At 69.5% G+C, this 55,699-nt stretch carries 53 protein-coding genes and 1 pseudogene (1 of these 54 only partly in view); 19 read left to right on the forward strand and 35 right to left on the reverse strand.

The genetic code is table 11. The features are described from left to right. Positions 1-108: 108 nt before the first annotated feature. The 12 genes from ACFVYE_RS13850 to ACFVYE_RS13905 form a co-directional block, all read right to left on the reverse strand. The gene (locus ACFVYE_RS13850; RefSeq protein ID WP_389605601.1) at positions 109-555 is read right to left on the reverse strand and encodes a nitroreductase family deazaflavin-dependent oxidoreductase; all 447 of its coding nucleotides are present in this window, start codon (positions 553-555) and stop codon (positions 109-111) included. A 146-nt stretch (positions 556-701) separates the two neighbouring features. Further along, positions 702-2,300, reverse strand: a complete 1,599-nt coding sequence (locus ACFVYE_RS13855) for a PucR family transcriptional regulator (RefSeq protein ID WP_389605603.1) — start codon at positions 2,298-2,300, stop codon at positions 702-704. Between the two features lie 2 nt (positions 2,301-2,302). After that, entirely contained in the window at positions 2,303-3,217 is a 915-nt protein-coding gene (locus tag ACFVYE_RS13860; RefSeq protein WP_383973528.1) for a serine hydrolase, read from the reverse strand. After that, positions 3,214-4,320 (reverse strand): o-succinylbenzoate synthase, encoded by a 1,107-nt coding sequence (menC, locus tag ACFVYE_RS13865; RefSeq protein WP_383973530.1) that lies wholly within the window; start codon positions 4,318-4,320, stop codon positions 3,214-3,216. The genes ACFVYE_RS13860 and menC overlap by 4 nt, the downstream gene beginning before the upstream one ends. Continuing rightward, on the reverse strand, positions 4,317-5,174 hold the full coding sequence (locus ACFVYE_RS13870; RefSeq protein ID WP_389605606.1) for a GNAT family N-acetyltransferase: 858 nt from the start codon (positions 5,172-5,174) through the stop codon (positions 4,317-4,319). Before ACFVYE_RS13870 ends, menC begins: the two co-directional genes overlap by 4 nt. Beyond that, positions 5,171-6,316, reverse strand: a complete 1,146-nt coding sequence (locus tag ACFVYE_RS13875; protein ID WP_383973533.1) for a M20 family metallopeptidase — start codon at positions 6,314-6,316, stop codon at positions 5,171-5,173. Before ACFVYE_RS13875 ends, ACFVYE_RS13870 begins: the two co-directional genes overlap by 4 nt. A gap of 1 nt (position 6,317) precedes the next feature. After that, positions 6,318-7,688 (reverse strand): serine hydrolase domain-containing protein, encoded by a 1,371-nt coding sequence (locus tag ACFVYE_RS13880; protein ID WP_383973535.1) that lies wholly within the window; start codon positions 7,686-7,688, stop codon positions 6,318-6,320. 34 nt (positions 7,689-7,722) lie between these two features. Beyond that, the gene (locus tag ACFVYE_RS13885; RefSeq protein WP_389605609.1) at positions 7,723-9,672 is read right to left on the reverse strand and encodes a prolyl oligopeptidase family serine peptidase; all 1,950 of its coding nucleotides are present in this window, start codon (positions 9,670-9,672) and stop codon (positions 7,723-7,725) included. After that, entirely contained in the window at positions 9,669-10,457 is a 789-nt protein-coding gene (locus ACFVYE_RS13890) for an ABC transporter ATP-binding protein (RefSeq protein ID WP_389605611.1), read from the reverse strand. The genes ACFVYE_RS13885 and ACFVYE_RS13890 overlap by 4 nt, the downstream gene beginning before the upstream one ends. Further along, positions 10,454-12,370, reverse strand: a complete 1,917-nt coding sequence (locus ACFVYE_RS13895) for a dipeptide/oligopeptide/nickel ABC transporter permease/ATP-binding protein (RefSeq protein WP_389605613.1) — start codon at positions 12,368-12,370, stop codon at positions 10,454-10,456. Before ACFVYE_RS13895 ends, ACFVYE_RS13890 begins: the two co-directional genes overlap by 4 nt. A 2-nt stretch (positions 12,371-12,372) precedes the next feature. Next, positions 12,373-13,359, reverse strand: coding sequence for an ABC transporter permease (locus tag ACFVYE_RS13900; protein WP_383973542.1), 987 nt, complete (start codon positions 13,357-13,359; stop codon positions 12,373-12,375). After that, complete coding sequence (locus ACFVYE_RS13905; protein WP_389605615.1) at positions 13,359-14,969, reverse strand: ABC transporter substrate-binding protein; 1,611 nt, start codon at positions 14,967-14,969, stop codon at positions 13,359-13,361. The genes ACFVYE_RS13900 and ACFVYE_RS13905 overlap by 1 nt, the downstream gene beginning before the upstream one ends. Positions 14,970-15,181: 212 nt before the next feature. On the opposite strand from ACFVYE_RS13905, the gene ACFVYE_RS13910 reads away from it, so the two are divergent. Then, positions 15,182-15,748 (forward strand): DUF4291 domain-containing protein, encoded by a 567-nt coding sequence (locus ACFVYE_RS13910; protein ID WP_389605617.1) that lies wholly within the window; start codon positions 15,182-15,184, stop codon positions 15,746-15,748. Between the two features lie 368 nt (positions 15,749-16,116). On the opposite strand, the gene ACFVYE_RS13915 is transcribed toward ACFVYE_RS13910, so the two are convergent. Then, complete coding sequence (locus ACFVYE_RS13915) at positions 16,117-17,094, reverse strand: AAA family ATPase (protein ID WP_389605619.1); 978 nt, start codon at positions 17,092-17,094, stop codon at positions 16,117-16,119. Between the two features lie 93 nt (positions 17,095-17,187). Between ACFVYE_RS13915 and ACFVYE_RS13920 the strand changes: the two genes are divergently transcribed. After that, entirely contained in the window at positions 17,188-17,994 is an 807-nt protein-coding gene (locus tag ACFVYE_RS13920) for an SAM-dependent methyltransferase (RefSeq protein WP_389605621.1), read from the forward strand. 131 nt (positions 17,995-18,125) lie between these two features. On the opposite strand, the gene ACFVYE_RS13925 is transcribed toward ACFVYE_RS13920, so the two are convergent. From ACFVYE_RS13925 to ACFVYE_RS13955, 7 genes are all read right to left on the reverse strand, one after another. Continuing rightward, the gene (locus ACFVYE_RS13925; RefSeq protein WP_383973553.1) at positions 18,126-18,635 is read right to left on the reverse strand and encodes a DUF664 domain-containing protein; all 510 of its coding nucleotides are present in this window, start codon (positions 18,633-18,635) and stop codon (positions 18,126-18,128) included. 166 nt (positions 18,636-18,801) lie between these two features. Then, a complete protein-coding gene (locus ACFVYE_RS13930) occupies positions 18,802-20,412 on the reverse strand; it encodes an APC family permease (RefSeq protein ID WP_389605623.1) in 1,611 nt (536 codons plus the stop codon). 163 nt (positions 20,413-20,575) lie between these two features. Continuing rightward, positions 20,576-21,586 carry an MsnO8 family LLM class oxidoreductase gene (locus ACFVYE_RS13935; protein WP_389605625.1) on the reverse strand — a complete coding sequence of 337 codons (1,011 nt, stop codon included), beginning with the start codon at positions 21,584-21,586 and terminating at the stop codon, positions 20,576-20,578. A 160-nt stretch (positions 21,587-21,746) separates the two neighbouring features. After that, positions 21,747-21,938, reverse strand: a complete 192-nt coding sequence (locus ACFVYE_RS13940; RefSeq protein ID WP_383973559.1) for a DUF6381 family protein — start codon at positions 21,936-21,938, stop codon at positions 21,747-21,749. 251 nt (positions 21,939-22,189) lie between these two features. After that, a complete protein-coding gene (locus tag ACFVYE_RS13945; protein WP_383973561.1) occupies positions 22,190-22,651 on the reverse strand; it encodes a hypothetical protein in 462 nt (153 codons plus the stop codon). A gap of 107 nt (positions 22,652-22,758) precedes the next feature. Beyond that, positions 22,759-23,577, reverse strand: a complete 819-nt coding sequence (locus ACFVYE_RS13950; RefSeq protein WP_383972734.1) for a hypothetical protein — start codon at positions 23,575-23,577, stop codon at positions 22,759-22,761. Between the two features lie 100 nt (positions 23,578-23,677). After that, positions 23,678-25,156 carry a M60 family metallopeptidase gene (locus tag ACFVYE_RS13955; RefSeq protein WP_389605628.1) on the reverse strand — a complete coding sequence of 493 codons (1,479 nt, stop codon included), beginning with the start codon at positions 25,154-25,156 and terminating at the stop codon, positions 23,678-23,680. 729 nt (positions 25,157-25,885) lie between these two features. On the opposite strand from ACFVYE_RS13955, the gene ACFVYE_RS13960 reads away from it, so the two are divergent. Continuing rightward, positions 25,886-26,950 carry a tetratricopeptide repeat protein gene (locus tag ACFVYE_RS13960; RefSeq protein ID WP_383972730.1) on the forward strand — a complete coding sequence of 355 codons (1,065 nt, stop codon included), beginning with the start codon at positions 25,886-25,888 and terminating at the stop codon, positions 26,948-26,950. Next, the gene (locus ACFVYE_RS13965) at positions 26,947-27,996 is read left to right on the forward strand and encodes a polyprenyl synthetase family protein (protein ID WP_383972727.1); all 1,050 of its coding nucleotides are present in this window, start codon (positions 26,947-26,949) and stop codon (positions 27,994-27,996) included. The genes ACFVYE_RS13960 and ACFVYE_RS13965 overlap by 4 nt, the downstream gene beginning before the upstream one ends. Before the next feature lie 150 nt (positions 27,997-28,146). On the opposite strand, the gene ACFVYE_RS13970 is transcribed toward ACFVYE_RS13965, so the two are convergent. After that, complete coding sequence (locus tag ACFVYE_RS13970) at positions 28,147-28,839, reverse strand: RraA family protein (protein WP_383972725.1); 693 nt, start codon at positions 28,837-28,839, stop codon at positions 28,147-28,149. 110 nt (positions 28,840-28,949) lie between these two features. After that, on the reverse strand, positions 28,950-29,831 hold the full coding sequence (locus ACFVYE_RS13975; RefSeq protein ID WP_383972723.1) for a LysR family transcriptional regulator: 882 nt from the start codon (positions 29,829-29,831) through the stop codon (positions 28,950-28,952). A gap of 76 nt (positions 29,832-29,907) precedes the next feature. Between ACFVYE_RS13975 and ACFVYE_RS13980 the strand changes: the two genes are divergently transcribed. Further along, positions 29,908-30,621 (forward strand): hypothetical protein, encoded by a 714-nt coding sequence (locus tag ACFVYE_RS13980; RefSeq protein ID WP_383972721.1) that lies wholly within the window; start codon positions 29,908-29,910, stop codon positions 30,619-30,621. 184 nt (positions 30,622-30,805) lie between these two features. Here ACFVYE_RS13980 and ACFVYE_RS13985 read toward each other — a convergent pair whose 3' ends face one another. From ACFVYE_RS13985 to ACFVYE_RS14010, 6 genes and pseudogenes are all read right to left on the reverse strand, one after another. Next, positions 30,806-31,360: a hypothetical protein gene (locus tag ACFVYE_RS13985; RefSeq protein ID WP_383972719.1), complete on the reverse strand. Its 555-nt coding sequence runs from the start codon at positions 31,358-31,360 to the stop codon at positions 30,806-30,808. A gap of 34 nt (positions 31,361-31,394) precedes the next feature. Continuing rightward, a complete protein-coding gene (locus tag ACFVYE_RS13990; RefSeq protein WP_383972717.1) occupies positions 31,395-31,718 on the reverse strand; it encodes an Ada metal-binding domain-containing protein in 324 nt (107 codons plus the stop codon). Continuing rightward, positions 31,715-32,446, reverse strand: coding sequence for a 2OG-Fe(II) oxygenase (locus ACFVYE_RS13995; protein ID WP_383972715.1), 732 nt, complete (start codon positions 32,444-32,446; stop codon positions 31,715-31,717). The genes ACFVYE_RS13990 and ACFVYE_RS13995 overlap by 4 nt, the downstream gene beginning before the upstream one ends. Before the next feature lie 241 nt (positions 32,447-32,687). Then, on the reverse strand, positions 32,688-33,467 hold the full coding sequence (locus ACFVYE_RS14000; protein ID WP_383972713.1) for a 2OG-Fe(II) oxygenase: 780 nt from the start codon (positions 33,465-33,467) through the stop codon (positions 32,688-32,690). A 338-nt stretch (positions 33,468-33,805) separates the two neighbouring features. Next, positions 33,806-34,232, reverse strand: a pseudogene (locus ACFVYE_RS14005) (transposase); the annotation flags it as partial. An 85-nt stretch (positions 34,233-34,317) separates the two neighbouring features. Continuing rightward, complete coding sequence (locus tag ACFVYE_RS14010) at positions 34,318-34,605, reverse strand: hypothetical protein (protein WP_383972711.1); 288 nt, start codon at positions 34,603-34,605, stop codon at positions 34,318-34,320. Between the two features lie 54 nt (positions 34,606-34,659). Between ACFVYE_RS14010 and ACFVYE_RS14015 the strand changes: the two genes are divergently transcribed. The 4 genes from ACFVYE_RS14015 (at position 34,660) to ACFVYE_RS14030 (ending at position 37,186) form a co-directional block, all read left to right on the forward strand. After that, a complete protein-coding gene (locus tag ACFVYE_RS14015) occupies positions 34,660-35,391 on the forward strand; it encodes a MerR family transcriptional regulator (protein WP_389605633.1) in 732 nt (243 codons plus the stop codon). Between the two features lie 173 nt (positions 35,392-35,564). Further along, positions 35,565-35,972: a RidA family protein gene (locus tag ACFVYE_RS14020; protein ID WP_383972707.1), complete on the forward strand. Its 408-nt coding sequence runs from the start codon at positions 35,565-35,567 to the stop codon at positions 35,970-35,972. Between the two features lie 111 nt (positions 35,973-36,083). Continuing rightward, complete coding sequence (locus ACFVYE_RS14025; protein ID WP_383972705.1) at positions 36,084-36,662, forward strand: TIGR03086 family metal-binding protein; 579 nt, start codon at positions 36,084-36,086, stop codon at positions 36,660-36,662. A gap of 56 nt (positions 36,663-36,718) precedes the next feature. Further along, a complete protein-coding gene (locus ACFVYE_RS14030) occupies positions 36,719-37,186 on the forward strand; it encodes a transposase (RefSeq protein ID WP_383972703.1) in 468 nt (155 codons plus the stop codon). Between the two features lie 40 nt (positions 37,187-37,226). Here the strand turns inward: ACFVYE_RS14030 and ACFVYE_RS14035 are convergent, their stop codons facing one another. From ACFVYE_RS14035 to ACFVYE_RS14045, 3 genes are all read right to left on the reverse strand, one after another. Next, complete coding sequence (locus tag ACFVYE_RS14035) at positions 37,227-37,610, reverse strand: VOC family protein (RefSeq protein WP_383972700.1); 384 nt, start codon at positions 37,608-37,610, stop codon at positions 37,227-37,229. Positions 37,611-38,716: 1,106 nt separating this feature from the next. Continuing rightward, complete coding sequence (locus ACFVYE_RS14040) at positions 38,717-38,872, reverse strand: DUF6131 family protein (RefSeq protein ID WP_093899206.1); 156 nt, start codon at positions 38,870-38,872, stop codon at positions 38,717-38,719. A 216-nt stretch (positions 38,873-39,088) separates the two neighbouring features. After that, positions 39,089-39,448 (reverse strand): hypothetical protein, encoded by a 360-nt coding sequence (locus ACFVYE_RS14045; protein ID WP_389605667.1) that lies wholly within the window; start codon positions 39,446-39,448, stop codon positions 39,089-39,091. Here ACFVYE_RS14045 and ACFVYE_RS14050 point away from each other — a divergent pair, their 5' ends adjacent. Next, positions 39,449-39,613: a hypothetical protein gene (locus tag ACFVYE_RS14050; protein ID WP_383972735.1), complete on the forward strand. Its 165-nt coding sequence runs from the start codon at positions 39,449-39,451 to the stop codon at positions 39,611-39,613. A gap of 378 nt (positions 39,614-39,991) precedes the next feature. Then, positions 39,992-41,038: an AI-2E family transporter gene (locus ACFVYE_RS14055; RefSeq protein ID WP_383972698.1), complete on the forward strand. Its 1,047-nt coding sequence runs from the start codon at positions 39,992-39,994 to the stop codon at positions 41,036-41,038. A gap of 208 nt (positions 41,039-41,246) precedes the next feature. Here the strand turns inward: ACFVYE_RS14055 and ACFVYE_RS14060 are convergent, their stop codons facing one another. After that, the gene (locus tag ACFVYE_RS14060; protein ID WP_389605637.1) at positions 41,247-43,343 is read right to left on the reverse strand and encodes a glycogen debranching N-terminal domain-containing protein; all 2,097 of its coding nucleotides are present in this window, start codon (positions 43,341-43,343) and stop codon (positions 41,247-41,249) included. 152 nt (positions 43,344-43,495) lie between these two features. Between ACFVYE_RS14060 and ACFVYE_RS14065 the strand changes: the two genes are divergently transcribed. The 5 genes from ACFVYE_RS14065 (at position 43,496) to ACFVYE_RS14085 (ending at position 48,692) form a co-directional block, all read left to right on the forward strand. Then, a complete protein-coding gene (locus tag ACFVYE_RS14065) occupies positions 43,496-44,545 on the forward strand; it encodes a LacI family DNA-binding transcriptional regulator (RefSeq protein WP_389605639.1) in 1,050 nt (349 codons plus the stop codon). A gap of 90 nt (positions 44,546-44,635) precedes the next feature. Continuing rightward, the gene (locus ACFVYE_RS14070) at positions 44,636-45,880 is read left to right on the forward strand and encodes an extracellular solute-binding protein (RefSeq protein WP_383972692.1); all 1,245 of its coding nucleotides are present in this window, start codon (positions 44,636-44,638) and stop codon (positions 45,878-45,880) included. Positions 45,881-45,885: 5 nt separating this feature from the next. Then, positions 45,886-47,034: a carbohydrate ABC transporter permease gene (locus tag ACFVYE_RS14075; protein ID WP_389605641.1), complete on the forward strand. Its 1,149-nt coding sequence runs from the start codon at positions 45,886-45,888 to the stop codon at positions 47,032-47,034. Beyond that, the gene (locus ACFVYE_RS14080; RefSeq protein ID WP_383979772.1) at positions 47,031-47,969 is read left to right on the forward strand and encodes a carbohydrate ABC transporter permease; all 939 of its coding nucleotides are present in this window, start codon (positions 47,031-47,033) and stop codon (positions 47,967-47,969) included. Before ACFVYE_RS14075 ends, ACFVYE_RS14080 begins: the two co-directional genes overlap by 4 nt. Positions 47,970-48,071: 102 nt before the next feature. Continuing rightward, entirely contained in the window at positions 48,072-48,692 is a 621-nt protein-coding gene (locus ACFVYE_RS14085) for an L-threonylcarbamoyladenylate synthase (RefSeq protein ID WP_383974245.1), read from the forward strand. A gap of 14 nt (positions 48,693-48,706) precedes the next feature. Here the strand turns inward: ACFVYE_RS14085 and ACFVYE_RS14090 are convergent, their stop codons facing one another. From ACFVYE_RS14090 to ACFVYE_RS14100, 3 genes are all read right to left on the reverse strand, one after another. After that, positions 48,707-51,571: a tetratricopeptide repeat protein gene (locus ACFVYE_RS14090; protein ID WP_383974242.1), complete on the reverse strand. Its 2,865-nt coding sequence runs from the start codon at positions 51,569-51,571 to the stop codon at positions 48,707-48,709. 5 nt (positions 51,572-51,576) lie between these two features. Further along, positions 51,577-51,891, reverse strand: coding sequence for a trypco2 family protein (locus tag ACFVYE_RS14095; RefSeq protein ID WP_383974239.1), 315 nt, complete (start codon positions 51,889-51,891; stop codon positions 51,577-51,579). Positions 51,892-52,103: 212 nt separating this feature from the next. Continuing rightward, on the reverse strand, positions 52,104-52,727 hold the full coding sequence (locus ACFVYE_RS14100) for a TetR/AcrR family transcriptional regulator (protein ID WP_383974236.1): 624 nt from the start codon (positions 52,725-52,727) through the stop codon (positions 52,104-52,106). A gap of 129 nt (positions 52,728-52,856) precedes the next feature. On the opposite strand from ACFVYE_RS14100, the gene ACFVYE_RS14105 reads away from it, so the two are divergent. From ACFVYE_RS14105 to ACFVYE_RS14115, 3 genes are all read left to right on the forward strand, one after another. Next, on the forward strand, positions 52,857-54,287 hold the full coding sequence (locus tag ACFVYE_RS14105; protein WP_383974233.1) for an amidase: 1,431 nt from the start codon (positions 52,857-52,859) through the stop codon (positions 54,285-54,287). Positions 54,288-54,364: 77 nt separating this feature from the next. Further along, positions 54,365-54,496: a hypothetical protein gene (locus tag ACFVYE_RS14110; RefSeq protein ID WP_389605645.1), complete on the forward strand. Its 132-nt coding sequence runs from the start codon at positions 54,365-54,367 to the stop codon at positions 54,494-54,496. A 217-nt stretch (positions 54,497-54,713) separates the two neighbouring features. Next, on the forward strand, positions 54,714-55,699 hold the 5' portion of the coding sequence (locus ACFVYE_RS14115) for a GAF domain-containing protein (protein ID WP_389605663.1). It continues 718 nt past the right edge of the window; the window shows 986 of its 1,704 coding nt (coding positions 1-986); it begins with the start codon at positions 54,714-54,716; the stop codon falls past the right edge of the window.

Consider the following 55,699-nt stretch of genomic DNA (forward strand, 5'->3'; position numbering starts at 1 on the left):
GGATGATCCGCCAGGCCCGGTCGTCGAGCCCGGCGGGCCGGGGCGCGGCGGGGGGCCCGGGCAGGTGGGCGGGGGGGGGGGGCCCGCCGCGCCTCCCCCGGGCGGTCGTCAGTGCTGTTCGGCTGCCGGCTCCAGGACGAAGACCGGAATCTGCCGGTCGGTCTTGAGCTGGTAGTCGGCATAGTCGGGGAACGCCTCGACCGCGCGCTGCCACCAGACCGCCTTCTCCTCGCCAGTGACCTGACGGGCGTTCATGTCCTGCCGGACCGGGCCGTCCTGCAGCTCCACACCGGGGTCGGCCACGATGTTGTGGTACCAGACGGGGTGCTTGGGCGCGCCACCCTGCGAGGCGACCACGGCGTACGTGCCGTTGTGCTCGACCCGCATGAGCGGGGTCTTGCGGATCTTGCCGCTCCTGGCCCCGCGGGTGGTCAGGATGATGACCGGCAGGCCCCGCATCGTGGTCCCCGCCGTCCCCCCGGAGCTCTCGAACAGCTCGACCTGATCGCGGACCCACTGCGCGGGGCTCGGCTCGTACTCACCCTTGAGAGGCATGGCATCTGTCCCATCGTCGACATTCGGTTACGCAGACACGCGGACATGCGGGCGCAGGTGCGTCCCGCTGCTCCGAGAACTCTTTCATCAATCCGCCCACCCGGGTCCGGGCGGATCCGCGTGTCATGGCGGCAGTCGGGCCGGCGTCAGGGGTGCGGCGGGTTCAGCCGCAGTTGCAGCATCGCTTCGAATCTGGCCTCCGGGTCGCTGAGATCGATGCCCGCCACCACGGCCAGCCGCTTGAGCCGGTAGCGGAAGGTGTTGGGGTGGATATGTACGGCGGCAGCGGCCGCTGCCACATCACCGAAGGTTCTCAGCCAGGCCTCCAGAGTTTCCGTGAGGGCGGTGTTGTGCTGGGCGTCGTAGGCGCGCAGCCGGATGACCGGGCCGTCGGGGAGATCGTCCTCGGCGGCGATCCGGTCCGTCAGCTCCTCCAGCAGCGAGGCGGCGTAGACGTCCGACAGCCTTGCGGCCCGTCGCTGCGAGCGGCCTGAGCCGAGGACGCGCAACGCCCGGTCCGCGTCGGCGCGGGAGCGGCGCAGCTCGGCCGGGCGGGCGGCGAGCCGGCCGATGCCGATGACGGCGGGGACACGGTTGCTTATCCGGCCGAGGAACGCCTCGGCCACCCGTAGCGCATGCTCGTCCGAACTCGTGGGCAGCACCGCGTAGGTGACGCCCCCCAGTGAGGCCGCGGCCGTACGGGGATGGATCGCGGCCAGGTGCAGGGCGAGGGCCTCGGCGATGCGATGGCCCGCGGCCACCCGGTCGGGCGCCGACGGCTCACCGGTCACCGCGAGCGCCAGTACGCAGGCGGGCTGCGCGGACAGGCCCAGCCGTCCGGCGGCCTGCGGTGCGTGCGTGCCGCCCTCCAGGACCGTGGCGAGCAGATCCGCGCGCAGCCGGCGTTCGATGTCCTCGCCCGTGCGGTGGCGCAGCAGATGCAGGGCGGCCACCTTCGCCGCCTCCTGCAGGGCCTGCGTACGGTCCTCGCTCAGCGGTCCGTCGACCACGACCCAGATCGAACCGAGGATCTCGCCGCCTGCGCGGACGGCGATCGCGACGCGGGGCTTGTCGGAGATGCCGGCAACATAAACCGGTTCTTCCTTGCGGTAGAGGGCCTGGAAGGCGCCGAGTTGCTCCAGGGCGCGCAGCTTCTCGGCGGGCACCTGGCGGTCGAGGATGGTCGCGATCCTGGCGTCGTCGCCCTCGTCCTGCCGGCTGGAGAAGGCGAGCACCCGCCCGCCGCGGTCCTCCACGGTGACCGGGCCGTCCAGCAGTCCGGCCGTCGCGTTGGCCAGCGCGAACAGGTCACCGGCGAGCGGCTCGGCGCCGTCGGCCTCGTCGGGGCCGCCCACCGTACCCAGTTCGTCGACCGCGAGCAGCGACCGCAGCAGGGCGGCCACCTGGGCCCAGGACGCGCCGGGGGTCAGACCGAGCACGGTCAGGCCGGTGCGCGCGGCCGCCTCGGCCACCGGCCCGTCCACCGGGACCGGGGACCGGACGACCACGGCCGCCGCGCCGAGCCCGGCCGCCCGGTCGACCAGGGCGGCGACCGGCTCGGCGCCGTACACGCCGACGCCGAGCACCACCGCGCCGGGCAGCCTGGCCGGTTCGTCCAGCGGGTCCTGGATGAGCACTCCGCTGACAGTGCGCGCCGGGTCGGCCTGCCCGGCCACCACCTCGATCAACGTCGATCCCAGATCGTTGAGGATCCGGCCGAGCACGGCCCGCGGCTGCTCCGTCATCTTCACAACGTAGTTGATCGGAGTTCGTCGACGGCGAGTGCTGCCACCTGCCCGATCACCCGGTCGGCCCGGGGGTTGTGCAGGTCCGGCCTGTCGGACCGGGTGAAGACTGCCACCGCCCAGCGCCCGCCGTCGCGGTCCTCGATCACCCCGGCCTCGTTGCGCCAGCCCGGCAGCGTCCCGGTCTTGCCGGCGATGCGATAGCTGTCGTCGAAGCCGGACCACAGCCGGTGCGGCCAGATCTGCTGGGACATCACGGCCCGTACCTCGGCGCAGGCTTCGGCGGGGCCGGCCTCGTCGCGCCAGATCCGGACCAGCAGTTCCGCGATGTCGCGGGCGGTTCCCCGGGTGGTGCGTTCGGGGACGCACACCGAAAGCTCCAGCAGCTTTTGAGGCCCCTGCGCGGCGAGTGCCGCCATCCTCGCGTGCGCCTCGACCTCGGTGGTCACGCCGAGGTCGGCGAAGAGCGAGCCGGTCAGCTCCAGACAGCCACCGATCAAGTGGGTCCGACGCAGGCCCAGTTCGGTGAGCAGTGCGTTGACGGTGTCGAGACCGACCCGGGCCAGCACCACATCGGTGGCTGCGTTGTCGCTCATCGTCAGCATCATGTGGACCAGGTCGCGCAGGCTCATCTCGACCGGGTCGGCGCAGCCGGAGGTGCCGATGCCGCCGTCGCGATAGTGCGGGTCCACCGAGTGGCGCTCGGTCCTCTCCAGCCGCCCTGCGGCGGCCTCGCGTGCGTAGGCGAGCGCGATCGGGATCTTGAACACGGAGGCGAGGCAGACCGGTTCGTCCGCCGCGACGCCGATCGTGCGGTCGCCGTCGATCTCCCGGGCGAAGAAGTACCCCTGGACCTCGGCGTCTTCGAACGCCGTCCGGATTCTGGTCTCGACGGCGCCCGATACAGTTGCGGTCATCGGCTGATCCATTCGGTCGATTCGGTCACTTCGGCCAACTGCTCGGGGATCGGGGAGAGTCCGAGCCCCGGTGCGCGGGGCACATCGAGATGGCCGTCCTTCAGCACGAACGGTTCGGTGATGTCGGTCCGGTAGTACCGGTCGGACGCGGAGGTGTCGCCGGGCAGGGTGAAACCCGGCAGGGCGGCGAGGGCGACATTGGCGGCCCGGCCGAGGCCGGTCTCCAGCATTCCGCCGCACCAGACCGGGACGCTGTGCGCGGCGCACACGTCGTGGATCCGCCGGGCCTCCAGATAGCCGCCGACCCGCCCCGGCTTGATGTTGACGACCGAGCAGGCACCCATGGCGATCGCGTCGGCCGCCGAGCGGGCGGAGACGATGGACTCGTCCAGACAGATGGGGGTGCGCACCCGCTCGGCCAGCGCCGCGTGTCCCCGGATGTCCTCCTCGTCCAGGGGCTGTTCGATCAGCAGCAGCCCGTACGGGTCGAGCCGGGCCAGCTGTGCGGCGTCGGCGAGGGTGTACGCGGTGTTGGCGTCCACCTGGAGCAGTACGCCGTCGCCGAAGCGCTCCCGGACCGCGCGCACCGGTTCCACGTCCCAGCCGGGCTCGATCTTCAGCTTGATCCGCAGATAGCCCTCGGCGAGATAGCCGTCGACGGCGTCGAGCAGTGCGGGGATCGAGTCCATGATGCCGACCGACACCCCGGCCGGCACCCGTTCGGCCGTCGCCCCCAGCCACTGCCCCATCGACAGTTCATGGGCGCGCAGCCAGGCGTCCAGCACCGCGGTCTCCAGTGCTGCCTTGGCCATCCGGTGCCCCTTGAACGCGGCCAGTGCCGGGGCGACCGCCCAGGGGTCGAGTGCCGGGAGGGCGGCGAGCGCGGGCACGAGATAGCTGCGCAGCACGTCCGCCGCGGCCGCGGTGTACTCCGAGGAGTACAGCGGATCGGCCATGGTGACGCATTCGCCGTAGCCCTCATGGTGCTCGCTCTCGACCCTGACCAGCAGGATCTCCCGGGTGGTCATCGTGGCGAACGAGGTTCGGAAGGGTGCGACCAGCGGCATCGCGATCCGGCGCAGTTCCACACCGACGAGCTTCATGCAGCACTCTCCTGACGTTTGTCGATCACGTACCAGCCGTCCCGGGTGAATCCGGTGACGGTGTGCTCCTCGGCCATCAGGCCGCCGAGTACCTCGCGCAGCGCGTACCGCCATTCGCGGGCCAGGGGCGGGTCGGTGCGGCGCAGTGTCTCGATCTCCGTGGGGATCCGGACGAGGACGGTGTCGCCGTCCCGGCGCCCGACGGCGGGGCCGCCGTCGGGTTTGGCGTCCAGACCGACCACGGCGTGTGCACCGGCGTCGTCGACCGTGACGATGTGAGGTGTGCCCGCGGCGGCTCCGACGGCCTGCCCGCCGGTCAGCTCCCAGCGGACCATCAGCCGGTCCGTCTCGGTCCCGGCATTGACCTCGTCCTGCATCGCGCCGTAGAAGTCGGCCAGGTACTCGCTCGGCGCCGCCCCCAGTTTGGCCAGGTTGAAGTAGGCGTTGCGGCTGATCAGCGGGTCGAAGGTCCAGGTGACCGCGGTGATGCCACGGGCCAGGGCCCAGGCCCGCTGATGGAGTTTGACGGCGAAGCCGACATTGCGGCCCCGGACGCTGTCGTCCACCCCGGCGATGTGCGAGTGCAGTCCGGCTGTGGCCAGGAATCCCAGGCAGAATCCGACCATCCGGCCGTCCTGGTGGACGCCGGCGACATAACTGCCGGAGTGGGCGAAGACCCGCAACAGCTCCGGGGTGATCAGCGGGTTGCCGGGATCGGGCCGCCAGACGCGGTCCAGCACCTGGCAGGCCGCCAGCATCTCGTCCAGCCCGTGCAGCTCCGTGACGGTCACGCCGGCACGGTGCGCGGCCAGATCCGCGGCCGCCGCCGCGGCAGCCCCCTCCGTACCGTTCACGATGTCACCCGGCCGGGTGCGGACAGCGGCTCGCGTACGAGCGAGGCCACCAGGGAGGCCACCAGTGCCGCGCGGCGGGGCAGTTCGGCGACGACCACGTGCTCGTCGTCCGCGTGCGCCCCGCCGCCCACGGCCCCGAGGCCGTCGAGCGTGGGCGTGCCCGCTCCGGCGGTGAGGTTGCCGTCGGATCCGCCGCCGACCGCGACACCGCGCAGTGAGCCGAAGCCCAGCTCCGCATAGCGGCTTCGGGCGAGTTGGAACAGCTCCGCCGACGCGCTCGCCTGCAGCGGCGGCCGGTCCGGGCCTCCGGCGAGCCCCAGCGAGGCGCCCGCGAGCACCGGCGCGAGACCCTGCATGGCACGGTCCACCCGGTCCTGTTCGGCGGCCGTCTCCACCCGTACGTCGACCAGCAGCCGGGCCGCATCGGGCACCGTGTTGCGGGTGGTGCCGGAGGAGGCCACGGTCGGCGTCACCGTGGTGCCGGTCGCCGGATCGGCGATTGCGGACAACGCGAGCACCTGGTGGGCCAGTTCGGTGGTCGCGTTCACGCCGCGCTGGGGTTCGAGTCCGGCGTGCGCCGCGCGTCCGGCGATGTTCAGTTCGTAGCCGGACACGCCCTTGCGCGCGGTTTTCAGTGCGCCGCCCTCGCTCGCCTCCAGGACGAGTACGGCCCGGGTCCGGCGGGCCTCGGCCTCGATCAGAGTGCGCGAGGCCGGGGAGCCGATCTCCTCGTCGCCGGTGAGCAGGACCGACACCCCGTCCAGGTCGTCGAGCACCGCAAGCGCGTGGAACAGCTGCACCACGCCGGCCTTCATGTCGAAGCAGCCGGGTCCGGTCAGCCGTCCCCCGGCCACCTCGAAGGGGTGGCCTGCCAACGAGCCCACCGGCCACACCGTGTCGAAGTGGCCGAGCAGCAGCACCCGGTCGCCGGAGCCGAAGCGCCAGCGCAGAGCGGGCCTCCCCGAACCGTCGAGCCACTCGGGCGCCGCGCCGGTCAGCCGGGTGCCGAGCCCGGCGACGACCCGGGCGCATTCGGCGACGGCGGCCAGATCCTCGCTGGGCGACTCGGTGCGGATCAGCTCCTCGATGTCGGCCAGCAGGCCCGGCAGCCCCGCCTCCAGGGCGGTGGCGATTGCGGTCACGTCAGCCCACCTTGCGGATGGCGCGGCCACCGTGGTGAATGTAGGGCGTGCCGTCGGCGAGTGTGTAGAACACGACGGGGACCCAGAGCTTCATCCCCGGCCGCTGCACCACGAACAGCCCCGGCTCGACCGGGTGCAGCTCGCTCTCCTTGTCCGTTTCGGGGATCAGTTCGGCCAGCGGTCCGGTGATCCGGTCGAGCATCACCAGGCCGCCGTCCCGCTCCACGATCTCCACCCGGCTGGAGAGCCGCTGGTACACGCCGACGTAGTCGGCGGCGTCCACCGCCACCGGCTCCGTCGCCGGCTGGATGGTGGTGCGCATCGTCACACCGGCCAGCTCCTGGACGATCTCCGCGAACACGTCCCTGAAGAGGCTCATGGTGTCGCCGCCATTGGTGAGCAGGCAGATCGCCAGGTCGGCCTCCGGCAGCACCCGCAGGAACGCGCTCTGCCCGATCGTGCCGCCGTCGTGTCCGTACACCCGGCGTCCGTCCCAGGTGTCGAGGAACCAGCCCAGCCCCCAGGCGTGGCCCAGGATGTGCGGGTCGGGCAGATCGACCTGCGGGGTCTGCATGGCGGTGACGCCCTCGGCCGACAGGATCTTGGTGCCGTCCGCGGTGACGCCGTTGTCGAGGTGCAACCGGGCGAACTCCAGTACCTCGCGCGGCGTCGAGCAGATCAGTCCGGCCGGTCCGGCCGAGCGCATCAGCCCCCACTGCGGGGCCTGTACCGGCGGCTCCCCCAGGTGCCCGATGGCGGCGCGGAAGCGCAGCACCTCCTCCGGCAGGGTCGCAGTGTGCGTCAGACCGAGCGGACGGTACAGGCGCTCACGCATCAGCTCGTCCCACTGGACGCCGGTGACGACTTCGAGGACCCGGCCGAGCAGGGTGAAGCCCGCGTTGCAGTACGACATGGTGGCGCCGAGCGGGTGGTTGGGAGCGACGTCGCCGAGCAGCGCGGCGAACTTCTCCAGGCAGTCGTCGCCACGGCCGGTGTCGGTGAAGAGGTCGCCGTCGATGCCGCTGGTGTGGTCCAGGAGGTGGCGGAGCGTCACCCCCTGGGTCAGCTCCTCGTTCGCGAGCCGCAGTTCGGGGAGTACGGAGACGATGGGTGCGTCGAGTTCGAGCAGGCCCTCGTCGACCAGGGCCATGGCCACCGTGGTGGTCCATACCTTGGAGATCGAGCCGATCTGGAAGAGGGTGTCGGTGGTCGTCTCGATCCCGGCGTCGGTGTTGGCCAGGCCGACGGCGGTCTCGGCGATCAGCTCGCCCCGGTGCAGGATGCCGAGGCTCGCGCCGGGGACGCAGTGGCGGGCGGTCAGCTCGGTGAGGCGGGCGGTCCAGCGGGCGGACAGGTCGGTGGTGTCGGTCATGTTCGTCTCCAATTCCGTTTTTCGTACGGCGGATTCAGCGGATCGAGGTGTTGGTGTGCGTGGTGACCCAGTCGATCAGGCGCCGGGAGTAGTCCTCCCGGTGCGAGGGCCGGCCGTCCAGGAGGAACAGGTGCGAGCCTCCGGGGTACACGACCAGCCGGACGGGCACGTCCCTGCTTCGCAACGCGTGGAACCACTGCTCGGCCTGGCCGACCGGGCAGGTGTCGTCCGTGCCGCCGTGCAGGATCAGGGTGGGCACGCGCACCGCGTCGGCACGGCTGATCGGCGAGAGCTCCGTCAGCCGTTCCGGGTCACCGATCTCGTGGGCGGCGATCAGGTGTCCTTCTTCGGAGGTGCCGGCCATGCTCTTCAGATCGACCAGGATGCCGCCCGGTACGACGGCGGCGAAGAGGTCGCTGCGGGCGGAGAGCCAGCAGGTCAGATAGCCGCCGTAGCTGTAGCCCGTGAGCGCGATCCGTTCCGGATCGACGAGCCCCTCGGCGACGAGGGTGGCGACCGGTTGCAGGACGTCCTGCTCGTCGGTCTCGCCCCAGGCGCCCACGGCGGCCGTGTAGAACGCCTCGCCGTAGCCGTCGCTGCCGCGGACGTTCAGCGTCAGGATCGTCCAGCCCTGCGAGGCCAGCTCCTGGTGGTAGAGGTGGACCGGGTCGGAGTGCGGCGCCCAGGCGTTGTGCGGGCCGCCGTGCACGTCGACCAGCAGCGGCCCGCCCGCGGGTGTCTGCGCGGCACGGGTGATCATGCCGTGCACCACTGTCCCGTCCGAGATGGTGAACTCGCGTTCGGTGACCGGGTGGAGAGCGATCTCGGGCAGTGACCGGGCCATGTGGTCGGTGAGCCGCGCGGGCTGTCGCCCGGCCGAGGGCTCGCCCGGTTCCCCGGACGTCCAGGCGTCCAGGTCGAGCAGAGCGATCTCGGCGAAGCTCGACGCGTCGGAGACCACCACCGCAGCTCGCCCGGCCTTCGTCGCGACCGAGCAGCCGCTGACCCCGCTTCCGACGGGCAGCGGGGACGCGCTGATCCCGGCCGCGTCCACCCGGTACAGGCGTGTGGCACCCCGGTCGCGGGCGCAGAACACGATGTCGTCGCCGTGGAACTGCGGCAGCGCACCCGGGTAACCCGGGCCGCCGCCCATGACGTTGCGGTCCAGGGCTGCGCTGATGGACACCGCCGCCGATCCGTCCAGGGGCTGGCGCAGCAGCTCCAGGTGGCCGACGCCGAACGTGTTCCGGCCGACGACGAGCAGCGCGGACCCGTCGGGGAACCAGCTCACCGGGCCGACGAGACCGCCGGCCGGGCCGACCCGGCGGGACTCGGGCGCGTCTTCCCCGACCTCTACGACATGAGCGGCCGAGGTCCCGAGCACAGCCGCGTCCGGGCCGCTCTGTGCCGGGTAGGCGAGCTGTGTGCCGTCGGGCGACCAGGTGGGCGAGCCGGCGTGCCGGTCGGCCTCGGTGAGCAGCCTGACTTCACCCGATTCCGTCCCGACCACGAACAGTTGCGTCCGGACCGACCCGATCAGGCCCGCGCCGTCCGCCTTCCAGCCGAGGGCGTCGATGACCACGGGTGCGCTGTCGTCGCGCCGGGTCGCGGGGGCCGAGAACGCGATCCGTGATCCGTCCGGGCTCCAGACCGGTGTGCCCGCCCCCGCCGGGCACCGGGCGGGCGTGGTGAGCGCTACGGCCTCCCCTCCGTCGACGGGCAGCAGATGGATCTGCCCCTCGCGCAGGAACGCCAGTTGCGTCCCGTCCGGGGACCAGCGCGGCACGGTGTCCGCAGGACCGTGGGTGAGCCGCCGGGCCGGGCCGCCTGCGCTGCGTACCTCCCAGATGGACCGCACCACGCGGTCGTTCTCGGCATCCTGGGTGGTCAGTGTGTAGGCGACGCGCTCGCCGTCGGGAGACAGTGCGGGATCGCCGGGGATCTCGAACCGGTACAAGTCGTCGATCGTCAGCGGTCGGGTCATGACGCCTCCTCGGCGAGGGCAAGGGTGGGTACGCAGGAGATCAGGTTCCGGGTCGTCGAATGCTCCGGTCGCCCCAGCACCCGTTCGGTGGGGCCGCACTCGACAAGGTGCCCGCCGTCCATCACGGCGACCTGGTCGGCCAAGTAGCGGACGACCGCGAGGTTGTGGGAGATGAAGAGCATCGCGAAGCCCAGTTCGCGCTGGAGCCGGCGGAGCAGATTGAGCACCGCGCCCTGTACGGAGACGTCCAGGGCCGAGGTGATCTCGTCCGCGATCAGCACGGCGGGCCTGGCTGCCAGGGCCCTTGCCAGGGACACCCGTTGACGCTGGCCGCCGGAGAGCGCGTCCGGGGTGAGCACGGCCCGTGCGGGGTCGATGCCGACGAGCTCCAGGTAGCGGGCCACCTCCGCGTCGCATGCTGCGCGGCGATCGCGTGCTGGTGCCCTGCGGGCGGATGTTTCGCGCGAGACCGCTTCGCGGGGCAGAGCTTCGGCGACCGTTGCGCCGATGGTCATGCGCGGGTCGAGCGAGGCGTACGGATTCTGGAACACCAGCTGGACCGGGCTGCGCCCACGCCGGCGCCCGGCATCGCTCCCGGCAACCAGTACGTGCCCGGACTGCATCGGGGCCAGCCCGACGACGGCCTTCCCGAGGGTCGATTTGCCCGACCCCGATCCGCCCACCAGTCCGGTGACCGTGCCCTCAGGCACCAGCAGGTCGACGTTCTCCACTGCGGTGAAGCGGCCGTAGCGCACGGTGATCCCGCGCAGTTCGAGTGAGCTCATGACGTTGCCTCCGCTCCGTGTGAAGTGGCCCGTGCGGGGGCGCCGGCCGTTACCGCGCCCACCGGGTACCAGCAGGCGACCTGTCGGCCCGGCCCGAAACCGGCCAGCTCGGGGGCGTCGTCGTGGCAGCGTTCCCGGACGCGTTCGCAGCGCGGCGCGAAGGGGCATCCCGCGTCGGCCTCCCCCGGTTCCGCCGGGCGGCCGGGGATGGTCGCCAGCTCGGTGCCGGGATCCGTGGCCATCGTCGGGACCGCCCCCACCAGTGCCCGGGTGTACGGGTGGGCCGCGCCGCCGACCAGCTGGGCAACCGGGAGGTCCTCGACGATCAGGCCCCCGTACATCACCAGGACCCGTTCGCAGACCTGGGCGACGACGGCGAGGTCGTGGGAGATCAGGAGCAGCGCGGCGCCGGAGTCCTCACGCACCTCGGCAAGCAGGTCGAGCACCTGTTGCTGGACGGCCACGTCGAGCGCCGTGGTCGGCTCATCGGCGATGATCAGTTTCGGCTCCCCCATCAGGCCCATCGCGATGACGGCCCGCTGTCGCATCCCGCCGGAGTACTCGTGCGGCCGCTGCCGGGCGCGCCGCTCCGGCGAGGGGATACGGACTGCGCCGAGCCGGTCGACGGCGCGTGCCGTGGCCTGTGCCCGGGTCGCGCCGAGGTGCACCTCGCTCACCTCGGCGAGCTGGCGGCCCACGCGCAGGGCCGGATTGAGCGAGGCCATCGGGTCCTGGAAGACCATGGCCAGTTCGGTGCCCAGGCGCGGGTCCGCCCGCAGATCGTGCCCGTCGAAGCGGAGGGTGCCGGCAAGGACCCGTCCGGGGTGCGGAACGAGGTCCGCCAGTGCCAGCGCGGTCAGGCTCTTTCCGGAACCCGATTCGCCGACCAGGCCGACGGCCTCGCCCACGCCGATGCTCAACGAGATCCCGCGTACGGCCCGGCGCCCACCGGGGAACGTCACCCACAGATCCCGCGCCCGGACCAATGCCCCGCCGTCACCGTCAGGGGCTGCTTCATCCTGCGGCTTCACCTGCTGCTGCGCCGTCGCCTCCCGGGCCTGTGGCGCACGTCGGCCGCCGGCCTGTGCGAGTACTTCACCGACCAGCCCGAACATCAGCCCCGTGAGAACCACGGCCGCGCCGGGCGCGAGTGCCGCCGCCGGGTTCACATAGATCCGGTTCAACTGCTCGTTGAGCAGCCGCCCCCAGTCGTACTCCGGCGGCTGTACGCCCAGTCCGAGGAACGAGAGGCCGGAGAAGGCCACCAGGATGCTCCCTGCCGCCTGGGTGGCGAACAGCACCGACGGCTCGGCGATGTTGGGGAGCAGATGACGTACCACCAGCTTGAACCGGCCCACGCCGAGGATCCGTGCCGCAGCGACATAGTCCGAGCCCGCGATCGACGCGGTCAGGTTCTGCACCAGCCGTGCCATGGGCGGGACCATGGCCAGCCCCACGGCGAACACCGCGCCGGTGCTGCCCACCCCGAAGATCGTGGCGAGGAAGAGCAGGAACAGCAGCCCGGGAAAGGCGACCAGTACGCCCACGGTGGCGGTGATCAGCCGACCGAGGCGTCGGCCCACGACCGCCGGTGCCACACCGAGCAGCAGCCCGCCGCCGACCCCGATCACGGCTGCCAGCAGGGTGAGTCGCAGGGTCAGCCGGGTCGCCACCACCACGCGGGCGGCGATGTCGCGGCCGAGCTGGTCGGTGCCCAGGAGATGGGCGGCACTGCTGCCCTGGTTGATCGCGTCCGTGTCGATCCGCGCGGCCTGATCACCGAGCAGGACGGGCCCGAACACGGCGACCAGCGCCACCAGCAGGCAGGCGGTGAGAGCGGTGATTCCGATCGGCGTCCTGAGCGTGCGCCCCAGCCGGTGCCGTAGCGAGGTGTCTTGGTCCTGATGAGGCATCGTCAACTCCCGCGGACGGTGGACTGGGGGTCGGCGACGGCCACGGCCACGTCGACGGCGAAGGTGATCAGCAGTGCGGCCGCCCCGTAGACCAGCACGACGCCCTGGACCAGCGGATAGTCCTTCTCGGTGATCGCCTGGACGATCGTGGTGCCGAGGCCGGGCCAGGCGAAGACGTTCTCGACCAGTACGGTGCCGGCGAGCAGCGAACTGAACAGCAGGCCGCCCAGGGTGAGCGAGGAGGTCAGCAGATTGGGCAGTGCGTGCCGCAGATAGCGCAGCCGGGCCGGGAGCCGTTTCGCCCGCGCCGTACGCATGTAGTCCTCGCCGAGCACCCGCAGGGTCTCCACCCTGACGATGCGCGACAGCGTGGCCGCCGGGACGACGGTGAGTGCCAGCACCGGCAGTACGTAGGAGTCCATGCCACCCCGCGAGGCCACCGGGAAGACCGGCCAGGCCACGGCGAACGCCGCGATCAGGCCGACCGCCAGCAGGAATTCGGGCACCGCGCCCAGGAAGCCGGTGACGCCGGTGAAGGCGAGCTCGCCGCGCCGTCTGCGGCCGTCCTTGGTCAGTACGGCCGCGGTCATCCCGACCGGGATGGCGAGCAGCAGGATCAGCAGGAACGCCGGGACGGCGATCTGCAAGGTCGCCGGGAGCCGGCTGGAGATGATCTCGGAGACGGGCATCTGTGCGCCGATCGAGTCACCGAGCCGGCCCTGGAAGAGATGGCCCACGAAGTCGCCGTACTGCTTCAGCAGCGGCTGGTCCAGGCCGAGCGAGTGTCTGCGGGCGGCGATCAGCGCCGGGTCGGCGGTGGTACCGAGGGCCGTCCGCACCGGGTCGCCGGGAATCAGATGGATCATCGCGAATGCGGCCGTGACCAGTGCGGCCAGCGACACCACCAGCCGCCAGGTGCGGCGCAGGGCGAATCCGACCCACGGGCTGCGGACCGTCGTACCCATGGAGTTCAGGGTGCTCGTCGCCATCAGCCGGCGCTCCGCCGCAGGGTGCTGGGGATGATGCCGGCGCCGTCCACCTCGAAGGTGATGCTCTTTCCGTAGTACCGGAGCGGCCTGCTGACGATCGGCACGATGTCGACGTGCTTGACCAGGGCGGCATCGGCCGCTTCCCACAGGGCGCAGCCCGAGGCGCCGGTCCTGGCCGAGGCCTGCGCGGCCAGACGGTGGTAGTCGGCGTTGGTGATGGAGCCGAAGTTGTTGCCCTTCGGCGGTGGCGGCCCGTCGTAGAACTGGGTCAGCTGGTCCGGGAGCGTGACTCCGATGGGCGCCCAGGCGACGTCCCAGTCGCCGCCGCTGAGAGTACTGAGGATGCTGGAGGAACCCGTGGGCTTCGCCGATGCCTTCACGCCGAAGGACGTCCACTGCTGGACGGCCAGTTCGACCGCCGAGGAGACCTGTGCGCCCTGATTGGTCGGATAACTGAGCCCGACGGTGAGGGGCTTGCCGTCCTTGGTCCAGGTGCCGCCACTCCTGGCCCAGCCGGCGGCGGTGAGCGCGGCGGCGGCCTGCGCGGTGTCATGGGCGGGGAGGTTCCCGGTCACCGTGTCGCCGGTACAGGGGGTGGGGGCGGTCTCGCCGATCGCGGTGGCGGGTTTGCCCTTGCCGCCGGTGGCGACGTTCCCGAGCTGCTTCAGATCCAGTACGGCGACCAGAGCCTTGCGTACCGCCGGATCGGCGCCCGGACGGCCTGCGGCCTGGTTGAACAGGAACTGCCCGAACAGCGCCTCGATGCTCTCGTTCTTCACCCCGGCCGCGTCCAGCCGTTCCTGGTCTGCACCGCTGATCAGGGCCCCGTTGATCTGCCCGGCCATCAGGAGATTGGCGGCGGTCGACTCGTTGGCGACCACCTTGAACACCACCTTGCCCGGGAGGCCCGCGCCGGTGGATCCGCGGGGCCCCCAGGTGTATCCGTCCCGCTTGACATACGTGTAGTGGTCGCCCGGAACCGCCTCGGTCAGCCGGTACGGTCCGCTCGCGCCGGTGGCCTTGGCAAGCGCATGGGGCGTCGCCAGGCTCTTCTTGCAGAGCAGCGGCAGCAGCCGGGCCATCTGCACGATGAACGGCGCGGGTTTCGTCGTGGTGACGGTGACGGTCCGGCTCGCCGTGTCGGCCTTCGCGACAGCGGTGACGGGGACGGACAGCCCGAGCATCGGAGACTGGTTCTTCGGATCGGCGATGTGGTTGTACTCGGCGGCCACGTCGTCAGCGGTGAGGGGCGAGCCGTCCTCGCAGGTCACCCCGGATCGGATGGTGAACTGCGCGGTGGTGGACGTGGCGGACCATTTCTCGGCCACCCCTGGAACCAGCGAACCGTCGGCTGCGAGATGCACGAGCGTGTCGTACGCGAAGGAGTTCATCGAAATTGCCGTGCTGGCCAGTGCCGTGGTGGGGCTGAGTGTGCCCGGGTCGGCGGCGACGGCGAGCACCACCGTCGCCCCGTCACCGCCGTCGGCTGACGAGCCGCCACCGCAGGCGGCCGCTGTGGCGACGAGGCCGAGCACCGTGGCCACCGCGGCCGCCGACCGGGTCCTGCGCGTGGCTCTGCTTCTCGTCTCCGTGCCTGCGGTGCTGGCCATGGTCACCTCCGAGGGAGCGGCACGCCGCCGCCGAGTGAGGGAACATTAGGCAGCGACACACCGGCCCCGAGTGGTCGCGCCGCACGAAAAACTGCCTCGCCGACGGTGCACCGCGACGAAGACGAAATCGAGAGTGCGAGGGCGTGAACAGTCCGGTCGCGCGGGGAGAAATCCGATCGCGCCGGAATCTGTTCCCTGTCAGCCTGTGGCGCATGGCCCCCCAGCACCAGGTACGAGCTCACTACGATGCCCGGACGATCGTGGTCTACCAGGCGTACTCACCGGCAGTCGCTGATCCGTCCCTACGGGCGAAGCGGTTCGTGCCACCGTTCTCGTTCAACCGGATGACCTGGATCAAACCGTCGTTCCTGTGGCTCATGCACCGTAGTAACTGGGCACAGAAGTCGGGACAGGAACGCATCCTCGCCGTACGGATGACCCGTGCCGGCTGGGAGGAGGCCCTCTCCCGGGCCGTGCTGACGACGGCCGACCCGACAGCCGTCGCCCGGGCGGCTGTACACGTCCAGTGGGATCCCGAACGCTCGCTGCGGGGAGCCGCGCTCAATCACTACAGCATCCAGGTCGGGGTCGGACGCGGGCTGATCCGCACCTTCGCGGAGGACTGGGTCGTCGACCTGACCGATGTCACTCCACAGGCCCGCAAGATCGCGGCGCTCAAGCAGAGCGGCCGGGCAGCGCAGGCCCAGCGACTGCTTCCGCCCGAGCGGATCTACCCGGTGCCACCGGCCATCGCCAGGCATGTCCTCATCGACGCGTGAGCGCCGCCCCGTACCGGCCTCGGCTCATGCATTCGGCCGCTGAACTGCTCAGTCGGCACAGCTCTACAACCAGTGGGTGCCGAAGGACCCGTAGCCGAATCTCTCCGCCATGCATGTGTAGTCGGTGGGCTGTCTTCGTTCACTTTCAGCGACAGCGTTTGTCAATGACTTTCAGCAGCAGTTGCGCATCAACCTGCTCGTGTGTGCGCACGAGAAGTGACGGCAGTGTTGCGTCGCCGGGACGGAGCTGCGTCCGCGACGGGACGCTACTGCCCAAGTCCAGCTACTCGCGATCCGGACGAAGGTGCGATGATTCGTTCGTGGTGGCAGATACCGTGACCGGCAGCCATCTCAGCCCGGGATCTTTGTCAGGCTGAGGTTGGAAGTACTGGGGGCTCTTCACCCTCACCCACAGGGGCTTCAGAGTGCTCGGCGATCCAGGCGAGCGTCTCTGGCGAAATCACGCCATGTTCCTGTTCGTTGTTCCGCTTGGCCAGTCTCCGCAACAACTCATCGTGATCAGCCTGGAAGTGGACGAGCCGCCACCTGGCGCCATACTCCGTGACCAACTGTTTGTAGTCGTCCCTGACCGCGCGGGTCCCCAGGCCGTGATCCAGCACTACCGAACGGCCTTCCCGTAGGAGTGCGACGAGCTGTCGCCGAACGTCCTCGATCACGGGAGCCTGAAGCTCGAGGTGTTCGTACTCGGCGTGGTCCTTGCCGATCCGTCCATGCCGAGCTGTCATTTGGTCATCCACTGACAGACGGACGACACCGCCTCGTGCCAACGCCTTCGCAAAGGTGGTCTTACCCGAGCCGGGCATACCGGTAAGTAGCCATACGACGGGCTGAAGATCACTCACCCGCCTGACCCTAGCGGTCCCGGCCCCCTGCAACGAACCGGATTCCGATCGCCCGGGAACACGATCACACCATCGCGCGAGGCATGCGGAGCACGATGAGCTGCATGCCCGGCAACGCCCGATCAAGTTCAGTAGCGAGGGTGTGAACGGTGGCTCAGTGACGAAAACCTGGAACACATTGCTCGCCATGACAGCGAGCCCGAACTCTCCTTCCCACACGGCTTCTTCGGCTCTGCCCAGGACCCACTCGATGTCGCCCCGTCCGCTCGCCCGGTCCAGTGCGGCACCATCGGGGTCCAGCCCGCACAGCCGACCGGTGTGTCCCGCCTCGCGCGCACGGTGCAGCAGCATGCCGGTTCCGCACCCCACGTCAAGGACGGAAGGGGCATCCATGACGCATGACAGGCAGAAGTCGTCGCTCGGTCCCCATGAGTTGAGCAGGTCGTAGAGCACGGCGGCATCGGCATCGGCATCGGAGTACATCTCAGCAGAATGCCGCCACGACATCCGCGTCCGGATCGTCGCCGGTGATCAATACCTCAGGCAGGCGCGGGTGGCATATGTGAGGATCTGGCCATGAGTACCTCTTCGCAGTCGCCGACCGACAGGCTTCAGACGGACCGGCCGCATTCGGCACGCGTATGGAACTACCTCCTGGGCGGCAAGGACAACTACTCCGTCGACCACCAAATGGGCGACATGATCCTCAAGGCGTTCCCGGACTTCGCCGCCATCGCACGCCTTCAGCGGGCCTTCCTCGCCCGCGCTGTGCGTTTCCTGACCGCAGAGGCGGGCATCCGTCAATTCCTCGACATAGGCACGGGTCTGCCGACGGCCGACAACACGCACGAGGTGGCCCAGCGGGTGGCCCCGGATTCCCGGATTGTGTACGTCGACAACGACCCGCTCGTCCTGACCCATGCCCGCGCTCTGCTCACCAGCACTCCCGAGGGCGCGTGCGCATACATCGATGCCGACATCAGGGACGCCGACGCGATTCTCGCCGAGGCCGCCAAGACGCTGGACTTCAGCCGGCCGGTCGGGCTGACCATGCTGGGGATCATGGGGCAGCTCCCCGATGAGGACGACCCGTGGGCGCTGGTCGACCGGCTGCTGGCCGCGCTCCCCTCAGGAAGCTATCTGGCCCTCAGCGACGGCACGAACACGAGTGACTCGCTGAACCGGGCCGTCGCCTCCTACAACGCGAACTCGGCAAGCTCGTACCATCTGCGCAGCCCTGAACGGATCGCCGACTTCTTCCACGGCCTGGACGTGGTGGAGCCGGGCGTCGTACGGACGTCGGCCTGGCGCCCCGATCCCGAGCAGAGCCCGGGGGACACCCTGCAGGGCCATGCGGTGAGCGGCATCGGGCTCAAGGTCTGAGACACCGGGGTCCTCCAGCGCCGAGGCCGCACGGTCCGCGACCTCGGCTCCGGAGGACCGGGGAATGGAACAGGTACCGGAGCGCGCCGACGTCGTCCGCCGGCACAACAGGCCCCCGCTCGCGTCGAGTTCTACCGGCGCTCGAGCGAGCCCCGTACGAAGGCCGCCTGGCCGGCGTGCTGCAGGTCGTCCGAGATGACGCTGATCAGACGGACCCCGAGGGTGACCGGCGGCGACCACGCCTCATCGACGACACGGCTCAGAGCCCTGCCGTCGAGCCCACTGATGAATCCGAGGGTCTGTTCATGGACGTCGTCGTAGTAGCCGAGCAGCAGTTCGGGCGAGCCCACCTGCACAGACGCCACGTCTGCGGTGCTGTGTCCGTACCCGGTGGCTTCCTTCGCGAAGGGCAGATCGAAGCGGGAGGCCCAGTCCTGGGTGAACCAGACCTGCTCGATACCTGCCGCATCAGAGATGTGGTCGTCCTGGATCCGAGTGAGGTGCCACACGAGCCACGCGATCGTGTTCGCTCCGTCGTCGAGGCGAGCGTGGAGGTCGGCGGGTGAAAGGCCCTCGACCACCGAGTGCACCGTCTCCTGGACGCGAGTGAACGCGTCCGTCAAAAGGTCAGCACTTTTCATGTCATCACCCTCTCCGCTCTCGCGCTCCTCCCCCGCCATCGACACGCGTCGCACACAACTCGGCCTCCGGTCACCGACCATGACGCACAGGGGCGGCACGCGGACACGGATCTGAGCAACGAACCATTGCGCGAGCGTTCGAACGCGCCGGGTACGAGAACTCCGCTCAGCGCGTCGGCATGGGCCGGGACCGACGACTGAGGTGGTCGGCTCCCGAGTGCACCGCCCACACGAAGACGCCGAGGGACATGACCGCGACCGTCACGGAGTCGTACGGTGCCGGCAGGTGGCCGGAACCGCCGAAGGTGCCGAGCCAGGACAGCAGCGTCAGCGCGGCCAGATGAAAGACGAGCCAGGCGCCGTGGAGCAACTCGGCGCGTGGCGAAGGCCCCTCGGTACCACGCTGCTGCAGCAGGAACAGCGGGACGCCGAGCAGGACGAGCGGCAGTGCGAGCCGCAGATCGTGCCACCCCGACCAGAAGACGAACTCGCTCGCCACGACAAAACTGACCGGCGCGATCCAGCGCACCCCCGGCACCTCGCCCTCCGTCCGTGGCACTTCGCTCTCCCGCTCGTGTGCCCGGAACGCCGCGACGGCGACCGCCGATGCCGCGTAGATGAGCAGATACATGTCGCCCATCACGCTCACGATGTCCTGCCAGCCGCCGAACGGCAGCATGAAGACGATGATGACGGCAAGGTTGAGCACCAGCGCCCGGTGCGCCATGCCGGACCGGGGATCGATCCGCATGAAGAAGCGGGGCAGCAGGCCGTTCTTGGCCAGGGCGTACGTATGCCGGGCATCGATCGCCACCCCCACGTAGGCCGAACCGCCGGGAGAGATCACCGCGTCGGCGTAGAGCAGGGTGGCCAGCCAGTGCAGGTTGAGCACCAGGGCGAGCTGCCCGAACGGCGACTCGAAGTCGACTCCCTGCCAGCCGTTGCCCAGCAGGGACTCGGGCACCGTGAAAAGGAAGGCCAGTTGGAGCCCCAGGTAGACCAGCACGGCAAGACCGATACCGGTGAGCACGGCGGCCGGCACGTTACGGCGTGGATTGCGGGCCTCTCCCGAGAAGTCGAGCGGGGCCTGGAACCCGTTGACGGAGTAGACGATGCCGCCACCGGCGAGAGCGGTGAGGCATGCCGCGTAGCCGTACGGTGCGAAGCCGCCGTGGTCGGTGAGGCGCCCGGAGTGCGTGCCCGAGAGGAACAGCGCAATGACCGTGACGACGGGGACGACGACCTTGAAGACCGACACCAGGTTGTTCAGCCGGGCGAACATCCGCACGGCGAACCAGTTGAGCGCGGTCAGCACGACGCTCAGCGCGACAGCCACGCCGAGGCCCGTGGCGCTGAGGCTGCCGCCGTCGTACAAGCCCGGCAGATAGTGCGCGGCGTACTGCATGATGGCGCTGATCTCCGCCGCCGTACCGCCGACCGAGAGCAGGACGGACCAGCCGATCACCGTTCCGACCAGCCGCCCGCTCGCGTACAGCGGCCAGCGCACGGTGCCTCCGCCCTCCGGACGGGTGGCCCCGAGTTCCACCATGACCAGAGCGACCAAGCCGCAGAGCGCGCCGGCCGCGATCCAGGACAGCAGGGCGGCGGGCCCGGCGGTCTGGGCGGCGTACATGGCCGCGAACAGCCACCCGGATCCCAGGATGTTGGAGAACCCGATCGCGGTCAGGCCCCAGAATCCGAGATCCTTGCGGAGCCGGCGCTCCTCGACCAGCACCGCAGGGGCGGCGAGCGACTCCGTCGGCTCGTTCTGCGGCACGTGGCACGTCTCCTCGGGTGGTCGGGGACATACGAGAGCCCAGCGTGCCATGTGTGATGGCAGGAACCGCCGAAGGATTGCCGCTTGAGGCGCCGATACGGGTGAACGCTCTGTCAGAGCGCCGGACAGGGCGCCGGGCACACGCCCGGCGGCAGTGAGGCCGTCAGGTGGTCAGCTCCGCGATACGGGCCAGCCGACGCAAGGAGTCCATCAGAGCCGCACGGTCGTAGGTGCTGGTGGTGACCAGCACCTCGTCCGCACGGGTCTCCTTGATGGCCGTCTCGAGCGCTGTGACCACTTGGTCCTCCGTGCCCTGGAGGTGGCCGCGCAGTCCGCTCTCGTAGAAGCCGCGCTCCTTCTCCGTCATGCTCAGTGTCTCGACCCGCCCGGCGGGGGCGAGCGGCGGGAACACGCCATGGGTCCGGGAGTACGCCATGGACCACGCCTCCGGTATCAGAAGGCGCCGGGCCTCGTCCGCGCTTCCGGCGAGCGCGATCGTGCCCGACACGACCACATAGGGCTCCGCCGCCCAGGACGAGGGGCGGAACTCCCGGCGATAGCGCTCGACAGTCCGTAGCAGCTTCTCCCGGCCGCGGAGGTCTCCGACGACCAGCGGCAGCCCGGCCGCCGCAGCGATACCGGCACCCTCGCCGGTGGCCAGTACGAACGGGGGTATGCGCAGGCCCTCGGTGGGTCGGGCATGGACCTGCGGGTGGGCTCGCTGCGTGCCGTCCAGCCAGCCGAGCAACTCGGTGAGCTGCCCCGCGAAGTCCTGCGCGTCCGACTTGTCCCGGCCGAGTGCCCTGCGGATGCCGTCGGTGAAGCCCACCGAGCGGCCGAGTCCCATATCTATCCGGCCGGGGAAGAGTGACTCCAGCACCCCGAACTGTTCGGCCACCACGAGCGGTTGATGATTGGGGAGCATCACGCCGCCCGTACCGACCCGAATGGTGGCTGTCGCCGCCGCGACGGCCGCGGCCAACACGGTCGGCGCCGAACCGGCGACGCCCGGCACACTGTGATGCTCGGACACCCAGAACCGGTGATAGCCCAGCGCCTCGACCTCCTGGCCGAGACGCACGGTGTCGCGCAGCGCCTCGGGGCCGTTGTACCCCTCACGGGTACGGGAACGGTCGAGCACGGAAAACCGGGTGGATGCGATCACAGAGCTCACACCCTTGTTCAACGTCCGGGCCACGCCAGGATTCCCCCGGCCTGCCACGGAGTCGACGTGCGCAGCCCCTGAGCGCTACTGCTCAGGGGCTGCGCGACGGTTGTGCGCCCACGGCGTCGGGGTGGAGCGGCCGTAGCATGCGGCCGCCACCCGGCGGCGTCTACTCCATGGGGTAGATGTCCCCGCTCGCCATGCCGCTGACCTGGTCGCTCTCCGCTTCGATCCTGCGGGCCTTGTCCTTCAGGCGTTGGCGTTCCTCGGGGTCGGTGGTGCGCTCGGCTGCGTCATTGAGATCCTTCGCCTTGGCGCGCATCTGCCTCACACGACCGCGATATTCTTCTGACTCGCTCATGATCACTCCTTGGATCTGCGGGCGGAGCGGGCCCACCACGGATCGGGCTTTGCCGGGGCAGCGCACTCCGGGCAGTTACCCACTGTTACGCCCAACACGGCAGAGGGTCATCCGCCGGCCCGGCGCTCCGGGCGGCGACGCCGCTCGGACGCGGTTTCCCACCTCCAGAGTAGGCAGGATGCGACTGACGTGGGCCTTCATCGTGCTCTCGCTCATCCGTAGCCGCCCACCCGTGCCCCCGGCTGCCCCGTTCAGCCTCGGGACCGGCGCCAGGGACACCGGGTTGCGCCGGCGCCCGCCCAGTGGGCATCCGCGCTCAGAAAGCCGAGTCCGATCCCGAGCATCCAGGTGTCCTTGGCCAGCGGGATGCCGTTCTGGGTGGGCCGCAGACTGCCGGGCTCCCGCATCCCGGGAACCCGCAGGTACAGGCCCAGCAGGCCGCCGGAGAACCCTGTCAGCGCCAGTCCGGCCACTCGGGTCGGCACGAGGGGACAGAGCAGGGTTCCGCCGACGGCCATCTCCGACAGAGCGAGCAGCCGGGTGAATCGCCTGGCCTCGATCTTTTTGAGGAACGGGTAGGCAGTACACGCCATGCCGTGCACGCCCTGGGCCGTCTCCTCGTCCGCTTTCAGCTTGCCCAGGCCCGAGTTGAGGATGAACGCACCGGTGGCAAGGCGTGGGGGCACATCGCGCGGTTCGAGCCTGATCATCATGGGAGCCTCCGTCGTTCTGGTACTCGGCCCCTCGTCGAGCTTAGCCAGAAGGCGCCGGGGGCGCTTCACATGGAGTCCCGACCGGCCGGGTACGGTGCCCGATCCGACTACGAGGCCGGGCCGACAGCCGCTGCCGACGCGTTGCCCGTCACCGTGACCTGCTGCCCCTGGCTCGTCGTCTGCGAGGCAGTGCTCAAGCAGCTTCCGGACGACGGATCGGTGACGGTGGGAAGGCTGCCCGAATAGTCGACGCCCGCCTCGGTGCCGATCGGCTTGCCGTATGTCACGGTGACGCGCTGGCCGCACCCGGCCGTGAGGTAGGGCTCGATGAATCCTTGATCGGCGCTCTTGAACCGGCCCGAGGCCGACGGCAGGCCGAAACTGCCGATGTGTGCCACTGGCGTTCCGGTCGTGGTCTCGACGACGTCTCCGGACATCAGCTGCGTCGCCCCGCTCACACCGGCCCGCTTGAGCACCAGGGAGTACATCGTCCCCGGCGTGTAGGGGAAACGGACCGCACAGCTCACTCCCGCGCCGCCGTCGGCTCCGTAGGTGCAGTGGTCGTCCGTGGTCGTGGCGTCGGCGTTGAATGAACTGAAGATCGCCTGGAGGACATGATTCCCGTTCGCGTCCACGGGCTTCGGCTGGAACCCCGCGTACGGGCGGGTGCCGCTCTCCAGGGTGGTGTAGTAGGCGAAGTAGATGCCGGACGCGTCCGGCGCGGAGTTCACGGCCATCGGAAGCGTCAACGTGGTCACGGGCGTGGGTGCGTTGGTGGTCCAGCGGAGTGTCGGTGTCGAGGCCCACGACTGCCCTGCCGTGCCGACAGCGAGCAGCGCGGTGGCGGCGAGGACCGTGCCCGACCTCATGAGGCGGCGCAGGGGCCTGCGGGTGAAACCACCGGATTCGACGGATGTAGTGCGCATGCCATCTCCCTTTGGGGGCTACTGCGGTTGGGGGGTCTGCTGCGGCTCACGACGTCTGCGAACGGATACCGGGTGGATGGCCCTGGGACCGAATCCCGCTTCAGTCGGCGAGCGTGCTGGGGTCGACAGGCGGTTGCGGCAGCCCCAGCGCGGCGAGCGCGGCAACGCCGGAGGGGTCGATCGGGAAGGCCCACCTGCGGACGAAGAAGTCGGTGAGGTCGCACCCGGCGGTGCGGCTGGCGTACGTTGCGAGGGCCAGGTACTGGCGGGCGTTGATGACGGGGTCGTGCGTGTAGTCGTCGACCGGGGCGTCATGCTGATGCTCCCTGCGCACGAGGCGGTGCAGCCGCGGCCAGAAGTCCTCGCCGAACGCCAGCTCCAACTGACGTAGCGGGATGAGTTTTTCGTACGCGCCGAAGGACTTCTCGTACGTGATCCCGGTGGTGCCGAGCTTCGGAAGAGCGGTCTGGTAGTAGTTCAGCCCCGTCTTGGGGTCGACCGTCAGCAGGTTGGATGCCTGACCGAGTGCGCGCTGCGCGGCCAGTGAGTAGATGTTGACGGTGACCTCGGTCAACTGATCAGCCTGGTAGGCGGCTTGCTGGTGGAGGTGGCCGAGCTCGTGGTAAAGGCCCCAGCCTCGGGTGCGGAGCCCGGAGACGGTGCACAGCCGGTCCATGTACGCACGCGGGAAGCCGTTGTAGCCGTGCCAGGCATATGCGCCCACCCCACTGGGCACGACGCTGACTTCATTGAAGTGGTAGCGGCCCGCCTTGGGCCGGTCGAGCGGCCCCCCGCCGTCCAGACCGCTGATTCGGGCGTGGCTGTCGATGACGGTGTCGAACAGTTCCATCAGTGTGGTGTGATCCTCGCCGCGGTAGAGCAACGCCCCTTCGCGGGTGAGAGTGAGGATCGCCTGATCAGTCGTCAACTCGACCCAGGGGATGTCGGTTCTTTCGTCGAGTTGCGTCTGGAATGCGGCTTCGTCGGTGCGGCCCAGCTCGAAGACGGCCATGTGCTGAGCGCCGTTGCCGAACGTGACTGCGGCCCTCTCCCCGTGTCCCGCGAAGCTCAGATAGATGGGGCCTCCGTGGGCGTCGCTGACCGTATTGCGGCCCGGGCTCAGCGGGATGGTGCGCGGCTCCTGGAGGGTGGTGTCGGTGTTGTAGTAGTCGAAGGTGCCGATGTGCAGCGTCGGTACGCGGCCGCCTGCCGGTCGGACGGTCACGGAGACGGGCGTGCCCGCGGGGGCATAACGGCCCGTGGGGATGAAATCACTGGACCGGAGTGAGCGTGCAAGGCGCATCCGCTCCTTCTCGGCTTCGGGAAACGCCTTGATCAGGAGTGTGTCTTTGGAGTGTTGTACGGGGTGCCGACCGGCCCCCTGGGCCGAGGCGGTGCCAGAGCCCAGCAGAGCAGTGGCGCCGGCACCGGCGAGGGCGCCGAGGATCATCCGGCGGCCGACGGCACGAGAGACGGAGCCGTCCGACGAGATGGCGACCGGGCCCCCGACGTCTTCGGACAGCGAGGAGGAGGCGGCGAGGTGGGCCGGGGTGGTGAACGGCGTTCGGGCAGAGCGCATCCGGAGACTCCCATGGGGATCAACAGCATCGGAGTGAAGTGCGGGCTGCGCGCCAGCATGTAAGCGATTGCCATGGAGTCGCAAGAGGGTCCTCAATGTTTCTATCTTTTACTATGGCCAGGGCATACGGAGAAGGAAGTAACCGCTCACATTCATGGGGCATTTCGAGTGGAGATGGCAACGCTCGAATCGCTGACGACCGTGCTGCTGGGCGGAGTTCGACGTCGGCTGCTTCGGCCGGATGACGAGGTATTACCGGAACGTGCGAGCAGCGAAGCACCGGCCGGCGCCGATGCCCGTGCAGTCCCAGGACGTGGACGAGGGCTACAGGCCCATCGGTCCCGACGGCACCCCGACTTCCGTTGTGGAGCACGTGCAGTGGGTCGGCAATCACCCGGCCGGCCCGGATACACACGTGGTTGTCTCGTTCGAGGACGGCACGGACGTCGAGTTCCCGTTCGGCCTTCCGCTTACCGCCGTCCGGCATGGCGAGCGGCGCCCGGTGCTCCGGACCGAACGCACCGCAATGTCGACTTCTGTTGATCGCGGAGCAACCTCGGACACGCCACTGCCGTCTTGATCCACAGCAATGCGGTTCGCCGCAAGCGACAGACCACGTCCGACCCCCCACGAGCGCCCGGGTCCGATCAGCAGACAACTATGCACTTAATGTATACAAGAAATGTATAGTTGCCCGGCTGCCGTCCCGGCCGCACGCGAAAGGCTCCCATGCACAGCAAGGCACTGGCGCCCGAGTACCAAGGCGCCCTCACCAAGATGTCGGTGAACTCCTCACTCACGGATGTACTCGCAGAAGGAGTACGTCACTTGAGGGAGGCCGAGCGAGGCGGCTCGCAACAGGAAGTGGCGCGTTGCGGGCTCGCGGTCGCCGAGGCGCATCGCAGGCTCGGCAATGTGAAGGAAGCCGATCAGGCGTGGAAGGCCAGTTACCGGGCCGCCCGCTCGGCCGGTGACCTGGGGGCGATGGCCTGGGCACTGTGGAGCGGTGGGACGCTCGCCCGGCAGCGCGGTGAACTCAGGCTCGCTTTCAGGCTGTTGGGGCTCGCGGCCGACATGGGGAAACGCGGCGGGGATATCGTCGCCCGCGGCTACTCGCTCGCCGGCCTTGCGGAGACCGGGCGAATACAGGGCGACTACCAGACCGTCGCCGTCCTGCACGAACAGTTGCTCGCCGAGGCGCGCGCCCGTGGCGAGGCACGCCACACCGTGTGGGCGCTGGAGGGCATCGCACAGATCCACCGCAACACCGGATCGCTCGACAGCGCCCTGGCCATGTTCGAGGAAGCGGCGCAGTTGGCCGGGAATGCGGACGACCGGCGTGGCCGCGCGTGGGCCCTGCGCGGCATGGCCGACATCATCTCCCTGCGGGACGACGATCCGGAGCGGGCCCTGGCCCTGCTCACAGAGGCCGAACTCACCTGCCGTGAGATGAAGTTGTCCAGTGCGCTCGCATACAACCACAAGATGCGCGCCAACGTGTTCTTCCGCGCCCGCCGTTACGAGGAGGCACGCCAGGTCTACGAGGAAGCGCTCGCCGAATTCCGCGCCATGTCCGAACCCCGCGGTGAAGCGCTGGCCCGGCTCGGTCTCGTCAAGTCACTCGCCCGGCTCGGCCGCGACCGGAACGAGACCGCCGCCGATCTGGACGAGTTGCACCGCACACTGAGCCGGATCGGCCTGCTCAACGCCCGGGACATGGTGGACAAGGCGTACGCCGAACTCGGTGTGACACCGGTCGGTGGCGAGACGGACGAGGAAAGCGGACGACGATGACACCGCCCGTAACCCACCGGGCCACGGCACCGCAGATTCTCGCCCGCTGCCGCGACCTCGTACGCCCGGCGCTTGCACAGGCCGTGCAGCGCCTGCACCCGTGGCACGCGGAGATGGCCGCCTTCTCGCTCGGGTGGGACACGGCGGACGGCAGCCCGGCCACGGGCTCACAGGGCAAAGGGGTGCGCCAGGCCCTCGCGCTGCTGAGCGCCGAGGCCGCCGGTGCCCCTGCAAAGGACGCTGTCGTCGGCGCGGTCGCCGTCGAGCTGATCCATGTCTTCTCCCTCCTGCACGACGACATCATGGACGGCGACGAGACCCGCAGACAGCGCGCCACCGTCTGGAAGGTGTACGGGACCGGCCCCGCGATCCTCGCGGGGGACGCGCTCTTCGCACTGGCTGTACAGACTCTGGCCGACGCTCCGGGCGTGCACAGTGCGGCGGCGGTACGGCATCTCGCCGGAACGCTGACCGACCTGGTACGCGGTCAGGCCGAGGACCTGCTCTTCGAGTCCCGGCCCTGGACCGGACCCGAATCGGTGCAGCCGCACGAGTACCGGTGGATGGCCGAGCACAAGACCGGCGCGCTGCTCGGCTGTGCGGCAGGCCTGGGTGGGGTGCTGGCCGGAGCCCCTGCCACGACCGTCGGCGCCCTCGCCAGGGCCGGTCGGCACCTCGGGGTGGCATTCCAGGCCGTGGACGATCTCCTGGGGATCTGGGGAGATCCGCAGGTCACGGGCAAGCCCGTCCACAATGATCTGCGTCGGCTGAAGAAGACGTACCCCGTCCTCGCGGCCCTGGCCACGGACCACCCCGCTGCCCGGCGCCTCGCCACGCTTCTCGGCACCGGCAACCCGCTCGACCGCACCACCGCCCGGCGGGCCGCCGACCTCGTCGAAGAAGCCGGTGGGCGCTCCGCGACACTGGCCGAAGCCCACCAGCAGTTGGAGAGCGCCCGCCGCAGCCTGGACGGCGTTCCGCTGGCCCCGGCCGCGCTCGGTGATTTCCTCGCGCTTCTCCCGTTCTTCGTCGACCGCACCATGTGAACCGACGCGGGACCCCGACCCGGGGCCACCACTCCCCCGGCTCTCCCCGTCGGTGCCGGGGGCCGGAACCCCGTCACCCGGGTCCGGCCACCGGCCCATCCCGAACTGCGGCGGAGAGCTGACGGGGCCCCCGCGCCCACCGGGACTGCTCTACTCCTCGATGGCCCCACCGGTCCGCCGGAGATGCTGCCGGAAGGTGTACGACGGATCGGCTGTGCGCTGTGCCAGATAGCCGTCGAAGGACGTCTGCTCGCGCAGTGTCCCGCCCGCCCTGATCCTGCGGGCCTGTTCACGCTCGGTCTGCCGGATCGTGTGCGCCGTCGCCAGCACTTCTTCGACATGCTCGGCCGGCACGAACAGCACGCCGTCCTCGTCGCCGAAGACGATGTCATCTCCGCTCACCAGGTGCGGGCCGAACCGGGCCGTGGTCAGGGCCTCCGGTTCCCGCTCGTCCAACCGGACGGGACCGGGCGGGTAGTTGCCGTAGCTGAACACGGGAAGGCCGATCTCCACCAGTTCCGGGGTGTCGCGGTGCAGCCCCCACACCACAAGGGCCGCCACGCCCGCCGCTTCGGCCTCAAGTACCGCCAGATCTCCGATGCACGCCTCGTCCGACCGGCCGCCGTTGTCGATGACCAGCACGTCGCCCTGCTCGGCCTCGCCGAATGCCTCCAGGAACACGTCCACGCTGCCGTAGTGCCGCACCGGCAGTGCCCGGCCCGCGATCCGGTGTCCTGAGATCACCGCTCGGATACCGGATGGTGCGGCACGCAGCGGCACATGGACGCGGAGGCAGGCATCGGCCACGAGTGGTGTGGACAGATCATCAAAGACCTTCAGCATGATGTTCTCCCTGGCACGGTGCTGTCGTCGCCCGCCGACGGCACACGAATACAACAGCGAGGCAGGAGCCCGATGTTACTGACGTGGTCTCAACGCGTCGACGGGCCGCGTCAGCCGGTGAGCCGGGCAATGAGGGCTTGGGCAATGACTGCCGGGGCCTTCGGGTGGAGCACTTCGGTGCGATGGACGAGGCGGGGTGCGCTGACACGGACAGCGGCCGTGCCCGGTAGCGCGAGGGCGAGGGAAAGAGGCAGGGCGGTCAGCCCGTGCCCGGTGGCGACGAGCATTCCCAGGCCGCGTACATCGGTTCCGCTGTACGTGATGTGGGCGCGGAACCCGTCGGTGTTGGCGGCGGCACGCAGTTGCGCGAGGGGGACGGCGGTGTCGGGTGCGTCGATCCAGTGGGCGTCGGCGAGGTCGAAGAGGCGCAGGGAGCGCCGTCGCGCCAGTGGGTGATCGGCCGGGAACAGGACAGCGAGGGATTGCTCGGCCACCGCGAGGCCGGTCATGGGTCCGGCGTCCGGCAGTGGCAGCGGGTCGCTGGGCGCTGCGGCACCGTCGGCGAGGCCCAGGTCCGCGTCACCTGTCAGCACCGCCTGCGCCACCGCTTCTCGCCCCAGTACCCGGATCTCCACCGCGAGCCCGGGCGTGTCGTTGCGCAGGCGGGCCAGCTGCTCGGCGACAGCGGGCGCGAAGGCGACGGGACTGCAGGCAAGGGTCAGCCCGGCGCCGTGTGTCTGCCCGACCCGGGCGACATCGGCACGGGCCGCGTTGAGACGGAGCAGCAGCGGTCGGGCGTGTTCCATGAGCCGCTCGCCCGCTGCCGTGGGCCCGACCGGCCGACGTTCCACCAGCCGGGTGCCGAGATCGTTCTCGAGGGCTGCGATGTGCTGCGACACGGCGGACTGGGTGTAGCCCAGGGACTGGGCGGCGGCGGAGAAGGAGCGGGCTTCGACGACGGCGACGAAGGTGCGCAGCAGATGCGGATCCATGAGTATCAGTATCGCTAATGCCAGATGCACTGATCATCGTTGGACGCGATGTGGAAGCTGCGTTTCGATGGGGTCCATGAACCACACCGCACGTATCGCCCTGGTCGGCGACCGGGATCCGGCCGTCCGCTCCCACACCCGCGTCCCCGTTCTGCTGGAGTCCCTGCGCAACCGCGACGGCCTCGACCTGGACGCCTACTGGATCCCCACGCAGGAAGCCGTGGAGGGCATCGAGGGCTTCGACGCGGTCTGGATGCTGCCCGGCAGCCCGTACCGCAGCGAGTCGGGCGCGCTCGCGGCCATCCGCACCGCACGCGAGGAAGACATCCCATTTCTGGGCACCTGTGGGGGCTTCCAGCACGCCCTGCTCGAGTACGCCCGCAATGTGTGCGGCCTGGCCGGTGCCGGTCACACCGAGAACGCGCCGCAGACCGCCGCCGAAGACGCGGTGGTGGTCCCGCTGGCCTGCTCGCTGGTCGGCCACGAGGGTGCGATCAGGCTCACCGACGGCTCATGGGCCGCCCGGCTCCTGGGCGCCGAACGCACGGTGGAGCGCTACTACTGCAACTACGGCCCCAACCCGCGCCACCTGGACCTGTTGCGGTCGCACGGGCTGCACTTCACGGGCGTCGACGATGCGGGCGAGGTCCGTATCGCCGAACTCCCGGCACACCCGTTCTTTCTGGCCACCCTCTTCCAGCCCGAACTGTTCGGCGACGGCACCCGGCCCCACCCCTTGATCACAGGACTGGCAGAAGCCGCCGTCCGTCACGCGAAAGGCGCACTCTGATGCAGGTCCAAAAGGACACCCCTCGCAGCTGGAGGACTCGCGTGGCTGTCGCGGTGTCCGCGTATGTACGAGCGTGCACGGTCCCAGATGCCCATGCCGCCAGCCCGCTCGCGCCGGTGCCGGACGCCGCACTGACCGCGATCCGCACCGACATTCCGAAGACGCACCTGGGCGTGCCCCCGCGTTATCCGGACGTCACGTTCGGGGGCTCGTAGTGGGTGGTCCAGCCGCGGCGCATGTCCCAGGTGCCACCGTCGGCGGAAGCGCCGCGCAGACCCTGGACGGTGTCGGCACCGGCGAGTTCGACGAGCCGCGGGGTGCCGAGCGAGGCGAAACCGAAGGTGCGGGCCGGATCCCAGTCGGTGGACCGACGAAGGCGCCGGGCGAGCTGCGCCACTCCGAGCGGCGCGCCTGCCAGCACCCACGCGTCCGGGGCCTGGGCGGTCAGTCGCCGGGCGGGACGCAGCCACGAGGCGGCGTCCTCGGGCCAGTCGACGACGGCGAGCACATCCCTGTGCAGGTCCTGCCATGCGCGGATGAACGTCTGGGCGGCGGAACGGGACTTGGCGTCGCGCCCGTGCCCGACGGCAACGGACCGGATACGCGAGCGGGGCGCGGTCAGCAGGCCGATCAATGCGGCCAGCTCCGCTTCCGTGTGGGCATTCGGTGCCGGGCTGTCGACGACAGGGTTGCGGAGCTTGGGTGACCTGCTCCGCGCGGCATCTTTGATCAGGCTCAAGAGGTGTCCCCGGAGCTCTGCTCCTGCTTCTCTTTCAGTTCCCTTTCCCATTCTCTTTCCAGTTCTCCTTCCCGTTCTCTTTCCAGCGGGCGTACTCCTCCGGCAGGCACACCGCACACGGTCGGTATCCGGCCTCGATGGCAGTTGTCTCGTCGGCGAAGAACACGCGCTGGGACACGTAGTGGCCGCGGGCTATCGCCCTCAGCGCGGAGGGGCAGTCCAGCCGCCCGTACAGCCGGCCCCGCCGGTGTCCGCCGAGTGTGCCCGGCGTGTCGCTGCGGTAGGGCTCGCCGTCGGGGCCGAGCAGTGTGCGGATGCGCTGACCGGCTTGTTGGCGGGCATCGGTGCGGTCGTTCATCTGGCGTCGTGGAAGACGAGGCCGAGGGTGCGGCGCCGGCCGGAACGGACGGTGCTGACACCGTGCCTCATCGGCGCGGTCGACCAACCACGCTTGGAGGCGACCGGCCGGTCGCGGGTGGTGAAGACCAGCCCGTGTCCCCGGAGAAGTGCGGTGGCCGATCCCCGGGACTGGGCGCGGGGTCGCTGTTCGGTCATGAGGAATTCGCCACCGGAGTAGTCGATGCCCGGCGCGTCGAGTCCGATGACGACCTGGAGCGGAAAGAGCATGTCGCCGAAGACGTCGCGGTGCAGGGCGTTCCAGTCTCCGGCACCGTAACGCAGAAGGATCTGGGCGGACTTGCTCTGCCCGGCCTCGTGACACATACCGAGCCATTCCTCCAACTCGTCCGGCCACGGGGCGAGCTTTCCCAATTTTTCGGCCCAGGCACGGGCGATCGGGAGCAGGTGCGGATAGAACGCCTCACGCAATTCCCTTACCACCTCGGGCAGATCGTGGGTGAAGTAGCGGTACTGGCCGGAGCCGAATCGGTGGCGCGCCATGTCGATGGTGGAGCGGAAGCGTTCGGTCTCGTCGTACAGCCCGGCGAGCTCGCGGCACCGGTCGGAAGTGAGAAGCGGCCCGGTCAGCGCGCTGCCGTATTCGTCGACCTCTTCGGTGAGCGCGGCCCAATCGGTGGCATCGACCAGGTCGCTCACAGTTCCGGCCGGGCGTGTTGTGTCGATCACGGGTCTGGTTCCTCAGTATGCGGCTGGCAACGGGCAGGGTCGTGAGCGTCGCCGCGGCCCTGCCGGAAGGGGCACGGGGCGCGACGACGCCGGTCAGGCGGCTGCCTGGGCGAGGCTCTCGGCGACGCCTTCATGGCGCAGCAGCTGGGCATTTGCGGTACTTCGTCCGGCAGTTCTCGGACGGCGCATTCCGCCGGAACTGCGTGGCCCCGCACGGCGTTCCGGAACCTGGCGGATGGATTCAGCGGGCGTTGTGGAAGATGAGGCCCAAGGTGTTGCGTCGCCCGGATTCAACGGCTCCGGTGCCGTGCCGTACGGGGTGCCGGCGGTAGCCGTTCTTGCCGCGCACAGGCCGATGGCGGACCGGGAAGATCATCCCTTGGCCCAGCTCCGGCTTGACGACAACGGCCTTCGACTGGAAGCGGGGGCGTTGTTCGACGAAGACGTTCTCCCCGCCCGTGAAGTCCTCGCCCGGCTGGTTCAGCATGATCGCGATCTGGAGCGGGAACACGATGTCGCCGTAGATGTCCTGGTGCAGGCAGGCGTAGTCGCCCTCCCTGTAGGCGAGGATCAGCGGAGTCGGGCGGTTCTGGCCATGGGCCGCGCACTCCTCGGTGAGTTCCGCAAGCGTGTCCGGGAAGGTGCGTTCACCCAGCATCGGCGCCCATTGGTTGGCCATCCACGCCAGCGGCGGGTAGAGGCTCTCGCGCAGCGCCTGCACCAGCGGTGGGAGTGGGTTCGCGTAGTACTTGTAGGTGCCGCGGCCGAAGTTGTAGCGCTGCATCACCACCGTGCTGCGGAACATTCCGTCGTCGTCGAACGTGCCGATGAGCTCCTCGCACAGCTCGCGACTGAGCAGGGGTGGTGTCAGCGCCATGCCGCGATCGTTCAACTGCCCATACATTGCGGGCCAGTCCAGCTCACTCAACGCGGGAAGGTCCTTGTTGTACGGAACGTGTGGTGCGTCACCGGTCCCGGGTGTTTCGCCGAACAGCGGCGGGGCGACGGCGGAGTGGTTCATGGTGTGTTCCTCGGTGGTGTGTGTTGTCGTCGCAGCGGTCAGGGCCCGGCCGACACCTCTCGACCACTCGGGTGCGTGCGGCTTCACAGCCTGCGCACTGTCACGGCCTCGCGGCAAAGCCCTCGTCGATCAATGCTGACTGCCCCCGGTCAGCAAATCTGGCGCTATTCGGACATTGCGCTACGGGTCGTGTGCTGAGAGCAGCCCGAGGACGGTGTTCACCGCTCAGCGGACCGGATGAACGATCGAAACGGCTCAGAACCCCGGCATCGACTTGTCGAGCACGCCGCCCACTGCGCCGTGAAAGCTGCACTTGACGGAGTGCCCGGATCTTCTGAGGAGACGCCTTTCTCGCGGAGCGAGGATGCGCAGAGCCTCGTGGCCGATGTCGTCAACCACCCCTCGGCCACCAGGAAGTCCGCCGGCTTGGTCAGGCTCCAGGCAGAGAACGGCAGGTCGTGCTCGGTCGGCTTCGACTTCACGATCTTGCGCCGCTCGGACAGCGTGAACGTGTTGGGCGGCCCGCCCTTGTACTTCGGATACAGCGACTCGAAGCTGTCGGCGTTGAAGTTGTGGATCACGTCCCGAACCCGGTCATCGCTGGTGCACGACACCTCGGCAATCTTCGATGCCGCCATGCCCTGTGCGCACAGCCGCCGCACCATCCGGGCCCGCCGCCAGGTGACCACCGAGCCAGTGCCGCGGCGGTGATCCACAGCAGGCGCCGACCCCCTCATCGTCTGTCTCGCGCACGGGTTCGGCCATGCCGAACACTCCGGCCCAAGCGCCGGCCGCGACCAGAACTCGATGGTCGCGGCCTGGAGCGCGGCTGCAGCAGCTGGTCGGATCCTCAATCCGGATGCCCGTCGGTCCGTTCCTTCAGTAGCCGGTCCAGCGCGTTTCCGGCCTCGTCGTACCCGGCGTCGGAGATCCGTTGCAGCTCGCGCAGGTCGCCGGTCGCGGCCGCGCGTTGAGTGAGCAGGAACCCGGCGTGCATCGATCCCTCGTCCAGCAGCTCGCTCAGCTCCCTGAGGTCGCCGACCGCGTCGGCGAGGTCAGCCAGCCGGTCCAAAGCGGTCGCGTTGCCCTCATCGGCCAGATCGCGCAGAATCTCCCTATCGACATTCATGTTCGCCATGACGCCATACTGCAACCCCGCCCCAGGGGAAAGGTCAAGTGGGAGGATGGCCTGGTGATCACCATCGGGCAACTGGCCGGGTACGTCGGGGTGTCGATCAAGACCATTCGCGTCTATCACGACAAAGGGCTGCTCCCCGAACCCGACCGCGATGCGTCCGGCTACCGGCGGTACGGCGCGAACGATGCCATCGACCTGATCAAGATCCGGACGCTCGCCGAAGCCGGCGTCCCCCTGGCCCGTATCCGGGACCTGAGATCAGCGACCGCCGAGGAGTTCCAGCAGGCGATGCGCGAGATCGACGACGAGCTCACCGCCCGCATCCGCGGCCTGCGGACAACACAGGGGCGCCTGCGTCAGCTCGCCGCCGGGCATCCGGCACCGCTGCCCACCGAGGTCGGTACCCATCTGGAGCACCTGGCCCGCTGGGGATTCACCCCTCGATGGGTGGACCTGCAGCGCGACCTGTGGATCCTCGTATTCGCCACCCACTCAAACAGCGCGATCACGCTGCTTCGCGACCAAGCCGAGACCCTGGCCAACCCAGTGCTACGGCAGCTCTTCCTCGACTACGACCACGCGCACGACCTGGACGCTGACGATCCCCGCATCGACGACCTCGCCCGCCGGATCGCCGAGGCGACCCGGGAACGCTACGGACCCGATGAACTGGCCGAGCTGAATGCAGCCTCCGATATCCCCGCCCTCATCCAGGGCACGGTCAACGCCTCGTCCCCAGCATGGCAGCGACTCGACACGCTTATTCGCGCACAACTGGACATATGACTCGACGTGTACGGACGCATGGTCTCGGCTGTGTGCGGAAATCAGTCAGCGAGCGCCGCGAACCGCAGGGCGAACGTTGCCTGATGCGGCTTCGCCGGCAGGTAATTGATGCGACGTGGTGTGTCTGCGCCTGAGAGCATGACCGGGTCTCACACGCACCGAAGGGGACTGCTGTGGCTCGTGCTATCACCCTGATTCGTTCCAGCTCGCTGTCCGACGTCGCCGAGTACGCGTATGCGGCCACCGCGCCGGCCGAATCACGTTTGGTCTTCCTCGCCGGGGCATGCCCACTGAACGAAGACGGGTCCACGGCAGCTATCGGGGACTACGCGGGGCAGGCGGCGAAAGCCTTTGAGAACATGCGGATTGCGCTGACCGAGGCTGGTGCATCGGTCGAGGACGTAATCAGCACCCGAGTGCTCGTCGCGTCAGCCAGCCAGGCAGATCTGGTGGCCGCCTGGGAGGTAGTCCGGGAATCGTTCGGAGACCACGACGTCCCCAGCACCCTGATCGGAGTCACCGTGCTCGGCTACGCCGACCAGCTCGTAGAGATCGAAGCCGTCGCTGCCGTGCTCGACTAGCCAGAACTTGGTGCGCCTCAGACGTCGTTCGCCCCCGACACGCATCGGGACGGCTGAGGCGCCTCCGAAAACGAGTGGCCCGAAAACGGGGGCTCGGCTAACGTCGCGGCCGTGGATATCAGGGAACTGGACCGCCGTGCCCTCGCCACCTTGGGAGCGGTGATCACGCAGATTGGCCCGGACCAGCTTCGTCTTCCAACGCCGTGTGCCGACTGGACACTGCACGGCCTGCTCCGCCACCAAGTGAGCGAGAACCTCGGCTTCGCAGCCGCCGCAGCAGGCGTCACCGGTGACCTCCGGGCCTGGGACCAGGGCAACCTGGGTGGGGATCCTTACCAGGCGTACCTCGACTCGGCCGACGCCATGACGAGGGCGTTCACCGAGGATGTCCTGGACCATTCGCTCCAGATCAGGGAGTTCGGGTTCTTTCCCGGCCGGGTCGCGCTCGGTATGCATGTGCTCGACTGCGTAGTCCACGGTTGGGACGTCGCTCAGACCATCGGCGTCGCCTACGATCCGGGCGCCGACCTCGTCCGCTACTCACTCAAGGTCGCGGCACAGATCCCGACCGGAGCACCGTCCGACGACCGGGCAAGGACTTCGTTCGCCCCGGCGGTCGAGATCTCCGCGGGCTCTCCCGCCCTGGAGCGGCTGCTCGGACTCGTAGGCCGTCGTCCAGCGGCAAGCTGAGCGACGACTCACCAACGGGTCGTGCACTGACTTCTACACCGTAGAAACGCCGTCCGGTGTCGCCCGGTGCAAGAATCGACCGGCTGCACCTGGCCGTTGAGCAAGGTCAGAAGCCCATGTCGATCACGGTCACGGCAGGACAGCGCGGCGACTCGCCGCAGTTCGAACCCGTACTGGAGAAGGTCCGCGTGCCCCGCACCGGGCTGGGCCGACCACGCGTCCGCCCCGACCGCGTGCGGGCTGACAAGGCGTACGCCTCCCGCAAGAACCGCGCTTACCTGCGCCGCCGGGGAATCCGCTGCACCATCCCGGACAAGGCAGACCAAGCCCGCAACCGTAAAAAGCTTGGTTCCCGCGGCGGCCGTCCGCCGAAGTTTGACCCGGAGGATTACAAGGGCCGCCACGCGGTCGAGTGCGGCATTAATCGCCTCAAAAGGCACCGCGCTGTGGCCACAAGGTACGACAAGCTTGCAGTCCGCTACGAGGCGACCGTCCTCGTAGCGGCCATCAACGAGTGGCTGTGACCAGCGGTCATACCAAACCGGCCAGGTTGGCGCGTGGGCGTCAGGAACCCATCGCAGCTCGGTCGGACTCGCTGCGAAGAACGCAGAATTCGTTGCCTTCGGGGTCAGCAAGGACTGCCCAGCCAGAGCCATCGGGATTCCGGTGATCGGCGACCAAGGTGGCACCGAGGCCGAGCAGCCGTTCCACCTCCTGCTCACGCGATGTCTCAGGGCGCAAACACAGATGGATCCGATTCTTGATCTTCTTGGACTCGGGCACCTGATTGAAGTACAGCACTGGGCCCTCCGCCAGCAGCACCTGAGTCTCCCGGTCGCCCGGTTTGTCCTCCGGATGCAGTGGACGGCCAGCCACTCTGCTCCAGAACCGGGCCAGCTCGTAGGCATCCGCACAGTCAATCGCCACGTTCTGCAATACCGAAACCATGCGCGCGAGCCTTCCTCACTTCCACTCCAGACGCCAGCGAGTTGCACTCAGCCTTCGCGCACACAGCTCAGGCGCATGGCGGCACTTTCGATACACGCTCCAGATCCAGTTCGCCCAGCCGAAGGAGAACAGATACACCCGCCGAGTCGCTTCCCATCCGCGGATTCCTCGAAGGTGCATGACCGCCAGTGTCATGAAGAACAGTGCAACAAAGGCACCGGCTACGGAGCCTGCGAGCCGGCCACGACCGTACTCACGACGACTACGGCCCCCAGGCCGAAATGCGCGACAGGCAGATCTGCCCGCCCTGCGTCCCTCAAGTCCCTGTGCACGGCCTGGATATCGGATTCGTACCGCTCGCGCGCCCGTTCCGCGTCGGCAGCGTGCCCCTCGGGCCACTGCGTCATCTTTCCCCCGTTCCGACTGCCAGATCCTGACAGTGGCGTCAGATCATCGTGCCCAAGACGGCGGGGCATGAACAGATCCTGGGCCCCGCTGCCCAGGTTGATGCCCCTTCCTCATCCGCGCTCGCTCGTCCGAGGCGTCGGGTGCCCCGGATCAACTGCACGTCGCCCTGCACCGACGCCGAGGCCGCCACCGACCGCACCCGCGTCGTGCTCTGCGACTCGCGCGGAAACTGGGCCCCGCCTCCACTGGATTGGGCGGCGGAGGCGGAGGACGTGGTGGTCACCGCCTCGGGCGGTCGCGCCGAGATCTTCGCCGACCCGCAGTGCGGCGCCGACCACGGGCTGCTGTTCACACCGGCCGCGCCCGGCGACGCGCTGACTTGCGAGTTCCGGCTTCCGGAATCCGGTCCCCGAACGCTGAGGTTGCGGGTGAAGCGCCATGACTCCAGAGGCATCTACCAACTGTCGGTCAACGGCACACCGATGGGCGAGCCGGTGGACCTGTACAGCCCGGTCATGGCCTGCTCCGAACCGGAATTCACCCAAGCGCCCCTGCGGACCGGAAGCAACACGCTCCGCCTGACCCACGCCGGACAGCACGCCAGGAGTACCGCAGTCCCGGCGACTTGCGCGATCGACCGCATCGGTCACCTTGGCGGCGGCGTGACCGAGGAGGGCGCCGACGGTGGAACGGTAGTCCTACCAGTAATGCCGTCGGCCTCCCACCGCATGCCCCACGGCACCCAGGATCCAGAGAACGATGCCGATCACGACGAGCACAACACCGATCGTCCAAAGGATCGAGATACCTGCCACCAGGCCGATGACCAGCAGAATGACACCGAGGATGATCATGATGACCTCCATTCTGACGTCTTCTCCCAGTATGCGCCCGACGCCTTCGCGGCGTGATTCAGGTCGTGCGAGAAGCAGCGCCTCCGGCTGCGGAGGCACCGCTCGAATGGCCGAGGGCGCGAACGAGGAGCATGATGAGGAGGCGGGCGCCGCCTTCCTTTCTGCCTGCCGCCGTAGGCGGGGGCAGGAGAGTGTCCGGCAGTGCCATCTCACCGGTCACGGACTGCACACCTGCAGACGACTCCGGTGAGCGGAAACCTTGATCACTGTGCCGCGGAGCGCATCTGCGACGAGCATGTCGAGGACGCCGCCGTTCACGACCAGGCAGTGGTGTTGCGCGGCGTCACCGTCGGCCTGCTCGCGGTCGCGTGCCGGCAGCAGAGGGGTAGCCGTCGTGCGCAGTGTGGGTGTTGAGGAAGAACTCCTTCTGGTCGACCCGGCGAGCGGGGAGCCGCAGGCACTGTCGGCGGCGGTCGCCTGGCGAGCCGGCCGGTCGGGCCTGGAAGGCCAGTTGGTGCACCAGCTGACCATGTGCCCGGCCTCTGCCGCAGACGTGACGCGCGACTGTTCGATCATGTGCGCGCGGCACTGGAGGACAACGGCGACGCGGCCGCAGCCGAGGAAGCGCTGGACTCGCTGCTGAGAACCGGGAACGGTGCCCGCGTCCAGCGAGAGCTGCTGCGGCGGACCGGAAGCCTCCGGGACGTCGTCACCGAATGCATCCGCCGCACTCGCGAGTGACCGGCGTGGCCCGGCGGCGGACGCTCACCTCGTATGCGTCGCTGGAGACCCGCATGCGGAACTCCGGCGGCAGCTGGATCGACAGGTCCGTCGGCGCCGACAGCCCACGGATGGATGGCCGGTGGCTCCGCCCGTAGGGTGACTTCCTGCGCATGTCGCCTCGGGAGCCCGAAAGGACGCGGCCCGGGCTGGTACCAGCAGGGAATGCCCAGGCCATCGCATCCGCAGCCCGACAACACGGACCCCGGCGTGCCGTCCGAAGGACGACGGCACCGGATCCGCACCGCGTCACGTCAGGCGCTGCGCGGCATCACCCGCCCTGCGAACCGGAACCCGGGCGCGCAACATGCGCCGCCCGGCCCGCGGTACGAGCCACGCGTGAACCCCACGCTGCAGACGGCCGCTGCCTACGCCTGGCGAATCCTCGTCGTGGGAGCCGTCGTGTACGCCGTCTTCTCAGCGCTGGGACGGTTCCACGAGGTAGCGGTAGCCGTCTTCCTCGGCCTGGTCGGCACCGCGATGTTGCGCCCGGTGGCAGATCTCCTGGCTCGTCTGATGCCGCGGCCGCTCGCTGTCGCTGTGGCGCTTCTCGGCAGCATCGTCCTCGTCCTCGGAGTTCTGACCCTCATCGGCGAGGTAATCGCTGCGGAACGCGCCGGGCTGGAGCGGGAGTTCGGCGACGGCCTGATCAGGATCGAACACTGGCTGGAGGGGCCGCCGTTCCGGCTGAACCCCAAGACGCTCGACGACATGCAGTCCCGGATCGGGCAGTTCCTGTCCAGCCATCGCTCCACCCTCATCAGCACGGCCCTCAGTGGCGTGGGCCGGCTGGTGGAGGTGGTCACCGTGTTCGCTCTCGCATTGTTCTGCTCGGTCTTCTTCATTCACTCGGGCGACCGGCAGTGGGACTGGTTCTGCGACCAGCTTCCGGAGACGGCCCGGGCCCGGGTGACGATCACGGGCCGTGCGGCATGGCGGACGTTCACCGGGTACACACACGGCATCGTCCTGGTGGCGGCGACCAACGCAGTACTCGTCGGACTGGCCCTGTTCGCACTCGGAGTGCCGCTGGTGCTTCCCCTGGCGCTGCTGGAGTTCTTCGCCACCTTCGTTCCGTTGGTCGGCTCACCGATTGCCCTCGCGGTCGCCGCCGTGGTGGCTCTGGCGGCGAAAGGCCCGATCGTGGCGGCTGTCGTCATCGCGCTGATCGTGGTCATCGGCCAGATCGAGGGCCACATTCTGCACCCGATCGTGATGAGCTGGGCCGTCCGCCTGCACCCGGTGGTGGTCGCACTCTCGGTGATCGGCGGCGCCATCGCGGCGGGGGTGCTGGGCGCGGTGGTGGCGGTACCGCTCGTGTCCGTCGTCTGGTCGGCCCATCAGGCCCTGCGCCAGGCACGCGAATCCGCACAGGCGAAGGATTGAGGGACGCGCGGGGCGGAAGCGAGACAGAAGCCCGGCACCGGAGTTCCCGGCCGGCCTGCCACGGGCACAGGACGGAAGCCGAACTGCTGGTGCGGGTTCCGTCGTACCGCTGTTGCTGCCGCCCCCCGGCGATCTCGGCCGCCTGGTCCGAGGCAGGCTCGCCCCGGCCCACGGGGTCCTGCCTCGAATCGGGCACAGCCGCTGCGCGTCAACGGGGCGTCGTGTGCTGCCTCCTCACCACCAGGCCCTTCGGTGCCTCGATGTGCGCCGTGCCGTCGGCATCGACGGAGATGTCCAGCCGCCCGCCCGCGACATCGAGCCCCTCGACCTTCAGCGGCCGGTAAGCCTCCGCGAACCCGGGCGCGACCGTGAGCGTTCCGCCGGGGACATCGGCGGAAAGCCCCAGCACCGACTGGAGGACCATGACGGACGAGGCCGCCGCCCAGGCCTGCGGGCGGCAGGACGCCGGATAGGGCGAGGGCCGGGCATCAGTCACCGCTCCGTGACCGGCGAACAGTTCGGGGAGCCGTGCGTCGAAGGCCGCCGATGCGGTCAGCAGGCCCTCGGACAGGGACGCGGCCGCTTCGGGGAACCCGGCCCTGACCAGGCCGTGCACCGCGATCGCGGTGTCGTGCGGCCAGATGGAACCGATGTGATAGCCGTACGGGTTGTAGGCAACGGAGTCGCTGCTCAGCGTTCGCAGACCATGGCCCGAGTCGAGGTCGGGCGCGCTGAGCCTGGCGGCCAGCAGGGCGCTCTCCTCGTGGTTGAGCAGGCCCGTGCCCAGCAGGTGGCCGAAGCCCGAGGTGACCGAGTCCACCGGCTTCTTCTCCCGGTCGAGCGCAACAGCCGGATACGGCCCCCGCTCGTCCTCCACCCAGAAGTGGCTGCGGAAACGGTCCCGCAGCCGCTCGGCCCACTCCTCCCACCGGTCGGCGCCGGGGCGGCCGAAGGCGCGCAGCAGGTCCGCACCGCCGCGGGCCGCCTCGTACGCGTACGCCTGGACCTCGCAGAGCGCGATCGGGGAAGCGGCGAAGCGTCCGTCGCGATACCGGATGGAGTCGCCCGAGTCCTTCCAGCCCTGGTTGGCCAGGCCCCGTCCGGTGTGGTCGATGTACTTCAGGAAGCCGTCCCCGTCCGCGTCGCCGTGGTCGCGCATCCAGGCGAGGGCGGACTCCGCGTGCGGCAGGAGCTGTTCGACCTGCTTGGGCGCGAGGCCCCAGCGCCAGGAGTCGTGCAGCAGGGTGATCCACAGCGGGGTGGCGTCGACCGTGCCGTAGTAGCAGGGCGGCAGGGCGAAGTTCTCGTTGAAGTTCTGGGTGGCACGGCGCACTTCGTGCAGGATCTTGCCGGGCTGTTCCTCGGTGTCCTGATCGGACTTCGTGCCCTGCCGGCGGGCAAGTGTGCGCAGCGTGCCTGCGGCGAGATCGGTGCCCAGCGGCAGCAGCATGCGGGCCGCCCACAGGGAGTCGCGGCCGAAGAGAGTGAGGAACCACGGGGCTCCGGCGGCCAGGAACTGGTCGGCGGGCTTCTCCGGGTCGGTCAGCCGCAGCCGGTCGAGGTCGGCGGCCGACTGGCTCAGCCAGTGGTCGAAGCGCCGGTCGGCGCTGCGCAGGACGGGCGTGCGCCAGGGCAGGCTGTCGGCCGGTGGTGCGGGGAACTGGTCGCCGTCCTCATGCGCCGCGTCGCAGTGCAGTACGGCGGTCCATGACGAGCCGGGCGCGAGTTCGACGTCGTACTCCAGCCGTCCGGCAGCCGGGTCGAGGGCGGCGGGCCCCGGGGAGCTGGTGAGGCGTACGGCGAAGGTGTCCCGGGACCAGTCGAGTCCGCCCTCGGTGGCGGCGGCGGTGACCGGGCTCTGGGCGTGACCGGACTTGACGCGCTCGATCGGGGCGAGGTCCGTCCCGGCGGTGACGATCAGCCGGACCCGGACATGCTGCCGTCCTGCGTTGCCGACTTCGAGGGTCTCCTCCAGGCGCCCGGGGGTGATGCGGCGGCGTCGGTGCAGGGTGACTGCCGGGTCCGGTGTCTCCTCGCCCAGGCCGCGCAGCACACCGCGGAAGGCTGCCCGGTCCGCTCCCTCAAGGGCTCCTCGCACCGGTGCGATCGCGATTCCGTCCGCCGCGACGGTCAGCCGGGCAAGTGCTCTGCTGTCGCCGTGGTAGAAGCCGTCTGCGGCGCCCTCGATCTGTCCGTCGGCCTGCGAGATCGCGAAGCTCGGGGCGTACAGCGTCACACAGGCGTCATGCAGGAACGGCTGGAGGCCTTCGGCCGACGGGCCGGCCCCCGTATCGGAGTTCGTCATGTCGTGGGTCTTGACAGTTGTGTCCAACAGAGCAGAACCTCTCAGGCATTGGAGCGTTCCAAGAACCCTAACGACGACTTCAGCGCGTTGACAACGGTTTTGGAACGCTCCAATGAACTCGCCCATTCATACGACCGGTTTCGGAGACACTCATGCCCCGCTCCCCCAGCACCCCCGCGTCCAAGGCAGGTTCAGTCACCCTGGCCACGGTCGCGCGGCGGGCCGGAGTGTCGCCGCAGACGGTGTCGAACGCGCTCAACTCCCCCGAACTGCTGCGTCCGGAGACCCTGGAGCGGGTCCGTCGCACCATCGACGAGCTGGGCTATCGCCCGCACCGAGCGGCTCAGACCCTGCGCACCCGCTCCAGCAAGCTCATCGGCTACGGCATTCGTCCCACCGCCCCCGGCACCTCGGCCCCGGTCATGGACCGGTTTCTGCACGCCCTGTCCCAGACCGCCGACGAGGCCGGTTACCGGATCCTGCTCTTCGCCTCACCTCCCGGCAGCACCGGCCTCGACGGGTACGAGGAGCTCCTCGACCTGCACAGCGTGGACGGTTTCGTGCTGAGCGGCACCGACCGGGGCGACCGGCGCCAGGCCTGGCTGGAGAAGCGCGGTGTGCCGTTCGTGGGTTTCGGCCGGATGTGGTCCGGCCGGCAGATCGGCGACTGGGTGGATGTCGACGGCGCCTCGGGCACGGACGCCGCGGTGGAACATCTGGTGGCTCTGGGACATCGCAGAATCGCCTTCCTCGGCTGGCCCCGCGGCTCCGGCGTCGGCGACGACCGCGCCATGGGCTGGCAGCGCGCCATGCAACGGCACCACCTTTCGATACGCAACAGACGGGCACGGAGCGTCGATGACATCGCCTCCGCACAGGCCGCCGTCGGACCGCTGCTCGACGCGGGCGCGACGGCCGTGATCGCCGCCAGCGACATGCTCGCGCTCGGCTGCTATCACGCCCTGCGAGAGCGACGAGCCGTGCCGGGCACGGATGTGGCGGTCGTCGGCTTCGACGATTCCCCCACGGCCGCGCTGCTCTCCCCCGGACTGTCCACCGTCGCCCAGCCGCTGGAGGCCGTCGGCCGCGAATGTGTCCGGCTTCTGCTGGCCCGGATGTCGCAACTCGGCACTCCGCCCGAACGCGTCCTGCTCGAACCGTCCCTCGTCGTACGTGACAGCACATCCGCGTCGGGCGACTGAACCATCCCCGTGCCCGTCCACGGGCCACCTATTCACAGCGCGCCCCTTCCGGGCAGCTGAGCCGCAAGCCCTATCCCCCTGGAGGCATTCATGGGAACCCGTACGGCCGTCGCCGCCTTCGCCACCTGCGCTGCGCTACTGGCCGCCACCGGCTGCTCATCCAGCTTCGGCAGCGACAAGGAGCCGGAGCAGGACAAAGCCGGCAAGCAGAAACTGACGGTACTGATCGCCACCTCGGGGGACGCCGAGACCCAGGCGGTCAAGAAGGCCGCCGCCGCGTACGCGAAGAAGTCGGGCAACTCGGTCTCGGTCGAGGTCGCCAAGGACATGAACCAGCAGCTTGCCCAGTCCTTCGCCGGGCACAAGCCGCCGGACGTCTTCTACGTCAACTCCGACCAGTTCGCGAACTACGCGAAGGGCGGCTCGCTGTACCCGTACGGGGACCGGATATCCGACGCCGACGACTTCTCCGAGCAGCTGCGCACCTCGTTCTCGTACGACGGGAAGCTGGTCTGTCTGCCGAAGGACACCTCGACCCTCGCACTCGCCGTCAATACGGACCTGTGGAAGAAGGCAGGGCTGACGGAGAAGGACTATCCGAAGAGCTGGGAGGAGCTGAAGACCGTCGCGGACAAGCTCACCGGCAACGGCGTCACCGGTCTGGTCACCAGCGACGAGTACCAGCGGCTCGGAGTCTTCATGAAGCAGGCGGGCGGCTGGCTCACCGACCCGGACCAGAAGAAGATGACCGCCGACACCCCGGAGAACGCCAAGGGGCTCGACTTCGTCCAGTCCCTGCTCAAGTCCGGCTCGATGAAATTCGCCAAGCAGGTGGACACCAGCTGGGGCGGTGAGGCGCTCGGCAAGGGCAAGGCCGCCATGACGATCGAGGGCAACTGGCTCGAAGGCGGCATGAAGCTCGACTACCCCGATGTGAAGTACGCCGTCGCACCGCTGCCCGAGGGGCCGGCCGGCAAGGGCACCCTCGCCTTCAGCAACTGCTGGGGCGTCGCCGCCGACAGCGCGCACCGCGACGCGGGAGTCGACCTCGTGAAGTACCTGACCTCCGCGCAGCAGCAGCTCGACTTCGCCGACGCGTTCGGTGTCATGCCGTCGCGGACGAGCGCGCTCAAGACGTATGCCGAGAAGGAGGCGGCCGCCAAGGCCTGGGTGGACGGCAGCGCCCATGCGCAGGGCCCGGTGACGATCGCCGGCTTCGACAAGGTCCTGAGCCAGTTCAACACCGATCTGCAGTCGCTGCGCACCGCCGACCCGAAGAAGATCCTCGCCGACCTTCAGCGCAATGGCGAACAGGCGATCGCGAAGGGCAACTGAGCCCCATGCCCATCCGCACGATCCGCGCGAGCGGTATCCCCCGCACGACCGGCTCGCCCGGCGCACCTGACAGCGCCCCCGGCGAGACCGGCACGACCGCGAAGGCTCGCGCCCGGCGCGCGGGCCTTCGCGGGGAGGGCACCTGGGGCTGGCTGTTCGTCAGCCCCATGGTGCTCGTCCTCGGCCTGTTCATGGTGCTTCCCATCCTGATGGCCCTGTGGGTGAGCCTGCTGCACTGGGACGGACAGTCCAACCCGTTCTCCGGTCAGGCCGATTTCGTCGGCCTGGACAACTACCGGTCGCTGCTCACGCAGGACGGACTCGACCGCACGCTCTTCGCGACGTCCCTGCGCAACAACGCCTACTACGTACTGCTGACCGTCCCCCTGCAGACCGTGCTGGCACTGGTTCTGGCTCTGATCGTCAACCAGAAACTGCTTCGGGGGCGCGGCGCTCTCCGTACGACGTTCTTCTTCCCGTCGGTCACCAGCTCCATCGCCGTCTCGACGGTCTTCCTCTTTCTCTTCCAGGGCAGTGGAGCCGTCAACTCCATGCTGTCCTGGATCGGGATCAAGGGACCGAACTGGTTCGCAGACCCGCGCGGGGTGCTCTCCCTGATCCTGGGCGGCCTGGGCATCGTCGATCCCGAGCGGCCCACCGGGATGCTGGCCGACCACTCCACCATGGGGCTGTCGTGGTTCGAGTGGCTCTCGGGCCCCTCGGTCGCGATGTGCACGCTCATCCTGCTCGCCGTGTGGACCACTTCGGGCACGTTCATGCTGATCTTCCTCGCGGCCCTGCAGAACATCCCGCGGGAGCTGGAGGAGTCGGCCGCCATGGAAGGGGTCAACCGCCGTCAGATGCTGTGGCATGTGACGTTGCCGGCGCTGCGTCCCGTGCTGTTCCTGGTCCTGACCCTGGGGCTGATCTCCACCTGGCAGGTCTTCGACCAGGTCTATGTGATGGGCCAGGGCGCTCCGGGCAATACGACGCTCACACCCGCCTTTCTGTCGTACTCCGCGGGCTTCGACAACGCGGACTTCGGGCAGGGCTCGGCGATCGCGTTCATCCTGCTCGCCCTGATCCTCATCCTCACCGCGTTCCAGCGCTGGGCGCTGCGGGAGCGTGGCGCACGCACCGGGAGGAACCGATGACCGTCACCGGTACGGCCGTACGCGGCCGGGCTCGGCCCTCCTCTCGTCGTCGCGCCCCGCACGACCGGGGCCACCCCGTCCTGAGCCGTTTCCGCCTGCCGTGGCGGTTGGTGGGGTATGCCGCGGTGCTGGGGCTGGGTCTGCTGTACCTGCTGCCGTTCGTCCTCCAGCTGGTGACCGGTTTCAAGACGGATCCGGACGCCGCCGCGCATCCGCTGGCCCTGCTGCCCACCACTCCGACCACGGCGGCGTACCAGCGGCTGTTCGGGTTGAGCCAGGCCGCGGATGGGGTGCCCTTCCTGCGCTGGCTGGGCAACTCGGCACTGGTGGCAGTGGTGGTGACCGCAGGCCGGGTGCTGTTCGACTCCATGGCGGGATACGCGCTCGCGCGGCTGCGTTTTCGGGGCCGCTCGGTACTGTTCGGCTTTGTGCTCGCGGTGATGGCGGTGCCCGGAGTGGCCCTGCTCATCCCGAAGTTCCTGGTGCTCAACACCTTCGGGCTCTTCGACACGTACACCGGCATGATCCTGCCGTTGCTGGTGGACGCGGCGGGCATCTTCATCATGAAGCAGTTCTTCGAATCGGTACCGCGCGAGGTCGAGGAGGCCGCACGGGTCGACGGGGCGGGTGTGTTCCGGATCTTCTGGTCCGTCGTCCTGCCGATGGCCAGACCGGCGTTGATCACCCTGACGATCCTGTCGTTCCAGGGGTCGTGGAACGAGTTCACTCACTTCCTCGTCAGCACACAGTCCGGCCAGTACGAGACGCTCACCACGGGCCTGGCCCGCTTCGTCTCCGGCGGACTCGGCGGCGGAACGCAGTATCCGCTGAAACTGGCGGCGGCGCTGCTCTCCACCATCCCGGTGGCCGCGCTGTTCTTCTGCTTCCAGCGCTACTTCGTGAGCGGCGCCAACGCGGGAGCGGTCAAGGAGTGAGCTCCGGCGCCGTCGGCAACCGACGGCGCCGGAACCCGACGCACCGACCGGGCCGGGCCCCGCTGTTCCGGGCGTAACGTTCTGATCACCTAGACTCGGCGGATGGCGAAGTATTTCGACGTGCACCCCGAGAATCCTCAAGCGCGCACCATCCGCTCCGTGGCCGACAGCATCCGGGCCGGCGCGCTCGTCGCGTACCCGACGGACTCCTGTTACGCATTGGGGTGCCAGCTGGGCAGTCGTGACGGCATCAGCCGGATCCGGTCCATCCGGAACCTCGACGACCGTCACCATTTCACCCTTGTGTGCCAGAACTTCGGGCAGCTCGGTCAGTTCGTGCACATCGACAACGATGTGTTCCGTGCGATCAAGGCAGCGACACCCGGCAGTTACACCTTCATCCTCCCCGCGACGAAGGAGGTGCCGCGTCAGCTGCTGCACCCGAAGAAGAAGACGGTCGGAGTCCGGATTCCCGACCATGTCGTCGCTCAGGCGCTGCTCGCCGACCTCGGTGAACCGCTGCTGTCCAGCACCTTGCTCCTGCCCGACGAGGACGAGCCGCTGACCCAGGGCTGGGAGATCAAGGAACGGCTCGACCATGTGGTGGACGCCGTGGTCGACTCGGGCGACTGCGGCACCGAGCCGACCACGGTCATCGACTTCTCCGGCGGTGAGCCGGAGATCGTACGCCGAGGGGCGGGCGACACCGCACGGTTCGAGTAGCCGCGCCGCGGGCATCACGGTGCCTGCCGGCCGGCCTCCGTGCCAAAACTCCGGTGCCTCATGTGCGGGGCGCCTGCGGCGCGGTCGCGAGGGCGGGGTTGCGGCAGCGCCGCGCGCGGCGGACGGCCCGGGCTCCGCAGAGCGCCCTGGTGTGCGATGCACTCGGTGAGCAGGCGGTTGAACACCGCAGGCCGTGCCGCTGCCAGGTTCTTGAGCACGGCGATGGCGCGTGTGACGGACATCAGCGCCTCTTCCCGATGCCCCATCTCGTCCTGCCTGACCGCGCAGTTGCTCAGCGACAGTGCGAGGTCGGGGAGAAACGCGTCCGGGTGCGCGGTCGCCAGGCGCTCTCGGATCTCCACCGCACGGCTGATCGCAGCGAGGGCTTCCTTGTTCCGGCCCAGTTCCGCCAGCCGGTTGGACTGGTTGTTCAGCGACACGGCGAGGCTGGGCAGAAACACCTCGGGGCGCGCGGCCGCCAGCTCCTCACGGATCTCCACCGAACGCATACTCGCCGCCAACGCCTCCTCCCGCCTCCCCAGCTCGGCAAGATCCGCCGACAGATTGTTCAGCGACACCGCAAAGTCCGGCAGAAACGCCTCGGGACGCGCCGCCGCAAGTCGCTCGCGGATCTCCACCGCTCTCGCGCTGGCCGCCAACGCCTCGTCCCAGCGCCCCAGTTCGGCCAGCCGATTCGAGAGGTTGTTCAGCGCTCGGGCGAGGTCCTGGCTGAGTGTGGTGTCCCCCCGGTGTCCCAGCTTCCGCCACCATGCGCGTGAGTCCAGGGCCTCGGCGTACTGGCCGACCTGGCGGTCTGCCAGCGTCAGGGCGTGATCGGCCAGACGCTGGGTCTGATCGGGAATCGCGGCGTACAGCTGGTCGCGCAGATCGTCCATGAGTCCGGGGGAGGAACAGATCGGGTGCAGTGCTTCCAGCAGGGGTTCCGGGGTCTGCGCCTGCGGGGCGATGGTGATCGCGGGAAGCGCGAGCGTGGCCGGGTGCGCGGTGATCAGGTCCTGCAGCCTTTCTCCCAGGGGCCCCGTGGGCACCGGCAGTGCGAGCGCCCGGGTGAGGACGGTCAGGGCGTGCAGGGCCTGGTCGTGGGTGATGTGCGGCAGGACCGCGTCGAGCAGCTCCGGGTGGTGTGTGAGGGCCCGGGCGAGGTGATGCTCGGCCAGCCGGTCGGGGTGCACGCTTCCCCAGTAGACCTGCGGCGCGTCGGGCGGATAGAGGTCGTGGATCCAGGTCGCGAGGCGCAGGCGGGTGTCTTCCGGGGTGTCACGGAGGCCGGGTGCGAGCGCGAGCGTGTCGACGGCCTGCGGCCGGGTCGCCGCGCCTGTGAGGAGTGCCGCGGTCAGTGCGGTCAGCCGCTGCTGCTCGGAGCCGAGACCGTGGTGCTGGGCGGTGCGGCTCCAGTAGGAGTGCTCGTGGCTGAGGATGACGTCCTCGGGACTCTCTCCCGCCGTGCCGCTGCCGGTGAGCAGTTCGGCGAGTGCGGACATGTGCAGCGTCAGGGCATGACCGGCCCCCGGGACCGTGTCGTGGACGGCGCTCCGCCCGGGGCCCGCCGAGTATCCGGGGATACGGGCCAGCGCCGCGGCGAGCTGCCGACGTGCCTGGTCCCGGGCGTCGGAGAGCAGGGCGCCGTCAGCGGCTTCGAGCAGGGGAAGCTGCAGCGGATGTGGCGCCAGCGCGGCTGCGGGGGCGACATCGCGGCGTAACTGCTGCCACCAGTCGCCGTCCGTCCGTCCGAGCATCAGGACTCTGACCGGGTGCCCACTGGGGTGCATGGCGAGGTGGTTGATGAGGGCCGTGGCGAACGCCGTGCGCGTCTCGGCGTAGTCGAGGATCAGCAGCAGCGGACGGGCCGACGACGCCAGCGCCCTGAGGTGCTCGGCGGACAGATGCTCCGACTGGGCCAGCTGCCCCACGGCCCAGTCCTCGGCGTCGAGACGGGAGGCCACTTCACGGGCCAGACGGGTCTTGCCCTGCCCTCCGGGTCCGGTCATCAGCAGACCGGACAGCATGGGTCCCGTACGGCACCACTCCACCAGGGTGCTGAGTTCGGCGCGGGGACGGAAGGCGACGATCTCGTACTCGGGCCGCAGCAGCGAGGCCGGGGAAGCGGGGGCGAGCGCCGGGTACCAGGGGGTGAAAGCCTCCTGCATCTCGACCGGTTCGAGGACCAGGCGCCGGCCTGTCGCCCGCTCGACGATGCTCCGGAAGCCGTGCTGCCGCGCCAGAACATGTACGGGTGTGGCGGTCAGGCGGTGCGAGCCGAAACCGGGGGTGTCCTCGGTGACGACGCCCGTGATCAGGGAACCGCAGGTGACGGCCGCTCCCGAGATGCCCTGCCAGCCGGCTCGCCGGGCATCGGGCGCCGGGCGTCCTTGGTCTGGGCGGTGCCCCGCGGTGATCAGGTACTGATTCGTGCGCGAACCCGCCATCGGATTGATGTATCCGTCGACCTGGTCGATTTCCCGGTCGGTGCCGGTCGGTGTGAGGCTGTCCGGAAATCCGGCCGCCTGGCAGGCCACCCGCACATCCTGGCCGATGAGACGCCCGAACCGGGCCGGCACCAGGCCGTCCGGCACTTGCCAGGTGTCCGGTTCCCCGGCACCCGGCGCCGATACGGCGAGCAGCGCGGCGTCCAGCACCGGATCTGCCCATGCGACGTCTGCCGGACAGAGCCGCCCGCCGAGGAGCCGGACCAGCACGCGCTCGTACGCATGGCCCCGCTCGTCGGCCACGACATGCCAGGCGGTCAGCACGAGCCGGCCGACGAGCACGGTCCCCGTACCGAAGGAGGCCCCGCCGCCGGCCTCTCGCGCCGCCCACACCTCGGCCAGACGACGACGGTCGAACCATGCGCCTGCCATGACCCCTACTCAGCGGGCAGTTCGTCCACCCGGCTGCTCACCTTGGCCGGTTGGCCCTGGTCATCCGTCGGCTGCAGAGTGATCTTCAGCCGGTGCGCATCGGTGGTGGCCTTGCTCGCCCGGCCGCCCGCCGACAGGACGAACACCTTCGCAGTGACGTCCCCCGCCTTCTCCTTGCGGACGTCCACCGCGAATTCGAGCTCGACGGGCCCGACTTCGAACTTGAGTGACTCGTCCCGGCCCTGGACCATGGCCGCCTGCAACTCTGCGCGCACCCCGCGCACGGCCTCCGCCAGACCGACCCAGACCTCGTCCGGCACCGGACACACCCCCATGAGAATTGTGACGAACCAGCAGTGACCCACACGCTAGCCGCTCGGAGTGAGCCGTACGGCGGAAACCTCTTCTCGGCCTGCCCGACGACCCCGGTGTGGCGGGGCGGCGGGATCAGCTCTCCACCGGACGCGGTCCGAATCCCGATCCGGCAGATGGTGGACGGTGAGTCGGAGCGCGCCGTGGCGGCCCGGGACGTTCAAGTGGTGCGGGGCGACCGGACCGGACGCTCCCAGAGGCCGGCCAGGTGCGCGTGGAGGACGTCCTGCGCCTCTCGCGGGGTGAGATGGCCGATGAGGACGTGCGCGGTGAGGCCGTCCGCGAGAGCGAGGAGGGTGCGGGCCTCGCGTTGCGGATCGAGGGGCACCGTACAGTCGGCGCCGCCCTCGCCGGCTTCCGAGATGAGGCGGGTGAACGCCTCCTGCAGGGCTGCGTAGTTCACCTTCAGCGTCCTCGCGAGGGCCTCGCTGACAGCCGCCTGCGCAACGAAGGCGAGCCAGACCCTGGCCTCGGCGCGGTGTTCTTCCCGGAGCAGTGACATCTCGGTCACCGCATGCCCCAGGGCGGTGCCGGCCGACTGGGCCGGACTCCTTACGAGGCGGGCCTGTACGCGCTCACTGATCCGCTCGCCGATGTGCCCGAGCGCGAACACCAGCATCTCTTCCTTGGTACGGAAGCATCGCTGAACGGCGCCCATCGACACCTGCGCACAGGTGGCGACGTCGCGAAGGGTCACGCCCTCCAGCCCGCGTTCGTCGGCGAGCCGGCAGACGGCCTCAGCGATCCGGCGGCGTCGGTCCGCGTGATCCACCTGCTTGGGCATACCGGTCGCCTCCCTGGTTTCACAGTGCTCCGTTCCGCAGCTCACTTTATCCGATGCGCTCCTATCGGTTCAGGAGCTACAGTTCCGATGCAAGTGCATCGGAACATGGATGGGAAAGGACACGAGCGCATGCAGGACGCCCTGTGGAAGATGCCGGCCACCGCGCAGGCGGAGGCGGTGCGCCGCGCAGATGTCTCGGCCGTCGAACTGGTCGACAGCCACCTGGAGCGCATCGCCGACGTCAACCCGCGGATGAACGCGGTCACACAGCTCCTGGCGGAGCGCGCACGCGCCGCCGCCGCGCAGACAGACCGCCGGCGGGCCGCCGGTGAAGCGCTGGGGCCGCTGGCGGGCGTGCCGTTCACGGTGAAGGAGAGCACCGCCGTCGAAGGCGTACCGACCACTTTCGGCACGGAGCGCTTCCGCGATCTGGTGGCGTCGGCCGACGCGCCCCCGGTGGCACGGCTCCGCGCAGCCGGGGCCATCCCCATCGGGCACAGCAACATACCCACCCTGATCCTGGCGGGGATGCACACGCGAAGCGAGCTCTTCGGCGACACGGCCAACCCATGGGACAGCGGCCGGACCCCGGGCGGCACCAGCGGAGGCGACGCGGTGGCCGTCGCCACAGGCATGGCAGCGCTCGGGCTCGGCAACGACTCCGGTGGATCGGTGCGCATACCGGCCCAGTTCTGCGGCGTGGCCGGGCTGAAGCCGACAACCGGGCGCTTCCCCGCGGACCACCGCGTCCTCGGCCCCGACGACCCCGGCCCGGCGTCCCAGATGCTGGTCACCGACGGCCCGCTGGCGCGGAGTGTGGGCGACCTCCGGTTGGCGTACGAGGTGCTGGCCGGGACCGACCCGCGCGACCCGCGGGCCGTACCGGTACCTGCCTACGGCGAACCGCTCCCCGGACCGGTGAAGGTCGCGGTCGTGGCGGACCCGGGTGGGCGCGGTGTTCACCCCACGGTTCGCAGGGCCGTCGGGACCGCGGCCGAGGCGCTGCGCGACGCCGGGTACGACGTGCGGGAGGTGCAGGACGTTCCGAGGCTGGACGAGGCGCTCGAAGCGTACGGCCGGATCACCGTGACCGAGTTCGCCGCGACCTGGCCGGTGGTGCGGAAGCTGCTCGGAGCAGGCGGGGACCGCTATATCGAGATGACGATGGAGCAGACGCCGCCGGCAAGCGCGGACGAGTTCATGAAGCTGATGGGCACCTGGATGAACATCCGCCGCTCATGGGCAGAATTCCTCGACGAATACCCGCTGTTGCTCGGTCCGGTATTCACCGAGCCACCGGTCGAGCCGGGGCTGGAGTCGCGCGACAGGGCCGGACGGGACCGGGTCGGCTCGGCGATGCGCCTGTGCACCGTCACCAGTTTCGTGGGGGTGCCCGGGGTGGCCGTACCGACCGGAGTGTTCGACGGGCTGCCCTCCGGGGTGCAGATCGTCGGGCGCGCGTTCCGGGAAGACCTGTGCCTGGGCGCGGCACAGGCGATCGAGGACCGGCTCGGAGTTCTCACACCGGTCGACCCTCGCGTGGGGGTCAGGGCTGATTGAGCCCTTGGGGAGCTCTTGCACCCCCGGCTCCCGGCCGGCCGCGCGCAAGTCCGAGGCGAGGGGACGGTTCAACTCTCATGAAGCTGTCAACGCAGGAGCGCGGCCCACCGGACCTCCTCTTCACACTGCTCAGCCGGCCGGCCCTGCCCGCGCCCTCCGTCAAGACCGCACACCGCCGGGCCCTCGGCACCTGGGCTGTCGTAGGCTGACCGCCCGTGGACCGGTCCCAGCCCTGCGGTGATCCGGTGAGCAGATACCCGGCACACGGCCCCAGAGAACGGCACCCCGATGGCAGAGACAGCACCTCCCGAGTCCGGCTCCCACCTCGAAGTCCCCTGCCCCGGCCCCTCCTCCCCCACGCTCGGCTCGCCCGGCCCCGCCTGCCACGGTCCGGCCGCGTGGCCGCAGCCCAGCCGACCGGACCGGATGCGCAGTCTGCTGGATGCCGTGATGAGCCTGGGACGGGGCCTGGAACTCCCGGAGGTGCTGCGCGGCATCGTGGAGGCAGCGGTGACGCTGACCGACGCGGAGTACGGAGCACTCGGCATTGTCGGGGACGGGCAGAAGCTCCTGGAGTTCCTGCCGGTGGGCCTGTCGGACCAACTCGCCGCCAGGATCGGGCAGTCACCGTGCGGCCGCGGCATCCTCGGCGAGCTGATCCGTCACCCGGAACCGCTGCGGCTCACCGATCTGAGCAGCCACCCGCGCAGCTTCGGATTTCCGCCTCATCATCCGCCGATGCGCACCTTCCTCGGCGTACCGGTGCGGGTGCGCGACGAGGTGTTCGGCAACCTCTATCTCACCGAGAAGCGGGGCGGGGTGAGCTTCGACGCCGACGACGAGGCGGTGCTGACCACCCTGTCGATCGCCGCCGGCGTCGCCATCGACAACGCCAGGATGTACGAGGAGAGCCGCCGCCGGGAGCGGCGCCTGGAGGCACTGGGCGAGATCACCCGCACCCTGCTTTCGGGGACGGCCGCCGACGAGGTGCTGCATCTGATCGCCGAGCGGGCGATGGAAGTGGCGGGGGCCGACCGGGCAGCGATTCTGCTGCCCACGGCGCGGCCCGGTTCCGCGCCCCTCTCACAGGCTCCGGCGGCAGCGGCGGCCGAGGAACGCCTCACCGTTGCCGTCGCCCATGGCCGGGACTCCGACCGTGTGACGGGGTTGTCCGTCCCGGCGTCGGGATCGCTGGCCGGGCTCGCCGCCCGTACCGGAACGCCTGTGCACTGCGCCGACGTCCGTACGGATCCCCGGGCCCATCCGTTCAGCGACGGCACCGAGGACGGTCTGGGCCCAGTGGTGGCCGTGCCGCTGCAGATAGACACCGGGGCGCTGGGCGCACTGCGCCTGGGGCGGCCGGCGGACCGCCCGCCGTTCGACGACACCGAGGTCGAACTCGTCTCCGGCTT

The sequence above is a fragment of the Streptomyces sp. NPDC058239 genome (genome assembly GCF_042882185.1).
In the GTDB taxonomy this organism is placed as follows: Bacteria; Actinomycetota; Actinomycetes; order Streptomycetales; family Streptomycetaceae; genus Streptomyces.

Bases quoted from the DNA above. Each gene is read 5' to 3' on its own strand.
- ACFVYE_RS13850 (WP_389605601.1), bottom strand. From the start codon at position 555: ATGCCTCTCAAGGGTGAGTACGAGCCGAGCCCCGCGCAGTGGGTCCGC.
- ACFVYE_RS13855 (WP_389605603.1), bottom strand. From the start codon at position 2,300: ATGACGGAGCAGCCGCGGGCCGTGCTCGGCCGGATCCTCAACGATCTG.
- ACFVYE_RS13860 (WP_383973528.1), bottom strand. From the start codon at position 3,217: ATGACCGCAACTGTATCGGGCGCCGTCGAGACCAGAATCCGGACGGCG.
- menC (WP_383973530.1), bottom strand. From the start codon at position 4,320: ATGAAGCTCGTCGGTGTGGAACTGCGCCGGATCGCGATGCCGCTGGTC.
- ACFVYE_RS13880 (WP_383973535.1), bottom strand. From the start codon at position 7,688: ATGACCGACACCACCGACCTGTCCGCCCGCTGGACCGCCCGCCTCACC.
- ACFVYE_RS13885 (WP_389605609.1), bottom strand. From the start codon at position 9,672: ATGACCCGACCGCTGACGATCGACGACTTGTACCGGTTCGAGATCCCC.
- ACFVYE_RS13890 (WP_389605611.1), bottom strand. From the start codon at position 10,457: ATGAGCTCACTCGAACTGCGCGGGATCACCGTGCGCTACGGCCGCTTC.
- ACFVYE_RS13895 (WP_389605613.1), bottom strand. From the start codon at position 12,370: ATGCCTCATCAGGACCAAGACACCTCGCTACGGCACCGGCTGGGGCGC.
- ACFVYE_RS13900 (WP_383973542.1), bottom strand. From the start codon at position 13,359: ATGGCGACGAGCACCCTGAACTCCATGGGTACGACGGTCCGCAGCCCG.
- ACFVYE_RS13905 (WP_389605615.1), bottom strand. From the start codon at position 14,969: ATGGCCAGCACCGCAGGCACGGAGACGAGAAGCAGAGCCACGCGCAGG.
- ACFVYE_RS13910 (WP_389605617.1), top strand. From the start codon at position 15,182: ATGGCCCCCCAGCACCAGGTACGAGCTCACTACGATGCCCGGACGATC.
- ACFVYE_RS13915 (WP_389605619.1), bottom strand. From the start codon at position 17,094: ATGTACTCCGATGCCGATGCCGATGCCGCCGTGCTCTACGACCTGCTC.
- ACFVYE_RS13920 (WP_389605621.1), top strand. From the start codon at position 17,188: ATGAGTACCTCTTCGCAGTCGCCGACCGACAGGCTTCAGACGGACCGG.
- ACFVYE_RS13925 (WP_383973553.1), bottom strand. From the start codon at position 18,635: ATGAAAAGTGCTGACCTTTTGACGGACGCGTTCACTCGCGTCCAGGAG.
- ACFVYE_RS13940 (WP_383973559.1), bottom strand. From the start codon at position 21,938: ATGAGCGAGTCAGAAGAATATCGCGGTCGTGTGAGGCAGATGCGCGCC.
- ACFVYE_RS13945 (WP_383973561.1), bottom strand. From the start codon at position 22,651: ATGATGATCAGGCTCGAACCGCGCGATGTGCCCCCACGCCTTGCCACC.
- ACFVYE_RS13950 (WP_383972734.1), bottom strand. From the start codon at position 23,577: ATGCGCACTACATCCGTCGAATCCGGTGGTTTCACCCGCAGGCCCCTG.
- ACFVYE_RS13955 (WP_389605628.1), bottom strand. From the start codon at position 25,156: ATGCGCTCTGCCCGAACGCCGTTCACCACCCCGGCCCACCTCGCCGCC.
- ACFVYE_RS13960 (WP_383972730.1), top strand. From the start codon at position 25,886: ATGCACAGCAAGGCACTGGCGCCCGAGTACCAAGGCGCCCTCACCAAG.
- ACFVYE_RS13965 (WP_383972727.1), top strand. From the start codon at position 26,947: ATGACACCGCCCGTAACCCACCGGGCCACGGCACCGCAGATTCTCGCC.
- ACFVYE_RS13970 (WP_383972725.1), bottom strand. From the start codon at position 28,839: ATGCTGAAGGTCTTTGATGATCTGTCCACACCACTCGTGGCCGATGCC.
- ACFVYE_RS13975 (WP_383972723.1), bottom strand. From the start codon at position 29,831: ATGGATCCGCATCTGCTGCGCACCTTCGTCGCCGTCGTCGAAGCCCGC.
- ACFVYE_RS13980 (WP_383972721.1), top strand. From the start codon at position 29,908: ATGAACCACACCGCACGTATCGCCCTGGTCGGCGACCGGGATCCGGCC.
- ACFVYE_RS13990 (WP_383972717.1), bottom strand. From the start codon at position 31,718: ATGAACGACCGCACCGATGCCCGCCAACAAGCCGGTCAGCGCATCCGC.
- ACFVYE_RS14000 (WP_383972713.1), bottom strand. From the start codon at position 33,467: ATGAACCACTCCGCCGTCGCCCCGCCGCTGTTCGGCGAAACACCCGGG.
- ACFVYE_RS14010 (WP_383972711.1), bottom strand. From the start codon at position 34,605: ATGGCGAACATGAATGTCGATAGGGAGATTCTGCGCGATCTGGCCGAT.
- ACFVYE_RS14035 (WP_383972700.1), bottom strand. From the start codon at position 37,610: ATGGTTTCGGTATTGCAGAACGTGGCGATTGACTGTGCGGATGCCTAC.
- ACFVYE_RS14040 (WP_093899206.1), bottom strand. From the start codon at position 38,872: ATGATCATCCTCGGTGTCATTCTGCTGGTCATCGGCCTGGTGGCAGGT.
- ACFVYE_RS14045 (WP_389605667.1), bottom strand. From the start codon at position 39,448: ATGATCGAACAGTCGCGCGTCACGTCTGCGGCAGAGGCCGGGCACATG.
- ACFVYE_RS14060 (WP_389605637.1), bottom strand. From the start codon at position 43,343: ATGACGAACTCCGATACGGGGGCCGGCCCGTCGGCCGAAGGCCTCCAG.
- ACFVYE_RS14065 (WP_389605639.1), top strand. From the start codon at position 43,496: ATGCCCCGCTCCCCCAGCACCCCCGCGTCCAAGGCAGGTTCAGTCACC.
- ACFVYE_RS14070 (WP_383972692.1), top strand. From the start codon at position 44,636: ATGGGAACCCGTACGGCCGTCGCCGCCTTCGCCACCTGCGCTGCGCTA.
- ACFVYE_RS14075 (WP_389605641.1), top strand. From the start codon at position 45,886: ATGCCCATCCGCACGATCCGCGCGAGCGGTATCCCCCGCACGACCGGC.
- ACFVYE_RS14080 (WP_383979772.1), top strand. From the start codon at position 47,031: ATGACCGTCACCGGTACGGCCGTACGCGGCCGGGCTCGGCCCTCCTCT.
- ACFVYE_RS14085 (WP_383974245.1), top strand. From the start codon at position 48,072: ATGGCGAAGTATTTCGACGTGCACCCCGAGAATCCTCAAGCGCGCACC.
- ACFVYE_RS14090 (WP_383974242.1), bottom strand. From the start codon at position 51,571: ATGGCAGGCGCATGGTTCGACCGTCGTCGTCTGGCCGAGGTGTGGGCG.
- ACFVYE_RS14100 (WP_383974236.1), bottom strand. From the start codon at position 52,727: ATGCCCAAGCAGGTGGATCACGCGGACCGACGCCGCCGGATCGCTGAG.
- ACFVYE_RS14105 (WP_383974233.1), top strand. From the start codon at position 52,857: ATGCAGGACGCCCTGTGGAAGATGCCGGCCACCGCGCAGGCGGAGGCG.
- ACFVYE_RS14110 (WP_389605645.1), top strand. From the start codon at position 54,365: ATGAAGCTGTCAACGCAGGAGCGCGGCCCACCGGACCTCCTCTTCACA.